The sequence below is a fragment of the Dielma fastidiosa genome (assembly GCF_000313565.1).
Classification (GTDB): Bacteria; Bacillota_I; Bacilli_A; order Erysipelotrichales; family Erysipelotrichaceae; genus Dielma; species Dielma fastidiosa.
In genome coordinates this window covers 1-57,131 of record NZ_HE578933.1, presented here as the reverse complement: position 1 = coordinate 57,131, position 57,131 = coordinate 1, and the positions used below count along the sequence as shown (strand labels likewise).

Annotated in this window: 65 protein-coding genes and 1 riboswitch (1 of these 66 running past the window's edge); of the genes, 44 read left to right on the top strand and 21 right to left on the bottom strand. The window is 41.2% G+C overall.

The genetic code is table 11. The annotated features are described in order from the left end of the window. The 6 genes from era to DAHG_RS17505 form a co-directional block, all read left to right on the top strand. Window positions 1–70 carry the end of a GTPase Era gene (gene era / locus DAHG_RS17530; RefSeq protein ID WP_022939655.1) on the top strand. It extends 827 nt beyond the left edge of the window, so only the last 70 of its 897 coding nucleotides appear in the window; its start codon lies off the left edge, out of view; its stop codon occupies window positions 68–70. Next, window positions 60–779, top strand: a complete 720-nt coding sequence (gene recO, locus DAHG_RS17525) for a DNA repair protein RecO (protein WP_161650572.1) — start codon at window positions 60–62, stop codon at window positions 777–779. The genes era and recO overlap by 11 nt, the downstream gene beginning before the upstream one ends. Before the next feature lie 122 nt (window positions 780–901). Further along, window positions 902–2,284: a glycine--tRNA ligase gene (locus DAHG_RS17520; protein WP_022939653.1), complete on the top strand. Its 1,383-nt coding sequence runs from the start codon at window positions 902–904 to the stop codon at window positions 2,282–2,284. Between the two features lie 13 nt (window positions 2,285–2,297). Then, window positions 2,298–4,049: a DNA primase gene (dnaG, locus tag DAHG_RS17515; RefSeq protein WP_022939652.1), complete on the top strand. Its 1,752-nt coding sequence runs from the start codon at window positions 2,298–2,300 to the stop codon at window positions 4,047–4,049. 21 nt (window positions 4,050–4,070) lie between these two features. After that, window positions 4,071–5,276, top strand: coding sequence for an RNA polymerase sigma factor RpoD (rpoD, locus tag DAHG_RS17510; RefSeq protein ID WP_022939651.1), 1,206 nt, complete (start codon window positions 4,071–4,073; stop codon window positions 5,274–5,276). Then, entirely contained in the window at window positions 5,276–5,941 is a 666-nt protein-coding gene (locus tag DAHG_RS17505; RefSeq protein WP_022939650.1) for a tRNA (adenine(22)-N(1))-methyltransferase, read from the top strand. Before rpoD ends, DAHG_RS17505 begins: the two co-directional genes overlap by 1 nt. 16 nt (window positions 5,942–5,957) lie before the next feature. On the opposite strand, the gene ispH is transcribed toward DAHG_RS17505, so the two are convergent. After that, the gene (ispH, locus tag DAHG_RS17500; protein WP_022939649.1) at window positions 5,958–6,842 is read right to left on the bottom strand and encodes a 4-hydroxy-3-methylbut-2-enyl diphosphate reductase; all 885 of its coding nucleotides are present in this window, start codon (window positions 6,840–6,842) and stop codon (window positions 5,958–5,960) included. A 192-nt stretch (window positions 6,843–7,034) separates the two neighbouring features. Between ispH and DAHG_RS17495 the strand changes: the two genes are divergently transcribed. The 5 genes from DAHG_RS17495 to DAHG_RS17475 all read left to right on the top strand — a co-directional run bounded on the left by DAHG_RS17495 (window position 7,035) and on the right by DAHG_RS17475 (window position 11,981). Continuing rightward, window positions 7,035–8,393, top strand: coding sequence for a DEAD/DEAH box helicase (locus DAHG_RS17495; RefSeq protein WP_022939648.1), 1,359 nt, complete (start codon window positions 7,035–7,037; stop codon window positions 8,391–8,393). Continuing rightward, the gene (locus DAHG_RS17490; protein WP_022939647.1) at window positions 8,390–9,265 is read left to right on the top strand and encodes a deoxyribonuclease IV; all 876 of its coding nucleotides are present in this window, start codon (window positions 8,390–8,392) and stop codon (window positions 9,263–9,265) included. Before DAHG_RS17495 ends, DAHG_RS17490 begins: the two co-directional genes overlap by 4 nt. Window positions 9,266–9,406: 141 nt before the next feature. After that, entirely contained in the window at window positions 9,407–10,264 is an 858-nt protein-coding gene (locus DAHG_RS17485) for an AraC family transcriptional regulator (RefSeq protein ID WP_022939646.1), read from the top strand. Window positions 10,265–10,284: 20 nt separating this feature from the next. After that, complete coding sequence (locus DAHG_RS17480; protein WP_022939645.1) at window positions 10,285–11,232, top strand: ABC transporter ATP-binding protein; 948 nt, start codon at window positions 10,285–10,287, stop codon at window positions 11,230–11,232. After that, window positions 11,229–11,981 carry an ABC transporter permease gene (locus tag DAHG_RS17475; RefSeq protein ID WP_022939644.1) on the top strand — a complete coding sequence of 251 codons (753 nt, stop codon included), beginning with the start codon at window positions 11,229–11,231 and terminating at the stop codon, window positions 11,979–11,981. The genes DAHG_RS17480 and DAHG_RS17475 overlap by 4 nt, the downstream gene beginning before the upstream one ends. A gap of 21 nt (window positions 11,982–12,002) precedes the next feature. Here the strand turns inward: DAHG_RS17475 and ispG are convergent, their stop codons facing one another. Beyond that, window positions 12,003–13,070, bottom strand: a complete 1,068-nt coding sequence (gene ispG, locus DAHG_RS17470; RefSeq protein ID WP_261797478.1) for a flavodoxin-dependent (E)-4-hydroxy-3-methylbut-2-enyl-diphosphate synthase — start codon at window positions 13,068–13,070, stop codon at window positions 12,003–12,005. A 72-nt stretch (window positions 13,071–13,142) separates the two neighbouring features. Here ispG and DAHG_RS17465 point away from each other — a divergent pair, with 72 nt between their 5' ends. The 16 genes from DAHG_RS17465 (at window position 13,143) to DAHG_RS17385 (ending at window position 25,576) form a co-directional block, all read left to right on the top strand. Further along, window positions 13,143–15,260, top strand: a complete 2,118-nt coding sequence (locus DAHG_RS17465) for a peptidoglycan D,D-transpeptidase FtsI family protein (RefSeq protein WP_022939642.1) — start codon at window positions 13,143–13,145, stop codon at window positions 15,258–15,260. 94 nt (window positions 15,261–15,354) lie between these two features. Then, window positions 15,355–15,504 carry a 50S ribosomal protein L33 gene (gene rpmG, locus DAHG_RS17460; RefSeq protein ID WP_022939641.1) on the top strand — a complete coding sequence of 50 codons (150 nt, stop codon included), beginning with the start codon at window positions 15,355–15,357 and terminating at the stop codon, window positions 15,502–15,504. 38 nt (window positions 15,505–15,542) lie between these two features. Beyond that, window positions 15,543–16,151: an MBL fold metallo-hydrolase gene (locus DAHG_RS17455; protein WP_026881060.1), complete on the top strand. Its 609-nt coding sequence runs from the start codon at window positions 15,543–15,545 to the stop codon at window positions 16,149–16,151. 123 nt (window positions 16,152–16,274) lie between these two features. Continuing rightward, entirely contained in the window at window positions 16,275–17,300 is a 1,026-nt protein-coding gene (locus DAHG_RS20190; protein WP_022939639.1) for an ATPase, T2SS/T4P/T4SS family, read from the top strand. A gap of 908 nt (window positions 17,301–18,208) precedes the next feature. Beyond that, on the top strand, window positions 18,209–18,505 hold the full coding sequence (gene comGC, locus DAHG_RS17440; RefSeq protein ID WP_022939637.1) for a competence type IV pilus major pilin ComGC: 297 nt from the start codon (window positions 18,209–18,211) through the stop codon (window positions 18,503–18,505). Then, a complete protein-coding gene (locus DAHG_RS17435) occupies window positions 18,495–18,872 on the top strand; it encodes a hypothetical protein (protein WP_022939636.1) in 378 nt (125 codons plus the stop codon). Before comGC ends, DAHG_RS17435 begins: the two co-directional genes overlap by 11 nt. Beyond that, window positions 18,865–19,035, top strand: coding sequence for a hypothetical protein (locus DAHG_RS21250; RefSeq protein ID WP_022939635.1), 171 nt, complete (start codon window positions 18,865–18,867; stop codon window positions 19,033–19,035). Before DAHG_RS17435 ends, DAHG_RS21250 begins: the two co-directional genes overlap by 8 nt. Then, window positions 19,028–19,528 (top strand): PilV family protein, encoded by a 501-nt coding sequence (locus DAHG_RS17425; RefSeq protein ID WP_110370648.1) that lies wholly within the window; start codon window positions 19,028–19,030, stop codon window positions 19,526–19,528. Before DAHG_RS21250 ends, DAHG_RS17425 begins: the two co-directional genes overlap by 8 nt. After that, complete coding sequence (locus DAHG_RS17420) at window positions 19,464–19,757, top strand: hypothetical protein (protein WP_147576408.1); 294 nt, start codon at window positions 19,464–19,466, stop codon at window positions 19,755–19,757. Before DAHG_RS17425 ends, DAHG_RS17420 begins: the two co-directional genes overlap by 65 nt. Window positions 19,758–19,786: 29 nt before the next feature. Beyond that, window positions 19,787–20,113 carry a hypothetical protein gene (locus DAHG_RS17415; protein ID WP_022939632.1) on the top strand — a complete coding sequence of 109 codons (327 nt, stop codon included), beginning with the start codon at window positions 19,787–19,789 and terminating at the stop codon, window positions 20,111–20,113. 137 nt (window positions 20,114–20,250) lie between these two features. After that, window positions 20,251–20,808, top strand: coding sequence for an elongation factor P (gene efp, locus DAHG_RS17410; RefSeq protein WP_022939631.1), 558 nt, complete (start codon window positions 20,251–20,253; stop codon window positions 20,806–20,808). Window positions 20,809–20,890: 82 nt separating this feature from the next. Beyond that, window positions 20,891–21,005: riboswitch (FMN riboswitch) on the top strand. Window positions 21,006–21,083: 78 nt separating this feature from the next. Continuing rightward, a complete protein-coding gene (locus tag DAHG_RS17405; protein WP_022939630.1) occupies window positions 21,084–21,701 on the top strand; it encodes an ECF transporter S component in 618 nt (205 codons plus the stop codon). 71 nt (window positions 21,702–21,772) lie between these two features. Continuing rightward, window positions 21,773–22,588, top strand: coding sequence for a hypothetical protein (locus DAHG_RS17400; RefSeq protein ID WP_022939629.1), 816 nt, complete (start codon window positions 21,773–21,775; stop codon window positions 22,586–22,588). Continuing rightward, the gene (gene cmk / locus DAHG_RS17395) at window positions 22,588–23,256 is read left to right on the top strand and encodes a (d)CMP kinase (protein WP_022939628.1); all 669 of its coding nucleotides are present in this window, start codon (window positions 22,588–22,590) and stop codon (window positions 23,254–23,256) included. Before DAHG_RS17400 ends, cmk begins: the two co-directional genes overlap by 1 nt. 2 nt (window positions 23,257–23,258) lie before the next feature. Continuing rightward, window positions 23,259–24,569: a ribosome biogenesis GTPase Der gene (gene der, locus DAHG_RS17390; protein ID WP_022939627.1), complete on the top strand. Its 1,311-nt coding sequence runs from the start codon at window positions 23,259–23,261 to the stop codon at window positions 24,567–24,569. Between the two features lie 11 nt (window positions 24,570–24,580). Continuing rightward, window positions 24,581–25,576, top strand: a complete 996-nt coding sequence (locus DAHG_RS17385) for an NAD(P)H-dependent glycerol-3-phosphate dehydrogenase (protein ID WP_022939626.1) — start codon at window positions 24,581–24,583, stop codon at window positions 25,574–25,576. A gap of 39 nt (window positions 25,577–25,615) precedes the next feature. Here DAHG_RS17385 and DAHG_RS17380 read toward each other — a convergent pair whose 3' ends face one another. Further along, complete coding sequence (locus DAHG_RS17380) at window positions 25,616–26,644, bottom strand: threonine aldolase family protein (RefSeq protein WP_022939625.1); 1,029 nt, start codon at window positions 26,642–26,644, stop codon at window positions 25,616–25,618. A gap of 112 nt (window positions 26,645–26,756) precedes the next feature. Here DAHG_RS17380 and DAHG_RS17375 point away from each other — a divergent pair, with 112 nt between their 5' ends. The 12 genes from DAHG_RS17375 (at window position 26,757) to DAHG_RS17320 (ending at window position 36,512) form a co-directional block, all read left to right on the top strand. Beyond that, window positions 26,757–27,299: a DUF1836 domain-containing protein gene (locus DAHG_RS17375; protein WP_022939624.1), complete on the top strand. Its 543-nt coding sequence runs from the start codon at window positions 26,757–26,759 to the stop codon at window positions 27,297–27,299. A gap of 72 nt (window positions 27,300–27,371) precedes the next feature. Next, window positions 27,372–28,850: a stage IV sporulation protein A gene (spoIVA, locus tag DAHG_RS17370; protein WP_022939623.1), complete on the top strand. Its 1,479-nt coding sequence runs from the start codon at window positions 27,372–27,374 to the stop codon at window positions 28,848–28,850. A gap of 93 nt (window positions 28,851–28,943) precedes the next feature. Next, window positions 28,944–29,228, top strand: coding sequence for an HU family DNA-binding protein (locus tag DAHG_RS17365; protein ID WP_022939622.1), 285 nt, complete (start codon window positions 28,944–28,946; stop codon window positions 29,226–29,228). A gap of 40 nt (window positions 29,229–29,268) precedes the next feature. After that, on the top strand, window positions 29,269–29,961 hold the full coding sequence (locus tag DAHG_RS17360) for a zinc metallopeptidase (protein WP_022939621.1): 693 nt from the start codon (window positions 29,269–29,271) through the stop codon (window positions 29,959–29,961). A gap of 75 nt (window positions 29,962–30,036) precedes the next feature. After that, window positions 30,037–31,521: a DUF5011/hyalin repeat domain-containing protein gene (locus DAHG_RS17355; protein WP_022939620.1), complete on the top strand. Its 1,485-nt coding sequence runs from the start codon at window positions 30,037–30,039 to the stop codon at window positions 31,519–31,521. 165 nt (window positions 31,522–31,686) lie between these two features. Next, window positions 31,687–32,097 (top strand): PTS sugar transporter subunit IIA, encoded by a 411-nt coding sequence (locus DAHG_RS20185; protein ID WP_022939619.1) that lies wholly within the window; start codon window positions 31,687–31,689, stop codon window positions 32,095–32,097. A gap of 7 nt (window positions 32,098–32,104) precedes the next feature. After that, on the top strand, window positions 32,105–32,578 hold the full coding sequence (locus tag DAHG_RS17345; RefSeq protein WP_022939618.1) for a PTS system mannose/fructose/N-acetylgalactosamine-transporter subunit IIB: 474 nt from the start codon (window positions 32,105–32,107) through the stop codon (window positions 32,576–32,578). A 15-nt stretch (window positions 32,579–32,593) separates the two neighbouring features. Further along, window positions 32,594–33,337: a PTS mannose/fructose/sorbose/N-acetylgalactosamine transporter subunit IIC gene (locus DAHG_RS17340; protein WP_022939617.1), complete on the top strand. Its 744-nt coding sequence runs from the start codon at window positions 32,594–32,596 to the stop codon at window positions 33,335–33,337. Window positions 33,338–33,339: 2 nt separating this feature from the next. Then, a complete protein-coding gene (locus tag DAHG_RS17335) occupies window positions 33,340–34,176 on the top strand; it encodes a PTS system mannose/fructose/sorbose family transporter subunit IID (protein ID WP_022939616.1) in 837 nt (278 codons plus the stop codon). Between the two features lie 20 nt (window positions 34,177–34,196). After that, a complete protein-coding gene (locus tag DAHG_RS17330) occupies window positions 34,197–35,018 on the top strand; it encodes a BtpA/SgcQ family protein (protein ID WP_022939615.1) in 822 nt (273 codons plus the stop codon). Further along, entirely contained in the window at window positions 35,011–35,643 is a 633-nt protein-coding gene (locus DAHG_RS17325) for an HAD family hydrolase (RefSeq protein ID WP_022939614.1), read from the top strand. Before DAHG_RS17330 ends, DAHG_RS17325 begins: the two co-directional genes overlap by 8 nt. 86 nt (window positions 35,644–35,729) lie before the next feature. Then, window positions 35,730–36,512, top strand: a complete 783-nt coding sequence (locus tag DAHG_RS17320) for a DeoR/GlpR family DNA-binding transcription regulator (RefSeq protein WP_022939613.1) — start codon at window positions 35,730–35,732, stop codon at window positions 36,510–36,512. Window positions 36,513–36,524: 12 nt separating this feature from the next. On the opposite strand, the gene DAHG_RS17315 is transcribed toward DAHG_RS17320, so the two are convergent. Beyond that, entirely contained in the window at window positions 36,525–37,418 is an 894-nt protein-coding gene (locus DAHG_RS17315) for a LysR family transcriptional regulator (RefSeq protein ID WP_022939612.1), read from the bottom strand. A 156-nt stretch (window positions 37,419–37,574) separates the two neighbouring features. On the opposite strand from DAHG_RS17315, the gene DAHG_RS17310 reads away from it, so the two are divergent. The 5 genes from DAHG_RS17310 (at window position 37,575) to DAHG_RS21770 (ending at window position 41,001) form a co-directional block, all read left to right on the top strand. Next, on the top strand, window positions 37,575–38,252 hold the full coding sequence (locus tag DAHG_RS17310) for an amino acid ABC transporter permease (protein ID WP_022939611.1): 678 nt from the start codon (window positions 37,575–37,577) through the stop codon (window positions 38,250–38,252). Between the two features lie 3 nt (window positions 38,253–38,255). Further along, complete coding sequence (locus DAHG_RS17305) at window positions 38,256–39,041, top strand: amino acid ABC transporter ATP-binding protein (RefSeq protein WP_022939610.1); 786 nt, start codon at window positions 38,256–38,258, stop codon at window positions 39,039–39,041. Window position 39,042: 1 nt separating this feature from the next. Then, on the top strand, window positions 39,043–39,864 hold the full coding sequence (locus DAHG_RS17300) for a transporter substrate-binding domain-containing protein (protein ID WP_022939609.1): 822 nt from the start codon (window positions 39,043–39,045) through the stop codon (window positions 39,862–39,864). A gap of 110 nt (window positions 39,865–39,974) precedes the next feature. Next, window positions 39,975–40,223: a hypothetical protein gene (locus DAHG_RS17295; RefSeq protein ID WP_022939608.1), complete on the top strand. Its 249-nt coding sequence runs from the start codon at window positions 39,975–39,977 to the stop codon at window positions 40,221–40,223. Between the two features lie 10 nt (window positions 40,224–40,233). Further along, on the top strand, window positions 40,234–41,001 hold the full coding sequence (locus DAHG_RS21770) for a cyclophilin-like fold protein (protein ID WP_022939607.1): 768 nt from the start codon (window positions 40,234–40,236) through the stop codon (window positions 40,999–41,001). 215 nt (window positions 41,002–41,216) lie between these two features. Here the strand turns inward: DAHG_RS21770 and DAHG_RS17285 are convergent, their stop codons facing one another. From DAHG_RS17285 to nusB, 17 genes are all read right to left on the bottom strand, one after another. After that, window positions 41,217–41,795: a xanthine phosphoribosyltransferase gene (locus DAHG_RS17285; RefSeq protein WP_022939606.1), complete on the bottom strand. Its 579-nt coding sequence runs from the start codon at window positions 41,793–41,795 to the stop codon at window positions 41,217–41,219. A gap of 64 nt (window positions 41,796–41,859) precedes the next feature. Then, the gene (locus DAHG_RS17280; protein ID WP_022939605.1) at window positions 41,860–42,441 is read right to left on the bottom strand and encodes a hypothetical protein; all 582 of its coding nucleotides are present in this window, start codon (window positions 42,439–42,441) and stop codon (window positions 41,860–41,862) included. Window positions 42,442–42,607: 166 nt separating this feature from the next. Continuing rightward, window positions 42,608–42,886, bottom strand: a complete 279-nt coding sequence (locus DAHG_RS17275) for a hypothetical protein (protein WP_022939604.1) — start codon at window positions 42,884–42,886, stop codon at window positions 42,608–42,610. A 55-nt stretch (window positions 42,887–42,941) separates the two neighbouring features. Further along, window positions 42,942–43,778 (bottom strand): Mrp/NBP35 family ATP-binding protein, encoded by an 837-nt coding sequence (locus DAHG_RS17270; RefSeq protein WP_022939603.1) that lies wholly within the window; start codon window positions 43,776–43,778, stop codon window positions 42,942–42,944. Between the two features lie 58 nt (window positions 43,779–43,836). Continuing rightward, on the bottom strand, window positions 43,837–45,021 hold the full coding sequence (gene deoB / locus DAHG_RS17265; RefSeq protein WP_022939602.1) for a phosphopentomutase: 1,185 nt from the start codon (window positions 45,019–45,021) through the stop codon (window positions 43,837–43,839). A 12-nt stretch (window positions 45,022–45,033) separates the two neighbouring features. After that, entirely contained in the window at window positions 45,034–45,921 is an 888-nt protein-coding gene (locus DAHG_RS17260) for a tyrosine-type recombinase/integrase (protein ID WP_022939601.1), read from the bottom strand. A 28-nt stretch (window positions 45,922–45,949) separates the two neighbouring features. Next, entirely contained in the window at window positions 45,950–46,528 is a 579-nt protein-coding gene (locus tag DAHG_RS17255) for a stage II sporulation protein M (RefSeq protein WP_022939600.1), read from the bottom strand. A 61-nt stretch (window positions 46,529–46,589) separates the two neighbouring features. Beyond that, window positions 46,590–47,756 carry a DNA polymerase IV gene (dinB, locus tag DAHG_RS17250; protein ID WP_022939599.1) on the bottom strand — a complete coding sequence of 389 codons (1,167 nt, stop codon included), beginning with the start codon at window positions 47,754–47,756 and terminating at the stop codon, window positions 46,590–46,592. Window positions 47,757–47,808: 52 nt separating this feature from the next. Next, a complete protein-coding gene (spo0A, locus tag DAHG_RS17245) occupies window positions 47,809–48,639 on the bottom strand; it encodes a sporulation transcription factor Spo0A (protein ID WP_022939598.1) in 831 nt (276 codons plus the stop codon). A 158-nt stretch (window positions 48,640–48,797) separates the two neighbouring features. Next, window positions 48,798–49,799: a SpoIVB peptidase S55 domain-containing protein gene (locus DAHG_RS17240; RefSeq protein ID WP_022939597.1), complete on the bottom strand. Its 1,002-nt coding sequence runs from the start codon at window positions 49,797–49,799 to the stop codon at window positions 48,798–48,800. A 66-nt stretch (window positions 49,800–49,865) separates the two neighbouring features. After that, window positions 49,866–51,518: a DNA repair protein RecN gene (gene recN / locus DAHG_RS17235; RefSeq protein ID WP_022939596.1), complete on the bottom strand. Its 1,653-nt coding sequence runs from the start codon at window positions 51,516–51,518 to the stop codon at window positions 49,866–49,868. Between the two features lie 150 nt (window positions 51,519–51,668). After that, window positions 51,669–52,436, bottom strand: coding sequence for a TlyA family RNA methyltransferase (locus DAHG_RS17230; RefSeq protein WP_022939595.1), 768 nt, complete (start codon window positions 52,434–52,436; stop codon window positions 51,669–51,671). Further along, entirely contained in the window at window positions 52,426–54,303 is a 1,878-nt protein-coding gene (gene dxs / locus DAHG_RS17225) for a 1-deoxy-D-xylulose-5-phosphate synthase (RefSeq protein WP_022939594.1), read from the bottom strand. Before dxs ends, DAHG_RS17230 begins: the two co-directional genes overlap by 11 nt. A gap of 12 nt (window positions 54,304–54,315) precedes the next feature. Beyond that, complete coding sequence (locus tag DAHG_RS20180; protein WP_022939593.1) at window positions 54,316–55,152, bottom strand: polyprenyl synthetase family protein; 837 nt, start codon at window positions 55,150–55,152, stop codon at window positions 54,316–54,318. Beyond that, window positions 55,145–55,357 (bottom strand): exodeoxyribonuclease VII small subunit, encoded by a 213-nt coding sequence (gene xseB / locus DAHG_RS17215; RefSeq protein WP_022939592.1) that lies wholly within the window; start codon window positions 55,355–55,357, stop codon window positions 55,145–55,147. The genes DAHG_RS20180 and xseB overlap by 8 nt, the downstream gene beginning before the upstream one ends. Beyond that, entirely contained in the window at window positions 55,350–56,687 is a 1,338-nt protein-coding gene (gene xseA, locus DAHG_RS17210; RefSeq protein WP_022939591.1) for an exodeoxyribonuclease VII large subunit, read from the bottom strand. The genes xseB and xseA overlap by 8 nt, the downstream gene beginning before the upstream one ends. Beyond that, a complete protein-coding gene (gene nusB / locus DAHG_RS17205) occupies window positions 56,684–57,061 on the bottom strand; it encodes a transcription antitermination factor NusB (RefSeq protein ID WP_022939590.1) in 378 nt (125 codons plus the stop codon). Before nusB ends, xseA begins: the two co-directional genes overlap by 4 nt. Window positions 57,062–57,131 lie beyond the last annotated feature (70 nt).

The following is a 57,131-nucleotide window of genomic DNA, read 5'->3' as shown; positions in this document are numbered from 1 at the left end:
GGATTGGCGCAACCGTGCAAGCAAGCTTCAGCAATTCGGTATCCGTGAAATGGATGAGGATGATGAATAACAGCTTTGAAGGAATTGTACTAAAAAAAGTTGATTATCGTGATTATGATGCGATGCTGAGTGTGCTGACTGCTTCGGGAAAACGGAGTGTTCTGGCCCGCGGCATTAATAAAATCAGCAGTAAAAACGCTCATTGCTGTCAGCTGTTTACCTTAAGCCGCTTTAATTTGCTTGAGAAAGGCAGCACGCTGAAGAATGCGGAGTTAATAAAAAGCTATCGCGGTCTGCGCGAAGATCTTCTGAAACAGGGGATTGCGCAGCTGATGATGGAAGTGATGGACCGCTTGGAAGAAATGATGTTTGGCTATGAGGAGCTGCTTACTTGTTTGGATTTATTGGAAACCGCCAAGCAGCCTTATTGCATCCTGACGCTTTTTTTAGCCTTGATCGCCCATGAAATCGGCATTGAGCCTAATGTTGACAGCTGCTGCCGCTGCGGTTCAAAACAGCAGATTGCCGCTTTTTCTATCAATGACGGCGGCTTTGTCTGTCAGCGCTGTCAGCATAGCAGTGATCTGCGTTTAAATGTAGAACAGCTGAGGCTGCTTCGCTTGGCGTGTAAAGCCGAGCTGAAACACGCGCAGGTGCTGCTGACGGCCGGTGAGTGGACCTATCCAATTGTAGATGTATATCTTCAGCTGTTTCAGAATTACAGCGGTATAAATTTACAGAGCGCGGCATTTCTGCGAATTGTTGAGGGCTTGAATTAAGTTGACAATCGGGCTTGAAATGTGGTATAAAATACTATGGTTAATTGTAATATTAACGAGGATTAATTCTTAATAAACCATGCTTTGTCATGGTTAGTTTTTCTTGAAAGGGGAAAAAGCAGATGAATGATAAGAAGTTTGAAACGATCGTTTCCCATATGAAAAACAGCGGCTTTGTATTTCAGGGTTCTGAAATATACGGCGGCTTATCAAACACATGGGATTTTGGTCCTTTAGGCGTTGAATACAAGGACAATATCAAACGTGCCTGGTGGAAAAAATTTATCCAGGAGAGTCCTTACAATGTAGGTATCCAATCAGCGATTTTAATGAATCCGCAGGTATGGGTTGCCTCTGGTCATGTGGGCGGTTTTTCAGATCCATTGATGGACTGCCGCAACTGCAAGACAAGACATCGTGCCGACAAGCTGATTGAAGATGAATCAAAGGGAACTGTAAATCCAGGCGGCTGGAGCAATGAAGAAATGATGACTTACATCAAGGAACATAAGATTGCCTGTCCAAATTGCGGCAGCCATGATTTTACGGATATCCGTCAGTTTAACTTGATGTTTAAAACATTCCAGGGAGTTGTTGAAGACGCGAAGAACGCGATTTATCTGCGCCCGGAAACCGCTCAGGGAATGTTCGTCAATTTTAAAAATGTACAGCGCACAATGCGCAAAAAGCTGCCGTTTGGTATCGGTCAGATCGGTAAATCATTCCGTAATGAAATTACGCCGGGCAACTTTATTTTCCGTACCCGTGAATTTGAACAGATGGAGCTTGAATTCTTCTGTCAGCCGGGTACTGATTTGGAATGGTATGAATTTTATAAAAATGCCTGCATGAGTTTCTTGACAAATTTAGGCATTAAAGCTGAAAACCTGCGTTTCCGTGATCATGACGCGAAAGAACTGGCTTTCTATTCCAAAGGTACATGTGATATCGAATATAATTTTGGCTCACAGATTGGCTGGGGTGAAATCTGGGGTATTGCTGACCGTACGGATTATGACCTCCGTCAGCATCAAGAGACTAGTAAGAAGAGTCTTGAATATCTTGATCCAGCTACGAATGAAAAATATCTCGCATATTGTATCGAACCGTCAGTTGGCTGTGAACGCCTGATGCTTGCATTCCTTTGTGACGCATATGATGAAGAGGTGCTGAGTGAAAAGGATACGCGTATCGTTTTACGTCTGCATCCGGCATTAGCGCCGTTTAAGGCTTGTGTTATGCCGCTGTCAAAGCAGTTAAGCAAGGAAGCCGAGGCAGTGTTCGCACAGCTTGCTGGTGATTATAATTGCGAATATGATGAAGCCGGCAGCATCGGTAAACGGTATCGCCGTCAGGATGCAATTGGTACACCGTTCTGCATTACAGTTGACTTTGATACCAAGGATGACGGCTGTGTTACGATTCGTGAACGTGATACGATGGAACAGAGCCGGGTTGCTATCAGTGACTTAAATCGTTGGATCGCCGAGAAAATAAAGTTCTAATTGAGGTGATAAATTGGCCAGACTCAGTGAGGAAAAAATTAATGAAATTCGCTCACGCGCCGATATTGCCGATGTAATATCGCGTTATGTGCCATTGACAAGGAAAGCCCGCGGCTTTGTCTGCACTTGTCCTTTTCATGATGATCACAATCCGTCAATGTCTATTTCTACGGATAAGCAGATTTATAAATGCTTTGTCTGCAATGCCGGCGGCAATGTCTTTACTTTTGTTCAAAACTTTGAACACATCTCTTTTGTCGAAGCGGTGCTGAAGGTTGCTGATTATGCTGGTGTAGAAGTTGAAGAAGCTGATCGGATGCTGGTCAATGAAACACTCGATCCGAATATCGCGTCGATCCATAAGGTCTGCCGATCCGTGATCGAATATACAAATTATACCTTGGCAACGCCCCAGGCTGCTGAAGTGAAGGCTTATTTGCTTCAGCGCGGCATCAATGAAGAATGTATCCGAAAATTTGAAATTGGTTATAATCCTAAGGGAGATGCGCTTTACGCGTATATGAATGCCAAAAAATTTACGGATGCACAGCTTGTTGAAAGCAATGTGGTGCGGATAAGTCCAAGTGGAATGCATGATGTATTTGCCAATCGTATTTTAATTCCGATTCATGACCGTAATGGGAATCCGGTTGGGTTTACCGCCCGCCGCGTCGATGAAAATGATGAAGCAAAATATATCAATACATCAGAAACGCCGGCTTTTAAAAAGGGATCGCTCATCTTTAACTATCACCGTGCCAAGGTTGAGGCAAAGTCAACGGGCCGCATATTGATCGTTGAGGGGGCAATGGATGTTATCGCTTTTGAGAAAGTAGGTATTCATGATTGTGTCGCTACGCTGGGAACAGCCTGTACCCGCGAACAGCTGATGCTGCTTAAAAATCTGCATGCTAAGTGCGTGATCTGCTATGACGGTGATCGGGCCGGTATTAATGCCACTTATAAATTTGGCAAGCTGGCACGGGAAATCGGACTTCATTTTGAAGTTGTTGATAATCAGCTGGGTCTTGATCCGGATGAGATTATTGATGGATATGGCAGGGATGAGCTGATCCATATGGCAGAGAAAACGATATCGTGGATCGATTTTTTGTTCCGTTATCTGCAGCAAAAGTACAATCTTGAAAATTATTCGCAGCGAAAAGAGTTCGCGGTTGAATTAGGCCGTGAAATCAATGCCTGCACCGAGCGTTTTGAACGTAAGAATTATCTTGCGAAATTGTTTGAGCTTACCCAGTTTGATATGAGTGAAGCTGAGGTGAAGGAGAAAAAGAATGTTTTAGTTACTCCTTCTATTGGTTTGCGGCAGCCGAAGAATGGCAGTCTGCGGGCCGAGTATGAGATTCTCTCACAGATGCTGGTAAGTCTGCAGGCAAATAATGCATTCAAAGATAAGCTGGGATTTTTAATTGATGAAAATTGCAACAAGCTTGCAATCTATATTATTGATTACTATCGGACACATGATGAAATTGAAATCGCTGATTTTTATAACAGTATTAAAGAAGAGGCTGTCAAGTCTTTACTGATTGAATTGAGCGAATGGGAACTGGCTTTGCCGGATTATAATGAAGATGTATTCTTACACTCATGTTTAAAGATCCAGGCGGCATGCTTAGAAGATAAGATGAAAAAGCTGAGTGAACAGTCACTTAAAATCAGTGATCCGCTTGAAAAGGCTAAAATAGGTGATGAAATCATACAGTTAAAAAGACAGCGCAGTGAATTGCTTAAACAACGATAGTAAAACAGGAGGCGCAATACCATGGCTAAAAAACAAACTGCCGCAGAAGTTAAATCGCTTGAAGAATTAAAAACTTTAGATGATATTAAGCAGGAACTTCTGGAATCTTATAAAATAAATAAAATCCTGTATCAGAAAGATGTTGCGGATGCCATCGAGCATTTGGATCTGAGTGATCAGGACAGTGATGAATTATTTGACTGGTTTAATCAGAATAAAATCGTCATTACAGATGATGAGGATTTGAATATTACTGACGCTGACCTTGCATTAGATGATGACAGCATGGATTTTGATGCTGATGATGAAGTTGATGATTTTACTGATGAAGAAAATCTGGCAAGTGATATTGAGTCTCTGGAACAGTCTTTCGCTAACTCTTCACATACGAAGATTAATGATCCGGTTAAGATGTATTTAAAGGAAATCGGCCGTGTTGAACTGCTGAATCCTGAGGATGAGCCGGAGATTGCCCGCCGGATTCAAAATGGTGATGAGGAAGCAAAACGTATTTTGATTGCTGCCAATCTGCGCTTGGTCGTATCCATCGCAAAGAAATATGTTGGCCGCGGTATGCTTTTCTTGGATCTGATTCAGGAAGGCAACATGGGTCTTGTTAAGGCTGTCGAAAAGTTTGACTATACCAAGGGATTTAAGTTTTCTACATATGCAACTTGGTGGATTCGTCAGGCCATCACCCGTGCAATCGCTGATCAGGCCAGAACGATTCGTATTCCGGTTCATATGGTTGAAACGATCAATAAGCTGACCCGTATTCAGCGTCAATTGGTTCAGGATTTAGGGCGTGATCCTACGGCTGAAGAAATTGCTGAAAAGATGGAAGGTATTTCACCGGAAAAGGTTCGTGAGATTCAAAAAATCGCGCTTGAACCCGTTTCTCTTGAAACACCGATCGGTGAAGAAGATGATTCGCATCTGGGTGATTTCATCGAAGATAAAGAAGCGATGTCACCGGATGAATATGCAAACAATCAGCTGCTTAAGGATGAAATCAATATGGTTCTGCAGGGCCTGACGGAGCGTGAGGAAAAAGTGCTGCGTCTGCGCTTTGGATTATATGATGGCCGTACCCGTACGCTTGAAGAAGTGGGTAAGGAGTTTAATGTTACCCGTGAGCGTATCCGTCAGATTGAAGCGAAGGCTTTGCGTAAGCTGAAGCATCCGACCCGCAGCAAACGGCTGAAGGACTTTGTTGATAAGCCATAATGAAGTTAAGCAAACGTCTGGCTGCCATTAAGCAGTTTGTATTAAAAGACAGTATATTAGCCGATATTGGCTGTGATCATGCTTATCTGCCTTGTGCATGTGTGCTTGACGGCACATGTGTCAGGGCATATGCATGTGATATTAATGAAGGGCCGCTTCAGCGAGCCATGGCTACGATTAAAGAAACCGATACATTGGATCGGGTTTTTCCTTTGCTTTGTGCGGGCTTGAGTGATTGTCCTGAAGAAGTTGATTGTGTGATTATCTCCGGCATGGGCTATGAAACAATTAAAATGATTTTGGAGAATGATTTTGAGCGATTGCCGCAGTTTAAACGTTTGATTTTACAGTCTAACAGTGATGTAGACCTGCTGCGCCAATGGCTCAGTGATCATAGCTTTGCCATTGTTGATGAAGATTTGGTTCATGAAGGTCATTATTATCAGATCGTTGTCGCAGAACCATTTGGCGGCAGGAAACTGAGTGATGATGAGATTTTGTTCGGTCCTTTAATGCCGCAGAAGGAATTGTTTCAGGAATATTGGGAATACCGGCGGCATAAGCTTTCACTGATTCTTGATCAGCTGGCTGAGGATCATGATAAATATGCTGAATTAACCGAATTGTTTCAGCGCATCGATAAGCAATTAAAAACGAGTTCCTGATGAACCCGTTTTTGTTTTATAGCAGCCGTGTTAAGTCAAGCGGCTTCATTGGCTCTCCATTAAGCTTATCGATTACCTGAGCGGTAAGCTGAGAAGGGGTGGAAGCACCGCTGGTAACTGCCACAACGTCATCGTCATGAAAGGCTGTCAAGTCAAGCTGAGCAGCATCATCAATCAGTAAGACATGCGGAATGCCGTGATTGCGGCCGATTTCCGCAAGCCTTGTGGAATTGTTGCTTTGTTTATCGCCAACAACGATTAAGACATCTACATCCTGCAGCTCATGCACCGCCTGCTGGCGGATGCGGGTGGCATTACAGATTTCTTCACCGATCTCTGCCTGCGGATAAGCCTGCTTGATTTCTTGAAAAACAGCAAGTACGTCACTGGTACTCATCGTTGTCTGACAAGTGACAAAAAGCGGCGTTGCTAATGGCGGCAGGGGCTGATGCAGTTCAATCAGCTGAATGGTAGGGCTGATGCTTAATACCGCTTCTGCTTCTGGATGCCCTTTTTTGCCGATATATGCTACATGCTTGCCGTCAGCCAGCGCGTTTTTAATTATGGCCTGTGTTGAAAGCACATCCGGACAGCTGGCATCTACACAGATCAACCCTTTCGCAGCAGCTTTTTCTTTTACTTGCGAAGCAATGCCGTGAGCTGTAAAGAGGACAATGCCCTCGTCAATCTGATCCAGCAATTCAAGACGGCTTTTTGTTTTATCTTCGATTGTATCGATATTCAGGCATTTCAGCGCATCGACCACATATTGATTATGAACAAGCATGCCGAGTACGGTTATTTTTTTGTCAGGATGCTCAAGCCGGGTTTGTTTAGCAATTTGTATAGCCCGAACAACACCTTTGCAATAACCGCGCGGCTGTACTTTAATGATTTTCATGATTTCACCTCAGTACAATTCTACCATATTCTGTATCGGCCGTGAAATTATTTGAATTGATGTGGAGAAAAATTAAAAAATTGCCGATAAACAGCGGTTATGTTATAATTTTAAGGAAGTTTGGCAATTATTTTTGAATCAGCGGCAAGCTGTGATTCAGAAATGGTTATAATAAATAGAGAGGATGATTTTATGAGTAAATTCAGCGATTATAATTTCAGCGCCGCAACTCAGCGCTTTTTAGAAATAAATCAGTTTACAGAACCAACGCCGATTCAGCAGCAGGTAATTCCATTAGTCATGAAGAATAAGGATGTTATTGGTATTTCAGATACAGGTACCGGTAAGACCCATGCATTTTTAATTCCTATATTAGAAAGAATCAATCCTGATTTGAATGAGGTACAGGCAGTGATTACCGCGCCAACCCGTGAGTTGGCAATGCAGCTGTATGTGCGTGCCCAGCAGATCAGCGAGGCATGTCCAAAGATTAACGTAAAGCTGATTTCCGGCGGTCTTGAGAAATCAAGAATGAGTGAACAGCTTAAGGTTCAGCCGCAGATCGTTATCGGTACACCAGGCAGAATCCGCGATTTGTTTTTGAATGAGCAGACGCTGCGGATTGAAAAGGCTTCAATTCTGGTTATTGATGAAGCGGATATGACACTTGAATTTGGCTTTTTAGAGGATATTGATGCGATTGCGGGCAGAATGCGCAAGGATTTACAGATGCTGAGCTTTTCAGCTACAATTCCACAGGGCTTAAGACCTTTTTTAAAAAAATATATGACGAATCCAGTCACCGTTCAAATTGAAGATGAGCATAAGAGCTCACCAAAAATCGAACAGATTTTGATTCCATGCAAGCATTTAAGCTATGAGCAGAAACTGCTTGAAATCTTGCCGGGCTTTACGCCTTATGTTTGTTTGATTTTTGCTAACACACGCTCACAGGCAGCCAGCTGCGCGGCTTTAATGCGTGAGAACGGTTATGATTTAATTGAACTGCATGGTGATTTGCAGCCGCGTGAACGCCGCTCAGCGATGAAAAATTTGATGAACCTTGATAAAACATATGTAGTGGCTACGGATATTGCGGCACGGGGTATCGATGTTGAAGGAGTATCCCATGTTATCTCCTTAGGCTTTCCAAAGGAATTAGATTTCTTCATTCATCGCTCAGGCAGGACTGGCCGTGCGGGCCGTGACGGCACTTGCTTCTCTTTATATAAAAAAGAGGATGAGCCTCTCATCAAGCAGCTTCAGGTTAAGGGAATCGGTTTCAAAACTAAGAATTATAAAAATGGTGAATGGGTTGAATTAAAAACCTTTAATGCACCAAAGGTAAAAAAAGACAATCCGCTGGATAAAGAAATTGCGAAAGTAGTAAGCCGTAAAAAGGCAGCGGTGAAGCCTGGTTATAAGAAGAAACGCAAGGCGGAGGTAGAAAAGCTGAAACGCCGTGCCCATCGTGAGATGATCCAACAGGACATCAAGCGTCAGCAAAAGGAGCGAGCTAAGAAGAAGCAGAAGGAGAGGAATGAAGAATGATCATCGGATCACATGTTTCGATGTCCGCGCCGGACTATATGCTTCAGGCCATTAAGGATACCATCAGCTATGATGCCAACGCCTGTATGATTTATACCGGTGCGCCCTCTAATTCACGGCGGGTAGAACTGTCCAAGTTTAAAATTGATGAAGCGAGGGAATTGATGGCAGAGCATGGCATTATGCCGGAGAACATCATCATACACGCGCCATATTTAATTAATCTGGCCAATACATTTAAACCGGAAACTTTTATGGGCGGTGTTGAATTCTTAGTTCGTGAAATTGAAAGAACACAAGCGATTGGCGCAAAAATTTTAGTGCTGCACCCCGGCAGTCATGTCAATGCCGGCACTGAGGCAGGAATAAAGAAAATTTGTGAGGGTCTTGATCAAGCAATGGAAAACATCGGTGATACGATGATTGCTTTGGAAACGATGGCCGGTAAGGGAAGTGAATGCGGCTGTGACTTTCATCAGTTAAAAGCAATTATTGATGGCTGCCGTTATAAGGATCATCTGGCTGTTTGCTTTGATACATGCCATGTTCATGATTCGGGCCGTGATCTCTCTAAATTTGACGAATTACTTGATGAATTTGATGAAATCATCGGGCTGGACCGGCTGCGGGTAATTCATTTGAATGACTCTAAAAACAGCTGCGGAGCCCGCAAGGATCGTCATGAAAATATCGGTTATGGGAAGATCGGCTTTGATATTCTGAATATGATTGCTCACCACCCACGGCTTGAGCAGATACCTAAAATTTTAGAGACTCCTTATGTAGATGATCAGCCGCCTTATAAAGAAGAAATTAAAATGCTGAAACAAGGCGTATTTGACAGCCGCCTTTTAAATAAGCAGCAAGGATAAACAGAATCACTGACTGATAAGCAGTGATTTTTTTTATCTATTTGATTTGAAATTTATATTGATTTAAACTTTACAAAAGAGAACATCAAAAGTGAGGAATATAATTATTCATTCGTTTAAGATAGGCATAGGAGGTAAGGTATGGAGTGGTTACAAAATCTAAACAAAGCCATTGATTATATAGAAAATAATTTGGATAAAGAAATATCTTATGATGAAGCCGCCCGCATCGCCTGCTGTTCAACCACTTATTTTCAGCGGATGTTTACATATGCAGCAGGAATTTCATTATCCGAATATATCCGTCGGCGCAAAATGACACAAGCCGCCTTTGACTTACAGACAACTAAATGTAAAGTGCTGGATATCGCTCTTAAGTATGGATATGCTTCACCCACTTCATTTAATAGGGCATTTCAGGCTGTGCATGGTGTTTCACCGGTTTCGCTCAGAAGAACAGGCAAGCCCTTAACCGCCTATTTACCGATTCGTTTTACGGTAACAGTCAGCGGCAAACAGCCTATGTCTTATCGTATTGAGGAAAAAAAGGCAATGCGGTTTGTCGGCATCCGCTTCCCATTGACGCAAAACATGGAAGAAAATCAGAACATGGTGCCATTCTTTTGGGACAAATTATTAAAAAATGGTCAGATTAATAGCTTATATGATTTAACAGACGAACCATTTGGCATAGCGGGTATCACCCATACTCTAAATGATCAGTTTTATTATAGTGTTGCAGCAGCCAGCAGCAAAGCTGTACCTATAGGAATGAATGTATTGGAAATTCCTGCCGCAGTATGGGTTGTCTTTGAATGTGACGGTCTTTTTAAAGAAGCAAGCCAAGCAATTTTCAGACGTTTTCTGACTGAATGGCTGCCATTTTCCGGCTATGCTTATGCGGAACTGCCGGATATTGAAATATATCCAATCAATCATGATATGTCTGAATCAGGTCATTTTGAAATATGGATAGCAATTAAAAAAGTAAAAAATTAAGACATGATGGAGGCAAACTGATGGCAATTATTGAAACATATGATTTAGTTCAACGTTATAAAAATGGCAAACAGGCATTAAACGGTTTTAATATGATGGTGGCAGAAGGAGAAATATTTTCTTTATTGGGGCCTAATGGAGCGGGTAAATCAACATTGATCAACATTCTAACCACTTATTTGAAACCGACTTCTGGGAAGATTTTAATACAAGGCATGGATCTTAACTGTCATGCAGATGAAGTTCGGTGCATAATTGCCTGTGTTGCTCAGCAGCTTTCAATTGATACGCATTTATCTTTAACTGATAATATGCTCTTCCAAAGCCAGCTTTATAAGATTCCTAAGCAAGCGGCCATAAAGCGAATGAATGAGCTTATCAACGCTTTTGATTTAGCACCGTTTAAAGAATATGCAGTGTCCTCTTATTCCGGCGGTGTGAAACGCAGATTAGATGTTGCACTGAATATGATGTCAAATCCTAAAATTTTATTTTTAGATGAACCTACGGTGGGAATGGATGTCTGTTCACGAAGACAAATGTGGCAGATGATGAGAAAAATTAGAGATGAATTTAAAACTACGATTTTCCTTACCACCCATTATTTAGAAGAAGCTGAAAATTTAAGTGATACAATCTGCATCATGAAAGAAGGGAAAGCATTAATTCAGGATAGCCCACAGGCACTGCGCGCAGTTATTCATCAGGAATATCTGCAGATTCAATTTGATACCAAACAGACGGCCAATAAATATTTAAAACCCTTTAAGCAATGTTTCACAAATCAACAAGCCATGTTAAATGATGCGGCAGTGATGCTTCATACCCAAAACAGCCATTTTGATATGGAAAAGGCACTCAGTTTGATACTGACACAAAAAATACCCTGTTTGGGTATTCAAATCGTACAGCCCAGTTTAGAAGATGTGTTTGTGCGTTTAACGGCTGAACAGGAGGCAGGGAAATGAGGGTATTCACTTTATTATACCGAAATGTTAAATGGCGGTTTCATAATGCTTTTACAATTATCATCACCCTGCTTCAGCCCTTGCTTTGGCTGATTCTTTACAGCAGTGCCGCAAAGCAGACGATGCAAAATACGGGCATTGATAATTATACGGCGTTTATTTTACCGGGTATCTTGATCTTGGTCAGCTTTGGCACTTGCAGCAGCAGCGGGATGATGAATTACTTGATGAAAAAGGACGGCAGTTTTTATCGGATATTAATTGCTCCGATGCATCGTGGAATCATAATATTAGGCCAGCTCTTGGAAGCGGTGTTATGTTCTTACCTTGAAGCGGCTGTCTTGTGTGTCACTGCCTTATGCTTATCCGTTAAGCTACCGCTAAACTTGACAGTAATTGCTTGGGTACTTATTTTAATTGCTCTGACAGTCTTTTTTATGGCTGGCTTATGCTATGGGATCAGTATGATATTGCCTAATGAGGTAGTGTATGAGACGGTTATGAACGCGATTGTACTGCCGATATTCTTTCTCAGTTCCGCTTTATTTCCAGCAGCAGGAATGAACAATGCATTAGCTATTGCACTTAGCTGCAATCCCTTTACCTATGTGATTGATGCACTGCGCGCTTTAATCTTAAATGGCTCGATTGATCCGCATCAATTAGCAGCGGTTATTATCATGCTCATCTTGTTAAGCGGCATCAGTTTTAGTTTTGCTTATATGCAATTAAAAAAGGAAACAAATTAAAAGACCTGGTTAGGTCTTTTATTATTCTTCAATCATTTTCATTATTTCTTCTTTCAATCGCTGTACCATCATTGCGGTTGGCACTCGGTCAATAATTTCACCTTTTTTAATCAGCAAGCCTTCATCTTTACCGCCTGCAATGGCAATATCTGCATGCTTTGCTTCACCGGGACCATTAACAGCACAGCCCATGATTGCGACTGTAATATCTTTGTTTAAGCCTAGGACAAAGGGTTCCATTTCATTCACTACAGATTGGATATCATAGCTTGTGCGGCCGCATGTCGGACACGCAATCAGGTTTGGAACAGCATCGATTAAATGAAGACTGCGAAGTAATTGCCGGCAAACAACGATTTCATCGACGGGATCACCGTTAATGCTGATTCGGATTGTATCACCGATGCCTTCATGGAGCAGAATACCTAAGGCAGCACTTGATTTAATGGAGCTGGTGAGTTTAGTACCCGCTTCTGTAACGCCTAGATGCAGCGGGTAGGGAAAGACCTCAGAGGCCTTTTCATAGACTTCTACACACAGGCTTACATCACTTGATTTAAAGGATAGACAGATATCATAGAAGCCAAGATCTTCAAGAATTTTGACATGGCGTCGCGCACTTTCAATCATCCCTTCGGCAGTTGGACGGCCGTATTTTTCATGAATATCTTTTTCTAATGAACCGCTGTTGATACCAATGCGGATTGGTACATTATATTCATGGCAGACATTAACAACCTCAACAACATTTTCCCGCTTGCCGATGTTGCCGGGGTTTAAGCGGATTTTATCTATGCCAGCCTTTACAGCGGCAATAGCGATCCGATAGTCAAAATGAATATCGGCGACTAAAGGGATATGCACCTGTTTTTTTATTTCCGTGATTGCCGCGGCGTCTTCCTCATCGATGACCGCCATGCGCACAAGCTCACAGCCAGCTCTTTCTAAAGCAAGAATCTGTTTGACTGTGGCATCTATATCTTTAGTCCTTGTTGAACACATGGACTGAATGATTACTTTTTGCTGACCGCCAATCTGCAGGTTGCCTACATGGATCGGGCGGGTTTCTGTTCTTTTCATGTTTTTCACCTCGCTGATATTATAGCATGAAAGATGTTCAGAATGGCAAAATTGTATTATAATAGATAACGGAGGACGTTTATGTTAAAAAATCCTTTTAGAGAAATTGATAACAAAAATCGTAAAAACAGCAGTGATTTATTAAAGAAAACGGCTGATTTCAATAAGATTGTCAATCAGCGGATGAAAGTCATGATCATTGTTGTATTATGTTTTTTTATTGCCATCGGCGTTAAGCTGTTTAATGTGCAGATACTGGAAAATGAAGATTATATTGTTAAGTTGGAGGCCTTTACCCGCAAACAGCAGGTAGTGACACCGCCGCGCGGTGAAATGGTAGACCGCAACGGCAATGTGCTTGTCAGCAATAAGGAATCATTGAATATTACATATTATCCGCCTTCTAATGTTTCTTCTTATTCAGAATCAAAATGGGCCTTAGCAAAACAATTCGCCCAAGTATTTCAGATTAAGGAAGATACGATTACGGAACGCGACTGGAAAGATTTTTATTTAGTTGCTGCCGATAATTATGGTAATGATTTGCTGACCGAGGAAGAATTGGATAAGGCACTGCGTGGTGAATTAACGACCAATGAGGTGTATCGCATCAAAATCAATCGGGTAACGCAGGCGGATATTGACCGCATCTGTTTAGAAGAATTAACCGAGGCTCAAAAGAATGCCGGTTATCTCAGTAATGCGGATAAGCGTATTGCATGGCCGGTGATGATTTTAATGGAAAAAGCGACCAGTCAGGACAGCTCGGTAATTGTTGAGAATGCTTCTAAAGAAGATGTCGCTTATCTGGTTGAACATAAGGAAGAATTTCCGGGCTTTGATGTGACTGCCGACTGGATTCGCAATTACGAATATGGTTCTACTTTGCGTGATGTTTTAGGCAGTGTATCGACCCGCGGCCTTGATGAAATCAGTAAGGATTACTATTTGGCCCAGGGTTATGCGTTGAATGAGCGGGTTGGCAGCAGTGGCCTTGAACTGCAGTATGAGGACTATCTGCGCGGTACAAGAACGGTACAGAATATCAGTTATGATGAAGAAAGCGGTATTGCTATTTTTTCACCGTCAACAGTTGGCCGCAAGGGCTATAATCTGAAGCTGACCGTTGATATCGAGCTTCAGCAAAAGGTTGATGAAATCCTTCAGCGTGTCTTAGAGCGTGAAAAGGATAATGAATATCGTAAGAACTTTAAAAAAGCGTTTGTGATATTAATGAATCCGCAAAATGGTGAAATCATTACAATGAATGGTCAGCAGCGTAATGAGGATGGCACCTTTACCCCTTATGCCAGCGGTAATTATCTCGAAGCTCAGCCATCTGGTTCGGTGGTCAAGTTAGCGACATTGTATATGGGTTTGAATGAAGGCGTTGTTCAGCCTAATGAAATAATCGTCGATGCGCCGATGGTATTTGGCAGCGGCGCGTCAAGACTGGTGAAGCAGTCAGCCGAGAATAAGGGAGCAATCAACGATATCACAGCGATTGCGAAATCTAGTAACGTTTATATGTTCCATATCGCGATTCGTTTGGCCGGTGGTGTTTATGTGCCGAATGCACCGCTTTATCTGCCGGATATGACGGCATATGATATTTTCAGAAAGTATTATCAGATGTTTGGTTTAGGTTTAGAGACGGGCATTGATGTTCCAAAAGAAGAAATTGGTTTTATATCGACTGCTCGTGAACAGGGAACGCTATTAGACTTTGCGATTGGCCAATATGATTCTTATACACCGCTGCAGCTGATTCAATATGTCGCAACAGTCGGCAACGGCGGCTATCGAGTTCAGCCGCATTTCTTAAAAGAGGTTTATGAGATTAATTCTGATGAATCTGTGATTTATCAGTATGATACCAATGTGCTGAATACGGTGAGCGGTAACCTTGATTATCTTGAACGTGTAAAACAGGGAATGCGTGAGTGCGTCAGTACGACCTTCTGCGGCAGCGGGTTTAAAAATTTGAATAAGGATATTGCGGCTAAAACCGGAACCGCTGAACTCAATACTGAAGTAATAAGAACAAATTCAGCTGTTGTTGGTTTCGCACCAAGTAATAACCCGACAATTTCATTTGTTTGTATGGCACCGGATTCAAATAATGACCGTTCACAGATCAATATCTGTTTGGAAATCATGAATGATGTGCTTACTGAATACTATAAAACGTATGAATAGGGGAAAAAGTTTAAATTTCTCTAGACAAAATAAGGTATAGCATTTACAATATTTTTATGTTATAATTTTATAGCCATTATCAAGGAGGGAAACCATGAGAGACAGAATTACATTCAAATGTTCAGAATGTGGTGAAGAGAACTACATCGGAACACGTAATAAACGTAAAAATCCTGAACGTATGACAATCAGCAAATATTGTCCGCGTTGCAACAAGAAAACTGCACATAAGGAGAAAAAATAAGAGAAGCCCGTTTGCGGCTTTTTTTATTCGTGAAGAAGATGAAAAAGATAGAACGTTTTGTAGTAAGTGCTTATCAAACAAATTGTTATGTCCTCTATCAAGATCAGGAAGCACTGATTGTTGATCCAGGCGCGCGGGCTGAACGAATGATTGCTTCGATTGACGAAAAGCAGGCTTCTGTCAGCGGGATTGTGCTGACTCATGGACATCTGGACCATATCGGCGCGGTTGATGATTTAGCGGCGCATTATGGCTGTCCTGTCTATATCAGTGAGGCAGACATGCCTTTGCTTACCAATCCCAGATTGAATGAATCTGCCGGCGGCCGGGAAATCATAATTAAAACCAAGCCAAGAGCGATTCCTTATGGAAAGGCAAGCATCGGCAGTTTTAATGTTGAGTTTATTGATGCGCCAGGCCATACTGCTGGCTGTGTGATGATGCTTTGGGATGAAAATCTTTTTGCCGGTGATGTGCTTTTTAAAGGCAGTATCGGCCGCACAGATTTGGCAACCGGTTCAAATTCACAGATGGTCAATACTTTGAATGAAATAAAGAAAATGAGCGTTGATTATCAAGTGTTTCCAGGTCATGGAGATGCGACGACACTTTTTGAAGAATTTGCTCATAATCCATATTTAAATTAAATCGATGAACCAGTAATGGAGTCAACTTAGCAGCATCTAAGTTGGCTCCATTTTGTTATAAGAAAATAAAAATAACTTAGTGTTTTTATATTTCAATGCATATATACAAGGTGAGGTGAGAGGATGAAGGAGAGGCTTGAAAATCTGATTCGTGAAGCACAAAAGCATAGTGCTACCGATATCCATTTCACGATCCGCGATCAGCAGGTTAAAATTGCCATGCGTTCAATCCGCGGTTTTATCGACATTGAAGGCGATGGTTATGATCTGGCTTTATTTAACTTTATTAAATATCAGGCAAATCTTGATTTGGGGAATCTCAGTGTGCCGCAGTCCGGTAATTTTGAAATGATGATCAATGGCAAACGGCTGTATTTTCGTTTCTCAATGCTGGCGACCTTGCAGGTGCAGACCGCTGTTCTGCGGCTTTTGAATAATCATGAGGTAATTACTATTGATGATTTAAGCATTCGCAAAGAGCAGACGCGGACGTTTTATAACTGGACACATTTGAGAAGCGGAATGATTCTAGTCACTGGACCCACTGGCAGCGGCAAGACGACAACGTTAAATGCGATTCTTGAAGAAATTGCGCTGAATAAGCAGTTAAAGGTAATAACGCTTGAAGATCCAATTGAGATTGTTTCTCCTAATTATCTGCAGCTGCAAATTAACGAGCGGCTGAATCTGACTTATGAGGAGGGCATCAAGCAGCTTTTGAGACATGATCCTGATGTTGTGATGATTGGTGAAATCCGCGACAGTGAGACGGCTAAAATGGCTTTTCGCTGCGCGTTAAGCGGTCATTTAGTTTTTTCTACGATGCACTGCAAATGTGCGAGTGAAGCCATAAAACGATTGTGTGAGTTTGGTTTAGAGAAGCATGAGCTGCTTGATACATTAAGCGCTATTACGAATCAGCGGCTGTTTGTAAGCAAGAAAAGAAAGGGTAGGATCTGTCTTTATGAAATATTGGAAAAACAGCCGCTGCGAAGATGGATCGAGGAGGATCAGCCAAGCCGCGAGCATATCGATATTTTTAAAGAAATCAAGAGAGCTGCTGAGGAAGGAATTATCTATAAAAAAGACGCTAAAGCCGACCTCTACGATTTCGATGAATCAGTTTGTCCAGTTAGCCAGCCTGCTTGAGAAGGGATATCCATTGGCCCATTCGTTATTGATTGTTGATGAAAATCTGCAGCCGATCGTCGATCAGCTGGAACAGGGCATCAGCTTTTACGATTGTGTACTGGCAAAGGGAAAGGGTGCTTTTTATCAGCACTGCAGATTTTTTCTTGAGCTGTCAACACTGCCTAAGGCAATTATGAATGCCGCATCACTGGTTGAGAAACAGCAGGCGATAAAAAGGCTTTGGCTTAAGGAAACCAGTTATCCGCTGTTTATTCTTTGTTTTGCGCTGATCACCTTGTTTGTTTTCACAACCGCAGTATTTCCACAGCTGACCCTGACTTTTTCGGAAGCTGAAAATCTCAATCAATTAAGGCTTATGATTACTTTTATGAAGGGGCTGACCTATGGGCTGCTGATGCTGCTGATTATTGTACCGCTATTATGTATCGTTTGTTATCTAAAGCCTGATTACCGTTCACTCCTCTGCCGCTTGCCGCTCTTTCTTGAACTTATATCCTATGTCATTGCTTCTGATATGCTTTCTTTGATTCACTGCGGCTGTTCCACCAAGGAGATGTTTACTTATCTGCATCATTTGCGCAAACAAGGTCTCAGCGCTGATGCGAGCAATGCGTTATTTAACGCTTTGCAGGCGGGTGAGTCCTTTGAAGATACCGTTACTTCCTCTATGTATTTGTCAGCGCGGTTTAAATATTTTTTTAAATGTGGCTTGCACACTCAGCAGCTGTCATCATGTTTGGATGATTATCTGCTTTTTCAGCAGCAGCGGTGGATCAGACAAATCAAGCTAGTATGTATCGGGATTCAGTGCTTTTCATATGGTTTTATTGCTTTAATTGTTGTGTTGATTTACCAAATCATGCTGCTGCCGCTGGAAATGATTGGCAGCTTTTAAAGGAGGCGTTATGAAAAAGGACGGTTTTACGGTATTAGAAATGATTTTAGTATTATCTGTTATCTCATTGATCTTTCTCATTACCTTACCTAATATTCAGCAAAAGGAGCAGATCATTCGCAAAAAGGGCTGTGAAGCATTGGTTGAGGTTGTTAATTCACAGATTTTGCTTTATGAGATTGATACATTGGAGACACCTGTCAGCATCCAGCAGTTAATTGACGGCAAATATTTAAAAGAGAGTCAGCGCCGCTGTCCCGATGGCAAAATGATTGAAATCAGTGAAGGAGAGGCATATGTTCAATAAAGGCTATACTTTACTTGAAGTATTATTTGTGGTTTCAACATTTGCTATGCTGCTTCTGCTTTTCCCTTTTGTCAGACCGCCGGCCTCGCTGACTTCTGATACCCGCAGATTTATGGCTAAGCTGGAAGCTGCCCAGCTGGATGCGATTTTGAATCAGCATTCTAACAGTATTACCCTAAGTACGCATCAGCTCTGTTTTAATGAGGTGTGTGAAGCTTTGCCGGCATCGCGAAGTGCTGATGAGGGTAAAATTGAATTTAATGCTGCAGGTAATGTAAATCACGCCGGAACTTACTGCTTTCATGAAGGGAATCAATGCCGATGTATCGTTATTCAGCTAGGCAGCGGGCGGATGGCGCTTGAATAAGAAAGGCTTTATGCTGGCGGAAAGTCTGCTGCTGTTTGCCGGGGCAGTGCTGCTTTGTGTGATGATTCTTTCATCCCTTGCCGCTGAGCATCATTTCCAGCAATTAAAGAATCAATTTGATTTCAAAAGTGAGGATGAACGTCTTGAAGCCTTATATGAATAAAGGATTTACCAGTATTGAGGTACTGCTGAGCCTATGGATCATATCCTTTTCAATGATGCTCTTGGCTGCGGTTATGCCGATGCTGCAAAGCTTGATTCAGAAAGATGATTTTATTCAGGATCAAATCGGACTGCGTCAGCTTCGGCATATCCTTTTGCTAAGTGAGGCTGTCAGTGCGGTTGACGATACTCTAAGCGGCATGATGTACAATGAGGAATACACATTGATCTTTGACCGTCAGCGCTTAGTTAAGACACCGGGCTATGAAATCATGCTTATGGATCTTTCAGCAATGAATTTTATCACTAAAGGAGAGTGCATCTATCTACAATATCAAAAGAATAATGAATCTAAAATCAATGAACGCTGGCTCACCTGTGAACAGCCGGGGATGGATTTCACTTTATTCCCTGATGATGCTGCAGCTGATGATCTCATTAATCCTGCTGATGAGTACCAGAATCAAGACAGCGATGCTGTTGTTTCAGAGTGATTCGTTAAGCGAGCGGCTGGAAACCGTTGTGATTATGAAGGTTAAAAGTGATTATCTGAACTATGCTCAATCTGATATTGATTTTGAATATGAGGGAATTCCCATATCCATTGTCTATGATAAAATGCAGGCGAGAGTCAGTGTTTACTATCCCAACCAAACGCTTAGGTATTTGATAACCTTTAACGATCTTGATGAATGTATCATGAATTTTGAATATCTTAATTAAAAACAGCAAAACTAACTATGGGGTGAATTATGCGAAATGCCATTGTCAGTTTTGCTTTTTATATGATTATGATTCTGCTTTGTATCGTTTTTCAGTTTGTCGATCAAAATGCTTGGATCTTTGCCTTTTTCTTTGCCGCTTACACATTCCTGCTTTCACCAAGCTATCAGGCCAGCTGTAAGCCGATCGAATGGAAAGACTTTCTTTTTGCCTTGCTTTTTACTGCTTTCTGCGCCGCGTTTTGGTGGTTTAATAAAGTTGAATTCAATTTGGATAATCTATGGGTAATTTATACCGTTAATTTTATTGCATCAGTGAATCTGGGCTGTTCACACCGATATAAAATATTGATTTAACACCTATCCTTAAGCCATCTGAAAAATAAGATATTTAAGGCTAAACACTAAAAAAAAGCCCTATTTATCGAATATAATTGACAAATCTATAAATTTATATAAAATATAAGGGTGAACTATTGAAAGGCGGTCGTAGAATGATTATTGTTAATGATTTAAAACCAGGTATTACTATCGAATACGAAAATAATATTTATGTTGTGTTGGACATCTCTCACAACAAAACTGCAATGCGTCAAATGATTGTAAAGGCTAAAGCTAAAAACTTAAGAACAGGAACAATTATTGATTTATCTTTTACTGGCGGTGACAAGGTAGAGCAGGCTCGTATTGACAAGCGTGAAATGCAGTATCTGTATGATGATGGAACTAACTGCATCTTTATGGATAATGAAACTTATGAACAATTAGAAATTCCAATGGAAAAACTGACTTGGGAATTAAATTTCATTAAGCCGAATTCAAATGTAAATATTTCAATGTATGAAGGTGAAGTATTAGGTGTTATTCTTCCGGATAAGGTTGAATTACAGATTGTAGAAGCTGAACCAGCCGTTAAGGGTGATACAGCAACTTCAGCAACTAAGAATGCGAAACTGGAAACTGGTTTGGAAATTCGTGTACCGCTTTTCATCAACAATGAAGAAATGATCGTTGTTAATACTGCGGACGGCAAATATTCAGGCAGAGCGTAAGTAAAGGGCAGATAGAACTGATGTTTTATCTGCTTTTCTTATGATTTGACAAGATTTATAAGTAGTGTTATGCTATATACAGCAAAAACTTCAGGGTAGGGTGCAAGTCCCAACCGGCGGTATACCCCGCGAGCCTTTGGGCATGAATCGGTGCAATTCCGATGGCGACAGTAAAGTCTGGATGAAAGAAGTTGATTAAGCTTTTAATCGGTTCCCTAAAGGTTTTGTTGGAACCTTTTTTTATTGTAAAAAAGGTATGACGAGGAGGAAAAGATATGTCATCAACAGAATCAGGTTTAAAAAAGAATTATCTTAATATTAATATGATCGCTAAGATTGCCGTCATGGGGGCGCTGGCCGGAGCGTTAATGTTTTTTGAATTTCCGCTGCCTTTTCTGCCGCCTTTCTACAAGATTGATTTCTCAGAGGTAGCGGTGCTGATCAGCGGTTTTGCACTAGGACCGCTGGCAGCGGTGCTGGTAGAATTTATCAAAATTGTGGTACATCTGCTGATTAAAGGAACGACTACGCTTTTTGTCGGTGAGTTTGCCAATTTTTTGATCGGCTGTTCCTTTGTTGTGCCGGCTGCCTTGATTTATAAATATCATAAAAATAAGCGTTCAGCGCTTTATGGCATGGTAATCGGTACACTATCAATGATGCTGTTTGGTGCTTTAGTCAATGCCTTCATACTGCTGCCTGTCTATGCTTGGGCTTATCAGATGCCGATGGACGCACTGATTGCGATGGGATCAGAATTAAACGCCAACATCACGGGTATCTTTACCTTTGTGATCTTTGCGACAACACCGCTGAACCTGATTAAAGGGGCTGCCTGTACCGTAATTGTTTCATTGATCTATAAACGTGTCTCTCCGTTATTAAAAAAATAAGCGGTTTTGCTAAATTAGATGAAAAGTGCTCCTGTTTTTGGTATAATATTAAAAGTCAGGAGGCTTTTTTTATGGAAAAATTATCTCGGGTAAAAAAATATGAACAATTACGAAAAGAAATCGAGACTGAACCTGCAGAAGAAATTAAAAGTGACCAACTTTCACAATATGCAAATCGTCTGAATGAATTTGATCCTGTCTTATTCAAAAAGATGGAAGTTAAAGAGGAAGTTCATGTGCCGGTAAGAGAAAAGAAGGAAACGCTGGCGGATACATCGACGGATCTTTTTAATACAGATTCATTTAAGAATGAATATATGGATGATATTATCAGAGATGTTAAAGAATACAATCTTAAGCGCGGTTTAATGGAAAGTGATAATACGCAGATTGATATCCTTCACCAGCTGAATCGGCCGGCGGTAAGACGCAGAGAAGATTACATAAAAGAACTGAATGATGATCCAATCAGCCAGCCGCAGCCAGTTGTTGAATCAGAAACGGCATCTCAGTCAAAGCAGGAGATTGCTAAACAGATTCAGGAATTGCTGCATGAAAGCGAGACGCTGCCAGTTCAAGGGATGAGTGTGAAACGAGTTGAAATTGAGAAGCAGGAAACCACACCGGCGATGATTCAGCAGGACGCTACCCATGAATATACGATGATGAACCGCATGAATGAAGATTTTCAGCGCAAAATAACTGAAGAGACGCAGCAGATTCGGGTGCAGCTGGACGAATATGAAGAAGAAATTACAGGACTGAATAAGGGTATCAATAAAACACATAAGCTGTTGAATATGATTATGCTGCTGCTGGTGCTGGCATTTGTAATCATCGTCGGCATCAGTGTGTTCTGGGTACTGCAGTCAATGGGGAAAATCTAATGAAAAGAAATATTGCTATTGATGGGCCGAGTGCGGCTGGTAAAAGCACAATTGCGCGCTTATGCGCCAAAGAGCTTGGTTATAAACATTTAGATACCGGGGCAATGTATCGCTGTGTCGGCTATTTATCTAAATTAAAAGGTATTGCCGTTGATGATGAATTGGCTTTAGCCGATATGATGGATCAAATGAAATTGGATGTTGATTCAGCGGGTCATATTTATCTCAACAATCAAGAGGTCTCATCAGAAATCAGAACCAATGAAATGTCGATGCGGGCTTCTGATGTATCTAAATTGAAAATGGTGCGGGAACGGTTAGTTACCCTGCAGCAGCAAATTGCATCCGCAGGCGGTTATGTGCTTGATGGGCGCGATATCGGAACGGTGGTATTGCCGGATGCGATGCTTAAGATTTTTTTAGTAGCATCGGTCAAAGCGCGTGCGCAGCGCCGCATTAAAGAATATATAGAAAAAAACATTCCATTTGATGAACAGGAAGTAATCCGTGATATTGAGGTGCGTGATTATCAGGATACACATCGTGAAAATTCACCTTTAAAGAAAGCGGCAGATGCCATTGAAATTGATACTTCAGACATGAGTATTGAAGAGGTGATTGATGAAATCAGAGGCTTACTGAAAACCAAATCGAATGAGGAGGGTTAAACATGATCTATGGAATAACAGCAATTGTCGGACGTCCTAATGTTGGTAAGTCGACAGTATTTAACCGAATTATCGGCGAGCGGAAATCAATTGTCGAGGATACACCGGGGGTAACCCGTGACCGTATCTATGGCAAGGCAGAATGGCTCACAAAAGAATTCAGAGTTATTGATACCGGCGGTATTCAGATTGAAAATCAGCCGTTCAAAGAAGAAATTGAAATGCAGGTTGAAATCGCGATTGAGGAAGCGGATTCAATTGTTTTTGTTGTAAATGGCCGAGATGGTCTGACGAAAGATGATGAATATATTGCCAAGATGCTTCGTAAATCACAGAAGCCGGTGATTCTTGTTGTCAATAAGATTGATGATCTGCAATTTATGGATGCAATCTATGAATTCTATGCTTTGGGACTTGGTGATCCAATCGCATTGTCAGGTACGCATGGCATCGGTATTGGTGATATGCTTGATAAAATTGTCGAGTCTTTCCCTAAGAATATCCGCAATGAATATGAAGGCATGACGCGCTTCTGTCTGATTGGCCGTCCTAATGTCGGTAAATCATCATTGGTTAATGCGATTTTGAATCAGGATCGAGTTATCGTTTCAAATGTTGAAGGTACAACTCGAGATGCCATCGATACACCTTTTAAGCGGGAAGGCAAGGAATATGTCGTTGTTGATACAGCGGGTATCCGCAAACGCGGCAAGGTTTATGAAAATGTAGAAAAATACTCTGTGATGCGGGCCATGAGTGCCATTGAGCGCTGTGATGTTGTATTGGTAGTCATTGACGGCGAGAGCGGTATCCGCGATCAGGATAAGCATGTGGCTGGCTATGCGCATGAAGCCGGTAAGGGTGTAATACTTATCTATAATAAGTGGGATACGGTTGATAAGGATGAAAACTCAACTGTCAGTATCGAAAAGAAACTGCGCAATGAGTTTGTCTATCTGAGTTATGCGCCGATTCTGTTTGTATCAGCACTCACTAAACAGCGGATTCATCAAATTCTGCCGCTGATTGATATGGTACATGATTATTCATTGCTGAGAATTCAGACGAATGTGTTAAATGAAGTCATCTTAGATGCTCAGTTAATGACGCCGCCGCCAACACACAACGGTAAGCGTCTGCGTATCTATTATTGTTCACAGGTTGCGGTAGCACCGCCGACCTTTGTACTCTTTGTTAATGATCCTGAGCTTCTGCATTTCAGCTATAAACGCTTTTTAGAAAATAAGCTGCGTGAGGCATTTGATTTCACTGGTACGACATTAAGAATCATCGCCAGAGAAAAAACGCAATAGGAGAAGATAAAATGAAAACTGTTGTAATTGGCAGCGGCAGCTGGGGAACCGCTCTGGCTCAGGTGCTCGTTGATAATGGACAAGATTGTATCATTTGGGGTAAAAATCATGAGGAAGTCAATGAGATTCAAAATGAACATACAATAAAGAAATTCTTTCCTGATGTGCAGTTGAATCCACAGCTTCAGGCGACGGCTGATCTCAGCGTAGTTAAAGATGCGGATGTTGTGCTTTTATCAGTACCTTCGATTGCGATTGAGGAAGTATGCCAAAGTATTCTGCCTTATTTAACTAAGAAAATCATTGTTGTCAATACCGCCAAAGGTTTTCATCCGGGCAACAACGATCGTATGTCAAATGTTATTCGTGACTGTATTCCATCAGATAAGCTGAGTAGTGTAGTTTCACTGATTGGCCCAAGTCATGCGGAGGAGGTTGTACTGCGAATGCTGACAACGATCTGCGCGGTTTCATTAAATGAAGCTGACGCTATGACGATTCAGCACCTGTTCTCAAACAATTACTTCCGGGTTTACCGCGGTAATGATGAGCTTGGCTCGGAGCTTGGTGTAGCGGTTAAAAATGCGATTGCTTTAGCGAGCGGTGTATTGGCAGGTCTTGGTTATGGCGATAATACGAAGGCAGCGCTGATCACCCGCGGCTTAGCTGAAATGATTCGCTTTGGTACTGCAATGGGCGGCCGTCAGGAAACGTTTATGGGATTGACCGGCATCGGTGATTTAGTTGTTACTTGTACAAGCGTACATTCCCGTAATTTTCAAGCGGGTTATCAGATAGGCAAGGCGGATGATGCGCAAGTCTTCTGGCAGAACAATACGAAAACGGTTGAAGGGGTGCGCACCGCTAAGGTTTTGTATGAACTGAAGGAGCAGCATCAGATTGATATGCCAATCGTTGATGAGATTTATAAAGTGTTGTATGAAGGTAAAAAGCCATCGGTTTCAGCCCGTGATTTAATGCTGCGTGAATTAAAAGCAGAACTTTAAAAATTAAAAAATACGCGTCATGCGTATTTTTTATTTTACCTATTTGGTATATGATTTAAAATCATTGATAAATTCATCAATGACATGATTTGGACAAGCCCAGGATGTTACAAAGCGCAGCGCTGTGGTTTCATCATTTATTTTTTCCTGAACCTGAAATGCGTATTTCTCACTGATCTTATCGGCGAGTGAATTCGGCAGAATCGGGAATAGCTGATTCGTCGGGGAATCGGCATAAAATTCAAAACCGGCATCCTTGATGACTTTGACCATTCGCTGTGCGCATTCGTTTGCTTGCTTGGCTAATGAATAAAACAAATCATTTTCAAAAAGCGTTTTAAATTGAAGACCTAAAAGGAAGCCTTTAGCCAACATACCGCCGCGCTGTTTGATATTATAGCGAAATTCCTTTTTAATTTGTTCATGATTGATCACCACAGCTTCACCGAACAGCGCGCCGTTCTTTGTGCCGCCAATATAGAATACATCACAAAGCCTTGCGATATCAGCAAGCGTCAGATCGTTGCCTTCGGCTGTTAAAGCACTGCCCAGCCGCGCCCCATCCATAAACAGATATAAATCCAGTTCCTTGCAGATTTGATGAAGGGCAGTTAATTCTTCCTTATAATATATGGTTCCCAGCTCGGTCGCATTAGAAATATAAACCATTTTAGGTTTGACCATATGCTCATCCGCATGAAAATCAACAATCTTCTGTATCATGGCCGGTGTTAATTTGCCGTCCTTTGCATAAGCTGTACATACCTTATGTCCGCATGCCTCAATAGATCCTGTTTCATGAACGTTGATATGTCCGCTCTCACAGGCAATCACCGCTTCATAGGGCCGCAGGGCAGCGGCTATCACGGTAAGATTGGCTTGCGTACCGCCGACTAGGAAATGCACATCAGCCTGCTGGGCATCGCATTCCTTGCGGATTAAAGCACGTGCCTGCTCACATATTTCATCCATTCCATAACCGATTTTCTGATTTAAATTCTCATCGTTCATCGCTTTTAATATCGAGGGATGCGCCCCTTCACTGTAATCATTTCTAAAACTGTACATCATATCTACCTCCGTCATTTTAACTATTATAATCCTCTTTTCTTATTTCATCAATATTGAAGATTTGCACTTAACAGAAAAAAAAGGTAAACTATAACTTGGAGGAATAGCTATGAAAAATAACACTGAAGAATTATATCAATGGGGAGAGGACATGCTGACTTTTCATTTACCGCGCTGGCATGAGCTGCCCTCTATTGATTTATATATGGATCAACTGATTTCTCTGATTGAACGTTATCTGGCACCCTTAAGCATTCCCGATGAGAAGATCATCACCCCAGCCATGGTAAATAATTATGTAAAGATGAAACTGATTCCTTCACCGCAGAAAAAACGATACAACCGTGTCCATCTCGCTTATCTGATCGTTATTTCTACGTTTAAACAAGTATTTTCACTTTCTGATATCAAAACAGCAATTACGATGCAAACCGTTGTGATGAGTGAAAAGGATTCCTATAATTTGTTCTGTGAAGAGCAGGAACAAGCCTTGCAGATGATGCTTTCCCTGATTCTGAAGGGCGGCGCGCTGAATAGTATTGATCCAGTAGTTATGAGTGCGATACCGATGAAGTTTGCGGCTTTAGCTTTTGCGAATAAAGTGCTGGTACAAAAAGTAATTCACATTCAGCCGGAAAATGAAATAAAATAAAGATTAACCCCTTATTCTATGCATATCTGTGCATTCTGACACATACAGTTTAATGAATAAGGGAGGAACCTAATGAATACCACAGAGATTTTAAAAAATATCGCACAACGTACGGGCGGAGACATATATCTGGGAATAGTCGGACCAGTCCGTGTCGGCAAATCAACATTTATTAAAAAGTTTATGGAAAAGGCTGTTATTCCTTACATCAGTGATGAGTATGAAAAAGCGCGGATGACAGATGAGCTTCCGCAATCCGGTGAAGGTAAGACAATCATGACCACCGAACCGAAATTTGTACCGAATAATGCAGCGACCATTGAATTTGAGGACGGCTTTAACGTTAAAGTAAGACTTGTTGACTGTGTCGGTTATGTTATTCCTGAAGCTAAGGGCTACAAGGATGAGAATGGCATGCGGATGGTGCGTACACCATGGTATGATCAAGCCATACCGTTTAATGAGGCAGCTAAAACAGGCACTCAGAAGGTAATTCAGGATCATTCGACAATTGGTATTGTTGTAACGAGTGACGGCAGCATCACCGATCTGCCGCGGGAAGCTTATGTAGAGGCTGAGCAGGAGGTCATTGATGAGCTGATCGCAATCGGCAAGCCATTCATCGTGATTGTTAATACGACTGATCCTACCAGTGCAGCAGCCAGCGGTGTTGTTGAGAAATTGAAAGAAAAATATGATGTACCGATTCTGGCTATCTCTGTAGAATCAATGAATGAAGTTGATATTCATACAATTTTAAGAGAAGCGCTTTATGAATTCCCGGTATCGGAGATCAACATTCAGCTGCCTCAGTGGGTGGCGGTACTCAGCGATGATCATTGGCTGAAGAAAAATATCAATGCTTCTATTGAGGCGAGCATGTCATCCGTCGACAAGCTGCGTGAGGTTGAAAAAATTACCGATGTGCTCAATGAGAATGAATACATTGACAGCAGCAACCTTTCAACAATTGATCCCGGCAATGGCAACGTGTTTGTCGATATTGTGATTAAGCCAGGATTATACAATGATATTCTTCGAGAAATCATGGGTGTTGAAATCAAGGATAAGGCTGAGTTAATGTCATTGATGCAGGATTTCTCTAAAGCCAAAAAAGAATATGATGCAATCAGTTCCGCATTAAAGATGGTGAAACAAACCGGATATGGCTTTGCCTCGGCGAGTCTGAGTGATATCGAATTATCGACACCGGAAATCATTAAGCAGGGCAATCGCTACGGTGTCAGACTGAAAGCAATCGCGCCGAGCATTCACATGATTAAGGTTGATGTAGAGAGCTCCTTTGAACCAATTATCGGCTCAAAAGAGCAGAGTGAGGAATTAATTAACTATCTGTTAAGAGATCAGGGCAAGGATGATCAGAGTATTTGGGATTCTGATATCTTTGGCCGTAAACTCTCTGATCTGATTCGTGACGGGCTTAATGCCAAGCTTTCCATGATCCCTGAGGCTGCACGGGTGCGCTTACAGGATATTTTAACTAAACTGGTTAATAAAGGAAAGGGAAATGTCATTGCGATAGTCCTATAATTAAGCCTTTATTGAAAATTTATTTATTCGATAAAAGTGTTGAAATAGTAACTGTTTGATGATATTATATATTCATGTTTGGAGGTAATTAACATGAGTGAAGTTTTAAACAAAAAAGGTTTAGTCGAAGTTTTGGCTAATAAACTAGAAATTACAAAAAAGGATGCAACAGTTGCAGTTGATACAGTATTTGAATCTATTACTGCTGCATTAGTTGACGGATCAAAAGTTGACATCAGCGGTTTCGGTAAATTTGAAGTTAAGGAACGTGCGGCACGTACAGGTATTAACCCTGCTACAAAAGAACCACTTCCTATTCCTGCTACAAAAGCTCCTGCATTTAAGGCAGCTAAAGCATTAAAGGATGCTGTTAAATAGAAGCTTCGGCTTCTATTTTTCTTTCTAAGGAGGGACTAGCGTGAACGATATCTATTATCTGCAGTATTTGCTGTATATTGCTGCTTTCGCAGTGATTATGATCGCCAATGCTAGAATGCAGAGCGCCTATCACCGTTATCGTAAAATTGATACTGAAAAAGGATATACCGGCGCGCAGACAGCCCGGATGATCTTGGATGCGAATGGTCTTCAGGATGTAGCTGTTCAGTTAAGTAACGGCGGTTCACTTTCTGATCATTACAATCCAATGGATCATACAGTCAATCTGTCACCGGATATTTATTATAAAACATCGATTGCATCAGTTTCGGTTGCGGCTCATGAAGTGGGTCATGCCATCCAGCATAAGGAAGGCTATGGCGCTATTGAATTGAGAAACCGTATTCTGCCATTGGCAAACATAGCCAGTCAGTTGGGCTGGGGTGTGCTGTTTCTGGGCTTGATATTCAGTATTCGGCCCTTGCTGATGCTGGGAATCGCAGCATTATGTATTGTTGCTGTTTTCCAAATCATTACTTTGCCAATTGAATTTAATGCGTCAAAACGCGCCTTAATGCAGCTTGAGAGTTTAGCTATCGTTGATGAAGCGGAACAGGCAGACGCTCAGAGTATGCTTAAAGCAGCGGCATTGACCTATGTGGCGGCATTAATCAATACTGTCTTCCAGATTCTGCGTATGCTGTTGATTTCAGGAAGAAGAAATAACGATTAAAACGGACTTCGGTTCGTTTTTTTTTAAACAATTAAGTTTTTAATGCTTATATATAACTATAACGGAGGTGGTAGGGTGAGAATTTTGAAATGGCTTCTGACAATTTGTTTACTGCTGGCTGTTCATTCACTGAAAATAGAAAGTTATAGTGCGACGGATAAAGAAAGGCTGCCTTATGAAATCCAATCGATTGAAATCAGTGAGGAAGGCTTTGTAATTCATGGCTGGGGGATGCTCAGCAGTGTTCAGCATTTCCGTGATGGCAGCGATCATCAATTTGAATTGAAGCTGACAAGTGATCAGGGAGAAGTTTTAGTGCTGCCGGGGACGATTCTGGCTAATGATCAGACTGAGGTTATGCGGACGATGAATGTCAGAAAATGCGGGGATGGTGAATTTAATCGGGATGGGGAAGTCTGCTACTATGATTACCGCAATGTCGGCTTTCAATTTGTCATTCCTTTTGAATTGCTGCAGACAGATACCGCATATTATGCCTCGCTGATCGTTCATGGCCTAAGCAGCGGCATCAGCCGGGAAACATTGATTTATTATCCGACCCTTGTACCGCTTCAGACACAGCGAGACACGGTGATTTATCAGGCATTTTCTGATCTGATCGATACTCAGCTGCGAGTTGCCTATCAGTCGGTATTTGAACGCAGTGAACCGGTAAAAGAAAACGCAAACCGAACAGCGGATACTTTCTGTTCACCAACCTATGGGTATTTTGTCTTTTATGAACCCGGCACGGTTTTTACACATGTTTATGATCGGATTCAAAAAGGCGGCGTGACTTATTACAAGGTTCATACAAGCAAGACGATTGAATGTGTGAACGGCCGTAATGTCTCCCATGAAGGCGAGGATCATGAAAGCTGGATTGCCGGTAATTTTGTTGACTATATCGGTGAACCATTACTCATCAGCGCCTATGAAATCAATAATCCGCCCGAGATTACAATTTTAGCTCATCCGATCATTTATACCGGTGAGGTCATTCATCCGCTTGATTATGCAATTGCTTATGATATTGAGGATGGCGATCTTACGGATCAGCTGCAGATTATTGATGGCGAGGTCATGGATGCGCCCGGCAATTATCTGATAACCTTTTATGTTGAGGACAGTAAGGGGCTGTATGATATTAAACAGATGCTTGTTACAGTGATTGAACCGGACAATTATCCGCCGCTGATTGATGCCAGTGATCATACGATTTATCAATACGATGACTTTGATTACATGAAGGATGTCTCTGCTTATGATTATGAAGATGGCTGGCTGAATGATGTGATCAGTTATACGGGTTATGTAGATACATGGGTTTTGGGTGAATACCCTGTGACTTACTATGTCATGGACAGTGAAGGATTGATTGATACAAAGACGATTATCGTTAAAGTGATCCGCAACCCTCGGGAGAAAATCCGTTATATTGATCAGGATAAACCCTTTTATGAAGAGCCAATTCCCAAAAATTGGACACGCAAATACACATATCTGTTCGATATGCTGAAAAATCCTAAGCTGCTCGCTGAGACAAAATTTATCAAATAGACAGGAGAGACAATATGCTCCTGTTTTGTTATTTTTGGCAGAATAATCGTTTGAATATGAGATAAAATGAGATATTACTTGATTTTATGTGAAATAATATGAGATATTAAGTTGACATAATGAAATAAAATGATATACTTTGAGTATAAAGAAAGGGGTACCAAGATGAAAAGAAAAGTGATACTCGCAACACACGGCAGCTTAGCGCAGGCGTTGCTGGAGACCACGCAGATGATTATCGGTCCGCATGAGGACATGCTTGCGGTTGGCTTGCAGGCAGGAATGGCACCGGAAGCGTATAAAGAAACGCTTGAAGAGGTTTTCCTGCAATATCCTGATCATGAATTTCTTGTGCTGATTGATATTTTAGGAGGAACACCCTTCAACAGCATTATCGGCAGACTTCAAAAGCCGAATGTGCAGGTTGTAGTAGGTGTCAATCTTGGCATGATGCTGGAGGTTATGCTGAATCAGGAACATTATGCACTGGATGAATTAGCAGAATTTGCTAAGAACATGGGAATGAAGAGTTTAATGACTAAAAATGAATTATTAAACAGCTTTGCAAAGGAGTGAGTGAAAAATGAGTATTAAGTTTATACGCATCGATGACCGCTTGATTCATGGCCAGGTCGTAACCGCTTGGATCAAGAATTATCAGGCTAAAAAGATTTTAATTATCGATGATCAGGTAGCTGCTGACAGCTTTTTGATCAATGTGCTGAAGATGGTTGCACCTTCCGGTATTGAATTAAGAATTGAGGGAACCGACAATTTGACACAGTTGATTGCGGAATATGAAGCGGATGATAAAAATACAGTGCTGCTGATGAAAACACCGCAGACGGCTCAAAAAGTATTTGACAGCGGTGCTATGCTGAGAGCTTTGAATGTCGGCGGTATGGGCGCTAGTAAAACACGTAAAAATCTTTATAAAAATGTATCTGCCAGTGATGATGAAGTTGCTGTATTAAAAGCAATGGAAGATGCGGGAATCCGTGTTTATTTTCAAGCGACACCAAATGATAAGCAAATTGATTTGAAAAATTTAAAATAAAAAGGGAGGAATATTATGTTCACACAAGCAATCCTGGTTGCACTTTGTACTTGGCTATGTGCATCGGGAATCGAATTTACATGCTGGTCCATTCAGCTTTGTTCACCTATTATCTTCGGCCCGATTATCGGTGCAATCATGGGCGATATGCAGGCGGGACTGATTATCGGATCAATGACTCAGCTAGTATATATGGGAAATATCATGGTTGGCGGCATCAGCTCTGTCGATTATCCAATGGCCGGCTGCGTTGCGACCGCCTTAGCAATTGCAACCCATTCAGGCTATGAAATGGGGGTTACGATTGCGGTATCGTTTGGTTTATTTGGCATGGTCGTAGAAACATCAAAGATGACGCTCAGTTCATTCTTTGTTCACCGCGCGGATACGTGTGCTGAAAATGCAAATACGCAGGGGATCTTTTTCTATAATGTAATCTGTCCGCAGATTTTGAATTTCTTTCTCTATTTTATACCAGCCTTCTTATGTGTATACTATGGTGCTGAATATCTGAATGAATTCTTAAACATGCTGCCGGAGGTATTATTAAGCGGTCTTGAAGCGGTTGGTATGCTGCTGCCGGCACTGGGAATCGCGATGCTGCTGAAAGCTTTATTCAGCTTCCGCTTTATTCCATATTTTATTATCGGTTATGTAGTATCTGTCTATTTAGGATTGGGAATCATCCCTGTTTCACTGCTTGGCGGTGCGTTTGCAATTCTTTATTGGTTCAGTTACCGAGATGAACAGGAGGCTTAATCATGGAACAAACAATGGAAAATAACACCGAAAAGAAAATTGAACTGCGCCGTTCAGATTTGATGAAAAGTTTTATGATTTGGGAATTGACATCAGAAATGTGTTTGAGCTATGAGCGTCTGATGTCTTTGGGCTTCTGTCATGCCATGGTCCCGATTCTAAAAAGATTATATCCTGATAAAGAAGATTTAGCTGCCGGTCTAACAAGACATATGGCATTCTTTAATACTGAAAATCAATGGGGTGCCTTAATTCCAGGCATGATTGCTTCAATCGAGGAAGAACGGGCTAACGGCATGGATTATTCAGATGAAGTAATCAACGGCTTAAAGATTGGTTTAATGGGACCTTTAGCCGGAGTTGGTGATACGATTACACAGGGGCTTGTCAAAACGATCTTGTTGGCCATTGCTGTTGAAATGGGACTTGCCGGCAATGTATTTGGACCGATTATGTTCTTCTTTGTTTATACTGCCTATATCCTAGGCGTCGGCTATATGATGTATTTTACCGGCTATAAGATGGGCCGCAATGCTTTCAGTAAAATCAACGATGCGGCAATCATCCGCAAACTGACAGACTGCATGGGCATCCTCGGTTTGACGGTAGCCGGCTGCATGGTCGCAAATTATGTGGCAATCTCGACAACGGCAGTCTTTACTTTCGGCGAAACAGTTGTTGAAATTCAGCCGCTGCTTGATGAAATTATGCCGGGATTATTAAGTGTAGGAACTGTTCTGGGCTTGTACGCATTGATCAGAAAGAATGTATCAGTTATTAAAATTATGCTGATTCTTGTGGTGATCGGTATTGCCGGTGCATTCCTTGGTGTGTTCTAAGCTAAAAGGAGAGCGTTAAAATGGATAAAAACTGGATTGAAGAAACATTTAAAACAAAAAAAGCGATTATTGGACTGGTGCATATGCAGCCGCTGCCCGGTGATCCTTATTATGATCAAGAAGGCGGTATGCAGAAGGTGATCGATATGGCACGGGCTGATGTTTTAGCCTTGCAGGAAGGCGGGGTAGACGGCTTATTATTTACCAATGAATTCAGTACACCTTATATGGCCAAGGTAGAATTTGAAACAGTGGCGGCGATGGCCTACGTCATGGGAGCTTTAAGAGCGGAAATTAAGCTGCCTTACGGCAATGACTGCATCAGTGATGATATGGCGAGCATTTCGCTTGCGGCAGCCAGCGGTGCTTTATTTACCCGCGGTGTTTATCATGGCACTTGGGCAACCAGCAGTGGTTTTTGTGACAGCAATGGCGGCGGTGCCGTTCGTTTGAAGCATAATTTAGGGATTGACGATTTTAAATTAATTCATTATTTAATTCCTGAATCAGCTGCTGATGTAGGCGGCCGTGATCCCATCGCCATCATGAAGCCGACATATTTTCTAAATCAGCCTGACGGTATTGCTGTTGCTGGTATGGTAGCAGGCCAGAAAGTAGATGTCTCAACATTAAAAACATGCCGGGAAGCGTATCCTGATGCGGTGCTGTTTGCGGCCACTGGTGTTAAAATTGATAACGTACAGGATTACTTGGCTGTTGTTGACGGCGCATTTGTCGGAACAAGCTTCAAAAAAGAAGGTAAATTCAGAAATCAGATCGATGGTGAGCGCGTAAAAGCCTTTATGGATAAGGTAAAGGAATTGCGGAAGATTTATGATTAAGGCTGTCCTATTTGACATGGATGGTGTGCTTTTGGATAGTGAATGGATCTATCTGCATAGCCTGAAAAGCTTATTGGCGAGATTGAATGTTTATGCGGAAATCGATGAATTAGCTGTGGTTGTCGGCATGAAGATGGATGCTATTTCTAATTATTTGATTGCTCATTATCCGCTTCCCTATAAGGCAGAAGAGTTGTCGGCGCTGCAGGATGAAGCCTTTGACTGTGAAGTCGCAAAAAGCGTTCTTGAACCGATGCCTGGCCTGCTGTCTTTTCTTGAATTTTTAAAGCGTAAAAACATCAGAATCGCACTAGCTTCATCATCTGAACAAGGATGGATCAATCAGGTGCTGACTGCATTGCATATTGAAGCAGCCTTTGATTTAGTGGTAAGCGGTGAAATGGTAAGCCATTCCAAGCCGCATCCGGAAATCTTTCAAAAAGCGGCAGAACAGCTGGGTGTAGAGACAGATGAATGCCTGGTTATTGAAGATTCTGTCAATGGCATCAATGCCGGCAAAGCAGCAGGCATGCGGGTAATTGGTTATAAGGGTTCTAAAATTATTCAGGATACCTCCAAGGCTGATCTTGAGGTTCACAGCTTTCAGGAACTGATGAATCTGTGATGTTTCCAACAGATAGTGCATTGTCGTTTAATGTGTGAAATGATATAATTCTATTTAAGGGAATCTCTACAGAGAGGGGAATATAAGTGAAATATCAAAGACAAATCGACCTGCTGCAATATATCAATAATAAAGGGACTGTATCCATTGCGGAATTACTGGAGCATTTTCATATTTCAAAAGCTACCTTAAACCGTGATTTAACTGATTTAGAAAAAGAAGAAAGTATCCGCAAGGTACATGGCGGGGTAGTCAGCAACTTACCGATGCAGACCTTTGAATTGCCAATCAATAAAAAAGAGCTCTATAACAAGGCTTATAAAGAAGCCATCGCCACTCAGGCGGTTTCGCTGATTCAAAGCAATCAGTCAATCATACTGGATTCCGGCAGTACGATTTGGTATCTGGCAAAAGAATTAGTTAAACGCCGTGATATTGAAAATTTAACCGTTATAACCTGTGATTTAAAGGTTGCTTATACACTTGCTGAAGCTGAAAACGATAATCTTTCATTGTTTGTATTAGGCGGCATGAAGCATAAGGAATCCTTTGACCTTTATGGCCCTACGATCGTAGAAATCTTGAAATCATTGAATGTGGATCTCTATTTTATGGGTGTAGCCGCTTTTGATAATAAAACAGGCATCACGCATACCTACCTTGATGATGTGAGTACAAAAAAAGCCATGCTTCAATGTGCGAAAAAGGTAGTTCTATGTGCCGATAGTTCAAAATATGGCTTGGTAAAGCGCTGGAGTATCTGCAATGTTGAAGATGTCGATATGATTATTACTGATAATCATTTAAGTGATGAATCACTTGCCGAAATTAAAGAAAAATGTTCAGAAATAAAATTGGTCAATGAATAGAAGAAAGCCGCATTAATCAGCGGCTTTTTCTGTGTCTGTCATTTCTCTTAGCTTCAGCATAAACCTTTCGGCAGCCTTAGTAAAAATGCTGTATCGTTTCCAGATAATATTTATTTCCGCATGCAAGGAAGGCTGCAGCGGCTTAAAGCAAAGATTGGTATTAGCTGTATTGATGATTTTATCAAAAGCCAATGCATATCCCAAGCCTTCATCAACCATCAGCGAACCATTATACAGCAGGTTATAAGTTGCGACAATATTTAATTTCGTTTTATCCTGTTTAAACCACGCGGGCAGGCTGACATTCTCAATGGAATTTCTGGATACAATCAATGGCTGATCCCATAAATCTTCAGGGGTTACGGCTGACAGATTTGCCAAAAGTGAATCTCGGCGCATTAAGACACCCCATGTATCACAGCTTGGCATTCGCAGTGATTCATATTTGGCAGTATCGACATTGTCAAAAACTAAACCAAAGTCAATCAAGCCTTTATCTAATTTTTCCATTACATCACAGCCGTCACCGCTGTGAATATGCAGATGAATGTCTGGATATTGAACACGCAGACTTTGAGCTGCCTCAATTAAAAAACGCACACCTTCAGTTTCACCGGCACCAATAAAAATATCACCGGCAATTGTTTCATCGGGCAGGGTAATTTCATTCTCGGTTTTCTGCACCAATTCTAATATTTCTTCAGCCCGCTTGCGCAAAATCATTCCTTCTTCAGTTAAAGTAATGCGGCGATTACCACGGATCAGCAGCTGCTTGCCTAATTCCTCTTCCATATCCTTCAGCTGTCTTGAAAGGGTAGGCTGCGAAAGATGCAGCGACTCGGCAGCCGCGGATATACTTTGTTCTCTTGTAACAGCGAGAAAATACTGCAATACACGTAATTCCATAAATCTTCCTCCTTGATAGAATCATTATAACACCATATCCATAACTTACAAGCATAGCAATATATTCAATATAAGTATTTGCTATTCATAAAATTAATCATTAAAATTAGGGTATAGATGATCCACAGCTTTTATGGATCAAAAAGGAGGGATTGAATGGCAGATGAACATTTATTAGCGATTATTGTTGATTCATTTTGGAAGATTTTGCTGCCTGGTTTAACAATGACGATACCTTTAACGATTATTTCATTCACCTTGGCATTACTGCTGGCTGTTATTGCAGCTCTTGTCCAATTTGCTGATCTTAAGGGATTGAAGCAGTTAGCGCGGTTTTATATTTGGGTTTTCCGCGGCACACCACTGTTGGTTCAGTTATTTGTTGTTTTTTATGGCTTGCCTAATATCGGCATTTTGATTGATCCTTTTCCTGCCGCGGTACTAGTGTTTTCATTCAATGAAGGAGCTTATTGTGCGGAAACGATTCGCTCAGCTTTAGAATCAGTCCCCAAGGGTCAATTTGAAGCAGGTCTTTGTGTCGGCATGTCCTATATGCAGATTATGCGGCGCATCATTCTTCCACAGGCACTTAGAACCGCGTTTCCGCCATTATCCAATTCATTAATCGCGATGGTTAAGGATACGTCGCTGGCGGCCAATATTACGGTATCAGAAATGTTTATGGCCACACAGCGGATCGTTGCAAGAACATATGAACCTTTACTGCTGTATATTGAGGTTGGTTTGATTTATTTATTATTTTCATCTGTACTGACCTTTTTACAGCGGCTGGGTGAGAAAAAGCTAAGTACATATGGAAATCAGGAGGGCTGACAAATGTTAGAGATAAAAGATCTGCATAAATCATTCGGCAGTCATGAAGTCTTGAAAGGATTAGATTTATCTGTCCAACAGGGGGATGTCGTTGCTGTTCTTGGTCCCAGCGGTTCCGGCAAAACAACGCTTCTGCGCTGTCTCAATTTTCTTGAAACCGCACAAAGCGGGACGATGAATTTTGATGGTGACTTATTTAATCTGAAATATATCACTAAAAAAGAAATTGCCAGTGTAAGAAAAAAAACAGCTTTTGTTTTTCAAAATTATAATTTGTTTCGTAATAAGACAGCACTACAAAATGTAACTGAGGGATTGATTATCGCTCGGAAGCTTTCTAAAAAAGAAGCACTTGAAAAAGGGATGTATGCTTTAGATAAGGTAGGCTTGTCTGCGAAATATGATGCATATCCGCATCAGCTTTCAGGCGGCCAGCAGCAGCGGGTAGCCATTGCCCGCGCACTGGCCAGTGACCCCGAAATCATATATTTTGATGAACCTACTTCGGCGTTAGATCCCACGCTGATTGGAGAAGTATTGTCAGTGATGCGTAAACTGGCGGAAGAAGGAATGACAATGTTAGTCGTCACTCATGAAATGAATTTTGCCAGAAATGTTTCAAATAAGGTTATATTTATGATGGATGGAGAAATCATTGAAACTAAAACAGCTAAGGATTTTTTTAATAATCCTGAGCAGGCATGTATAAAAACATTTTTGCGAACTTATTTAAACAGTGATGAAGGTTCGCAATCCTATGAATTAAGACGAGTAAACGAGGAGGTATAAAATGAAAAATAAAATATTTAAAATGCTTGTTTTAGCTTTATTTATAATGGGCAGCTTGAATTTGACCAGCTGTTCAAAGGGGAATGATTTATCCTCAAATCCAGAAAGCAGTGACTTATTAGCTCAAATACAAGAGAGAGGTTCAATCATAATCGCAATGGAAGGCACTTGGGCGCCATGGACATATCATGATGAAAACGATCAGTTAGTCGGATATGATGTTGAGGTTGCACAATTAATCGCCGATAAGTTGAGCGTAGAAGCAGAATTTGTGGAAGGTGAGTGGGATGGTTTACTTGCTGGTCTTGATGCGGGACGCTATGACATTATGGTAAACGGTGTTGAAATTACGGATGACCGTGCTGAAAAATATGATTTCAGTAAACCTTATGCGTACAACCGCACAGCTGTAATTACTTTAATTAATAATAATGAAATACAGGCAATGAGTGATCTTGAAGGCAAACAGACGGCCAATACTATCTCTAGTACATATGCTGATTTAGCCGAGGCTTATGGTGCTGAAGTAACTGGTGTCGACGATTTGAACCAAACCTTTGAATTACTGCTCAGCGGCCGAATTGATGCAACTTTAAATGCTGAAGTAACTTATTATGATTATATGAAAGCTCATCCTGATGCGCAAATCAAAATTGCTGTCTTAACAAAGGAAGCAAGTAAGACAGCGATTCCTATGCGAAAGGGAGATGCATCAGCATCACTGCTGCAGGCAGTTAATACCGCACTGACGGACTTAGAAGAAAATGGTGAACTGACAAGACTTTCTGAGAAATATTTTGGTACGGATATATCGAAAGAATGATAAGCGGGATGATGGCGGGAAAGCATTCAGTAAAGAGGGAAGTCAGCGGATCCTCTTAATAAACTGTATAAATATAAATTAATAAACATTATAGAAAACAAGGGTGTGCCATGATTAAACAAATAAATTCATATTATCAGACGAATGAAGAAATTATACAGAATTTAAAAGATGCAGGATGTAACAAACAAACCATTGAATGTTTCATGAATCAATTAAATAATGACCGGCTGTCAGAAGGCATATGTTTACTAAATAAGCATCGATGTTGTTTGCTTACTAATCTTCATCAGGAGCAAAAACGAATCGATTGCCTTGATTATCTGATCTATATGCTGCAGCGTAAGCCGCTGAAGTGAGGAAAAGAAAATGAAAAAATATATACTGATCATAGCGGTAATGAGTATGATTTTAAACGCTTGTGCCGCTAACGAAGAGAACGAGACTGTGATACCTAATTCAGGAAATGTGATCAATCATCTACCATCAGGTGAGGAAAAGCAGTCTGAGCTGCCATTAATGGATTATACTGATAATGAAAATGTGAATGAAACAGAGAAAACTGAGAATGTATCTGATTATAGCCAACCAATTAGTGAATCGAATAACGATGTTGATAATAATGTTGAATCAAATGAATTGGACGGCTCTTGGCGGGAAGAAAAGCAAATAGATGAATCAATGACTGAAGAACAGCCAGCTGTAACGATAGAACCAGAGGTTAATAAAAATGATGTAATAATACCTACTGATGAAGGAGAAAATTTAATCGAGGGAGATAATGAAATGAAACACCTAGTTATTACCATTGGAAGTAAAAAGTTTACGGTCACTCTCTATGAAAACGAGACAGCAAAAGCACTGCTGAATCAGCTCCCGTTAACTATAACGATGGGGGAGTTAAATGGTAATGAAAAATATTATTATCTGGATGAAAATTTGCCTGTTAATGCTATAAGGCCTAATCAAATACAAACTGGAGACTTAATGCTTTTTGGCTCAGATTGCTTGGTTCTCTTTTATAAAGATTTTATATCCTCATACAGTTATACAAAGCTTGGTTATGCAGCCAATGCTGATGAATTAGCAGAAGCATTAGGTACAGGCAGCATACAAGTTGTATTTGATTTTGAATAGAACGAAAAGAAGGCTCAGTCTTTAGCGCCTTCTTTTAACTAATTGCTTTGATAGGCATGTATGATCATGTTTATATATATATATGAAAGAGAATATATATTTAATTATCCATTACTTCGCATAATATATATTATGTTATATTAATATACTTATAATATAAAAGAATAAAGAAAGAATAAGCCCGATATCTTAATCATTGGCTTATTCTTAGACAGTTATTCGTTTTTTATAAATTCAATATGATTGGCAGCCATCTGTTTAATGCGTGCTAAACTATAAACATCGTAGCCTTCAGCGGTCAGCCGCTCACGTCCTGGCTGAAATGATTTCTCAATAATAATAGCAATACCGCTAATTTCTGCGTTAGCCTGCTTCACAATATTAATTGCACCAAGGGCTGCTTCACCATTAGCGAGAAAATCATCGACAAATAATAATTTTTCACCTTCATGAATATAGTTCTTACTGGCGGTCAGTGTATAATCCTTATTTTTAGTAAAAGAATGCACCTGACACTGATATAGCTCCTCGTTTAAGATGCTTGAAGTTGCTTTTTTAAAGAATACGAGTGGAACATTCAGCTGGTAAGCGACCATGAGTGCAGGGGCAATACCGCTTGCTTCTATTGTGATAATTTTATCAATCTTTTTATCTTTAAAATGCTCAAGTATATCTGCTGCCATTAAGTACATTAAATTTGGATCTATTTGATGATTCAAAAATGTATCAACCTTTAATACCTGCTCATTGATAGCACTGCCATATTTTAAAATAGCTTCTTCTAATTGCTTCATAATTATTACCTCCAAGCTTGATTTGACTCTTAAACTCCCCTGCCCGATTTCATGATCATCACATTTAACCTTTGATTGAACAGATTTGCTGGTTATCAATGATAACACAGCCATTATTATCCATAATCCGATGTCTGTAAAGAAAGCGATAAGCTCGTCTTATATCATTTAAGTATTCATCCAACACAGGTGCTAATTCATCTGCCTCATTCTTTAATTCTAATGCTATGATCATTGGTATGAAAGCAGCAGGCGCCAATGGTCCGGATGCAAGCCATAAGCCAATGATGCCGGCCGTCTGTGATTTTATGACTGCATTCTGCATATCTTCATATACAGCTTCAGCACTATTTACTGCCTGAATAAAATCATTGGCGTAAACGGATGTCATATTGGCTGTAAGATCCACAAGAATAGATTTATATTCATAATCAGTTTCAGCTGTTGTGAAGGCAACGATATCACCTGAATTATAGACACGATAGCTGTAACCAAGAATACCGCTGCTTATCATCGCCGGGTCATCTTCTGACTGTTCAGCGGCATAAACAGACTGCCAAGCAAAGTTTACTATCCTGCCTGGAAGCAAGAGTGTGATAATGGTTAAACACATGATTAAACCCCATGATACTATTTTTTTCAGCATAATCAGCTCCTTAGCTCAATCAGTAAGCTTTTATATAAAACATTCAGCTTTCAATAAGATTATATTTCACCTTGAATTGATTTGTCAATTTAATACAAAAAAAACGCTCAAATCATGATCTATACCTTATGAACAACTATGGCATATCACAAAAAGAGCGTTTTAATTAGATTCTAAAAATTAAGTCACCGTATTCAAAACATAGCAAGGCTGCTCCAATCAAATACATTGCTAAGAACTGACTCTTTAATATATTTTTAGAAGCGATGAGCTGAATAGCTTTAGCTATGCAGAAGATTAAAAATACAATCAGACGATAATAAAATGAAGGCATAGCAAACCAAATAATGATTGGTAAAAGAAACACAAACATAGATTCTTTTGTTTTATAATATTCATAAATAGATACTAGAATTATGAATAAGATACTATAACTATGGTTCATAGCTGCTACCTCTTTATTTATAAGTAAAAATAATCTGTCTTGCTGAACACTAATATTAATTTAAAACATGTACCAATTTTGTAACAATTGGCATAATCAAATCCTGAATCAGCTTTTGATCGTCTGCTGACAGTTCCTCATCCAGACGGATATTGGAAATAGCAGGAACCATCGGCAATTCGCCCAATAATTCAATATCATTATCCGCAATAAATTTCTCAGTATCATTTTCACTGTAAATGTTAATTTTCTTACCGCAGTCAGGACAATTGATATAGGCCATATTTTCAATTACACCCAATACAGGAATGTCCATCTGCTTCAGCATTTTAATCGCTTTAGTAACAATCATCGATACCATTGGCTGCGGTGTAGAAACCATAATAACACCGTTTACCGGCAGACTTTGCATGATTGTCAGTGCTACATCACCAGTTCCCGGCGGCATATCAATGAACAGCACATCAAGCTCACCCCAGACAACATCTGTCCAAAATTGCTTCACTGCGTTGCCGACGATCGGCCCGCGCCAGATTACCGGTGTATCCTCGCTGTCAATCAGATAATTGATCGACATTGTCTTGATGCCGTCTTTATCAATTACCGGCAGAATTTCCTGCTCAGCATTGCCAAATGCCTTTTCCTTCTCCAATGCCATCAGCCGAGGGATACTAGGACCAGTAATATCCGCGTCCATAATGCCAACTGTGAAGCCCATTGAGGCATAAGCCTTAGCCATCAGCACAGTCATCGATGACTTGCCGACACCACCCTTGCCGCTCATGACAGCGACTACCTTTTTTATATGATTATGCGGATTATTTACAATGCCGCATGAACTCTCATCCTTACCGCAACTGCCCTTACTTGGACATGTATTGCAATTTGCCATATTAATCAACTCACTTTCTCATGTATTGTAAATGGAAGCACCTATTTTGTCAACTTATCTACACCAGATCATTAAGATAAGAATGTCCCAGCGAAGGCAGTGCTACCTCAAAATTATCAGCAATTGTCGCTCCCAAGGAAGCAAAAGTTTCTGAATAAGGTAATAAGCCAAAGCCCTTCATTGAAGGTGAATAAGCGACAAACGGTACCATCTCTCTTGTATGGTCGGTTCCCTTATAAGTAGGATCATTGCCATGATCAGCTGTGATGAGTAATAAATCATCTTCCTTCATTTTATCAAGCACAGTACCTAAAGCCTGGTCAAATTTCTCAATTTCCTGAGCATAACCTGCCGGATTGCGGCGATGTCCCCAAAGCGCGTCAAAATCAACAAGATTCACAAAGCATAAGCCAGTAAAATCCTTATCCATTAGCTCAATCGTCTGTTCCATGCCATGTACGCTGCTCTTAGATTTATATGCTTCAGTAATACCTTCAGTATCAAAGATGTCATTAATCTTACCTACGCTGATTACATCATATTGATGATCCTTTAACTCATTCAGTACGGTTCTGCCAAATGGCTTCAGCGCATAGTCATGACGGTTGCTGGTACGGGTAAAGTGCCCCTTAGAATCACCGATATATGGACGGGCAATTACTCGGCCAACCTTGTATTCATCACGCAGTGTTAATTCACGGGCAATCGCGCAGCAGCGATATAATTCATCAAGCCCGAAAGTTTCTTCATGCCCGCAGATCTGCAGCACTGAATCGGCAGACGTATAGACGATCATATCGCCGGTTTTCATCTGGTGTTCACCCAGCTCATCAAGAATTTCGGTGCCGCTGGCTGATTTGTTGCCGACAATCTTATGACCGCAGCGCTCACTTAATTCATCAAGCAGGCTTTGCGGAAAGCCCGTTTCAGTGAATGTTTTAAATGGTGTTGTAATTTTTAATCCCATTAATTCCCAATGCCCCGTCATCGTATCCTTACCGCAGCTGGCCTCCGCCATTTTGGTATAATAGCCTACTGGGTGGTCAATAGGATCTACATGAGCGATTGAGTGCAGATTCGCAAAACCAAGCTTTTGCATATTAGGAATATGAAAAGCGTCTACCGCTTTAGAAAGATGCCCTAAAGTGTCGGTATTGGCATCATCATATTCAGCAGCGTCTGGGGCTGCGCCAACGCCCATAGAATCGATAACAATCGTAAAAATGCGTTTATATTTTTTCATAAAGTTCTCCTTTTACTTCTTATTCCTCGGATGGAACTGCCGATAGGCCTGTTTCAGCCTTTCATCCTGGATATGCGTATAAATCTGAGTAGTAGCAATGTCGGAATGGCCCAGCAGTTCCTGTACAACACGCAGATCAGCACCGCCGTCAAGCAGATGGGATGCAAATGAATGCCGCAGTGAATGCGGTGAGATCCGCTCATCAAGCCCCAATGACGCACAGCGCTTTTTCAGCATTGTGAAAATATATTGACGGCTGATTTGATTCCCTCTTGAATTAATCAAAAGATACATCGAGCGATGGCTGTCCCACTTTCTGCGGACACTGCCATAATACTCCTTAATGAGTTTAATCTCATTTTCATTCATCGGCACATAACGCTCCTTATCACGCTTACCGCGGCAGCGCAGCAATGCCTGTTCCAGATTTACCTGATTGATTTTTAAGTCACAGCATTCACTCACCCGCAAACCGCAGCCATAAATCAATTCCAGAATCGTTACATCCAACAGCTCACGCTCACTCTCATTCCGCCTTGTCAGCAGCAGCGTCACATCTTCCTTATTTAAATAATTAGGCAGATGCTGACCATGGCGTTTACTTTTGAGATATACTGCCGGATTGCTGCAGTTAAGCATGGTGGATGCGTATTCATGAAACAGCCTGAGACATGTGATGCGATGATTCAATGAATTATCCGACAAAGTCTTTGCGGAGGCATCAATAAACTGCTGAATGGCTTGATAAGTGATGGCTTCCATATCTTCAATACCCTGCTCATTCAAGGCTTTATGATAATGGGCACATTCATTCTTGTAGCTCTCCACCGTCTTCATACTTTTCTGATCGACAGCGGTTATGTAATGAAAGTAATCGGCCATTGCTTCTGAGATTTTCATGCATATCACCTGCTAATATTATAGCACACTATATCAAATTAAAGAGTTCAATTAGCTTAAGAATCAACGTAGATTTTAAATAAGAGCCAATCAGTACAAAGACAAAAGCCAGCAATAAATGCGTGAGTCCGCGGTTGACATAATCCTTAGCATTCATTTTCATCGGATTCAGCGTACAATAAAGCAGATGCGTTGAACATTCAATCGAAAATACAGCCACGATAACGATCGCTGCGATATCTAAAAGCACTTGCGGAAGCAAGGCAAGTAAAATCCCCAAAATCCCTTTTAGCTGATAAGTGGCAACAAACAATACGCATGAAAAACCAATCTGCACGCCGCGGGTAAATAATACAAAAGCAATGGCTGGAATACCGATGACTGAAGTACCTAAAAAGAAAATAAATAAGATAAAAATAATACCAATCACAAATTGCGAAACAAAGTATGCATAAGTATCACTGTTTTGATTAACCGTCGTTAATAAAGAGTCTAGTGCTGTAACACTGCTTAAATCAACGATTCTGGAAATAATCAAGCCACAGAGAAAACCCGCGATCATTAATAAATAGATAAATGTCAGCGAAAATGATTCTTTCTTTTTCATAAACCACCTCAGTTTAATTTATGAAAGAAAAAAGCAGTTTAGCTCATTTATATTTCGACAATTACTTCTTTTGAAGCAATGTTGAAGCATAAACCAGTGAACCGCTTTTTAGATTTTTGTTTAATTCGTTCAGTATATCCTGCTGACTGAGTGTTTCCGGCTGAGCGAATAGATCAATTTGTTCTACTGAACTTGTACTTGAATAGAGAGAGCCAAGGGCAATACCCAAATGCCGGATCGGCAGACTGGATTCATTGTTTTTATCAAACAGCAAATATGCATTTTCTAAAATTACATCTGCATCATTGGTATAGTTGTTTAAAGAACATGAGCGTACAATCGTAGAAAAATCATTGTATCGGATTGATACCGATAAATGCTTCCCTTTTATGTTTTCATGGCGGGCGCGCTGTGAAAGTGAAGCCGCCAGTCTGCGAAATACATTCTTTACCTCATCATAATCATTGATATCCTTATCCAATGTCGTAGACTGTGAGATTGATTGATAAGAGGTATCAAAACATAGCTTATTGGAATCCTGACCACGGGCGTTTAAAATCTTGGTATAGGCATTTTTACCTAACAGCTGCATGATTTTGCGCTCATTTGCCGGATCAGCAAAATCACCAATCGTATGAATACCGTTTTCAATCAGCAGCGGCGCTGTTTTCTTACCGATTCCCTGCATCTCACGAATATCTAACGGCCATAGCTTTTTAGGTACTTCCTGGATGCGCAGGACAGAAATACCCATCGGTTTACGCATATCACTTGCCATCTTAGCTAAAAATCGATTTGGCGCAACACCGATGCTGCAGGGCAGTCCGATTTCATTTAATAAGCGCTGCTGAATCAGCCATGCAAGATCAAGCGGCCGTTCAAACTTTTTGATGGTCTCACTCATATCGGCATAGCATTCATCAATACTTGCCGGTTCTACAAAGGGCGTAAATTGCCGGATAAATTGAAAAAAACGCTGCGAACATGCTTCATACCAGTTAAAATCACAGGGCAATACGATTAAATCCGGACAAAGCTGATATGCCTGCTGCAAAGGCATGGCAGAGCGCACTCCGTATTCCCTCGCTTTATATGAAGCCGTACATACCACGCCGCGCCGACTAATACCCGATACCGCTATCGGCTGATCAGCCAACGCTGAATTACGCAATATTTCAGCATTCGCATAGAATGCATTTAAATCAATATGAAATAATACTTTTCCCATTTATTTTTCTCCTTAACTGCCATTATAGCAAATTCAAGAAGAAGAATAAACCTTAACGGTAACAACTCATTGAATCATTGCGATTTTTCTTCTTATGATCAAGATGCAGCTTATCAGCAATCATCGCGATAAATTCAGAATTCGTCGGTTTCGCTTTAGAAGCATTGATTGTATAACCAAAAATTTCATTGATAATATCAATATTGCCGCGGCTCCAAGCTACTTCGATAGCATGGCGAATCGCTCTTTCTACCCTTGATGCAGTAGTAGAATATTTTCTGGCTATTTCAGGATACAGCACTTTCGTGATTTGACCTAAAAAGTCCATGTTAAGATATGTTTCAAGAATAGCTGTCCGCAGATACATATATCCCTTAATATGTGCTGGGATGCCAATCTCATGAAGGATATTTGTGATATCGCTTTCAAGCTCCAGTTTTTGAAGCTTATCACGTTCACTGTTATCAACAACGGGTACGGGTCGGCTCGGTATGGTCTGTTTGGTTTGATATTTGGATATCATATCAAGCTTCTGTACAAAATCAGAAAAATTAATGGGCTTTTGTAATAAATAATCAATCTGATAATTGTTTAATTCCTGCATCATCATATCATTGATAAAACATGTCATGCACAGGATATGCTTGGCACTCATATGATGATCCTTCATTTCTCTTAATACCTGCAAACCGTCTTTCACAGGCATAATTAAATCAAGAACCAGTAAATCAACGCTGCGATTACTCATTTCTTTCAAGCATTGTTCCCCATTGACAGCACTGCCGACAACCACATAGGACGATGATTTTCTGATCTCATCTTTAATCCGATTGCTGAACTCTGAGTTGTTGTCAACAATGTAAACACTTAGCTTTTCACTCATAACTATTCCCTCCGCTTTTTTAGCTCATAGATATTATTATAGAACTTAAACGTAAATTTTTGATAATATTTTGTCGAAAGGGGCTCAGAATTCATACATATTCTCATATTTTTGCTGTTTTTGTACAAAAAAAGGAATGAAATTGACATAATTCGTCATTAATTGTCGACGTTTGTCGTCTCATTCTCACTCTCCATCAACAGCCACTCAATAAAGATGCCGTAACCCTTCTGCGGCTTGCTTGTCGCCACATGAGTTACAGCCCCAACAAGCAGATCATCTTGGACAATGGGTGAACCGCTCATGCCTTGAACGATACCGTTGCTGACATTGATACAGTGGTCATCGATAACGTCAAATTCAATGCCCTTTATATCTTGGTTGTCCTGTTGATTGATTTTGGTAATGTTGATTTTTATCTCTTCAATAACATCATCATGTAAAACGGTAAAGATGCTTGCTTCGCCTAGATGAATATCCTGCTGGGTTCCGGTCTGAATCAAGGGCTGTGAGCTGCTGCCAACGATTTCACCAAACACGCCGTAACGATTTACTTTGGTGATGATACCCAGCGGCTGTTCAAAATCGATTTTTGCGTTTTTCTCGCCGGCCTGCGCGTTTTTAGCCTTGCGTATGGACTGAACCTGTGATTCATAGATGGTTCCCGAATCAGCCTGAATGCTCTCTTTGGTATCTGCATCAATGATTTCATGACCCAATGAGGCAAAGGTCTGTGTCTGTTCATCGATATAAGTCAGGGTACCGATGCCGAGCGTTTCATCTTTAATTAATAAACCGGTTCGGATCTGTGAATTAATCATTTGAATGAGCAGTTTGCGCTTAATTGTTTCTCCGTCTCTGAGAATGGTTAATTCAGCTTCCTTATGTTCTGCGGCTAAGCCAAGCTGACGGCTTAATTCTTTGATTGTGGTGACCGTTTCACCATTTACGGCCTGAATCAAGTCTTTAGGCCTGATATCCTGATCGGCAGGATTATAGTTCATGCCATCAATTTCAAGCGTATAAGTACCGGTAATCATGACGCCGTCATAGGTGATTTGGATACCGATCGTATCGCCGCCGAGCTGGACTTCTTTTGCAGAAAGCTGAAGCGTGGTGCATAGATATAAAGATAAGCTTAATGCCAGTAATTTTTTCATTAAAATCAGCCTCCCTTGTTAGTGTGGAGGCTGATTGCTGGGTTATATTTTCTTTAACAAACCATTTTATGACTGTGCCTTATGAAGCAGTTCGCGCGCGGCTGAAAGGGCGGGTTCACTATCGCTGTTGCTGGCGATCATCGCTAAAACACGAATCCGTTCTTCATCATCCAGCGCATGGATTGATGTCTTCGTAAAGGCTTTTTGCTGATTTTTCTCAACGAGATACTGCGTTGCTGCACAGGCGGCTACCGAAGCAAGATGAGTAACACAGAACACTTGGGTATGCTTCGCCAGTTCAGCCATTTTACGGCCGATCGCAAAGGCTACCTTGCCGGATACACCCGTATCAATTTCATCAAAAATTACGGTTTCAATGCCCTGCAGTCTGGTGAAAATGATCTTCATGCCAAGCATCAGACGTGATAACTCACCGCCGCTGGCAACACTGGCGAGCGGTTTCATATCTTCACCAGGGTTCATTGAAATCATAAATTCAATCTTATCAATGCCATTGATTGAAGGCGCCTGTTCTTTAAAGCTAACCGAGAAACGCGCATGCTCAAGATATAGATCGACACATTCCTTGCAAATCTCTTTCTCAAGCGTTTTAGCCGCTTTCTGACGCTTTTTAGAATAAGCAAGGGCAACAGCACTATAACGATCAAGCGCTTGCTTTAAAAGCGCTTCCTGCTGTTCAATAAACTCCTGACGATGAGTAATCATTTCAATCTTGCGATTCAATTCATCACGTTTTTCAAGAATCAGGGCGATAGTGGAACCATATTTACGTTTTAGATTATTTATGACAAATAATCGCTCCTGAATCTCATTGTTGCGTTCTTCATCATATTCAAGCTGATTATAAATCTGCTTCAGACTATCCAGCGCGTCATTTAACGAATAATAAAGATCATTCAAGACTTCATGCTGCCCTTTAATGTCGTTAAACTCCTCTAAATAAGATAATTCATGAACCGCCTCATACAAGGATTCACTGGCGCGGTTTGAACCGTCAAGCGCATCAATTGCGTTTGCTAATCGCTGACTCAGCTTTTCAAAAGCCATCATCTTCTTCTGCTCATCGATCAGCTGTTCCTCCTCATCAGCACTGATTGCGGCTTCATCAATTTCACGCACCTGATAAAGCAAGAATTCAAGATCATCTTCATTATAAGTCTGATTCATTGCCATTTCATAATCATGCTTCAGATCCGCATATTCGCGGTAAGCTGTCTGTACCTGCTGCAAAGCTTCAAAATCATTGAGATATTGATCTAACAATGTCGTATGATACTTGCTGTTTAATAAATACTGCGTATCATGCTGAGAATGTATATCAATGATATTCTCCATAATTTCCTTCAGCATTGATACCGGTACCGTGCGATGGTTAATACGCGCTGTACTCTTGCCTTCACTGTTAATTTCACGGGTAACAATAAATGTATTATCATCACTTTCAAAGCCATACTCATTCAATAAGCTTAATGAATGATGATCGGCAGCCAATTCAAAAACAGCTTCAACCAAAGCTTTCTCAGCCCCCTTTTTAACCATCGATGCATTACACCGGCCGCCTTTAAGCAGTGCGATCGCATCAATCAGCAAGCTTTTGCCGGCACCGGTTTCACCCGTAAACGCACTCATTGAATTGGTAAACTGCAAAGCGGCAGTATCAATCAGGATAAAGTCTTTTACATAAATTTCTTTAAGCATAGCTTCTCCTTTCAATTCTCTTAATATGTGTTATTGTACCATTATTTATCAATAAATGGCACAGTTTTACACATATTTTTATATTGAATTTCTCATTGATAAAGTTTCAGAAAAAAAGAGTGATTGCTCACTCTGCGTTATCATTAACAATCAGCTCTTAACGATTTTTTGATAATCAAAAACCTTATGTGAAGGTGTTGAGGAACAGTAAACAACATACTCCTGATTGCCGTCACGGCCGCATACTTTAGATTTCGCCAGCTTCTGAGGATAGATTTTCAGCTGAAGGAGGCCGTCAATCGTCTGCATGAGCACCCGCTGATGCACCTTTAAATCTTTAACGATACCATTTTTACCGATATCCTTTTTCCCCGCTTCAAACTGCGGCTTAATCAGCAAGACCATTTCATATTTCGGCTTCAGGCATGATAAGACTGCCGGCATGATTGATAAGATTGAGATAAAAGAAACGTCCATGCACACAAAATCAGGCAACGGATCAAACATTTTCACTTCAAGATAGCGGCAGTTGATGTTCTCCATGTTGCTGACCCGCGGATCTTGACGCAGCTTATCGATCAATTGGCCGCTGCCGACATCACAGGCATAAACATGAGCTGCCCCCTGAGACAGACAGACATCAGTAAAGCCGCCGGTCGAAGCCCCTACATCAAGGACGATGCGATCCTTAACACTCAGTTCAAAATCCATTAATGCGTGATAAAGCTTAAGACCGGCTCTGGAAGCAAACGCTAATTCAGCCGCACTCACTTCAATATCGGCGTTTTCATCAAAATCCTGTGAACATTTAATAATCGTTTTACCGTTAACCTTTACCCGTTCAGCCTTGACAGCATCTTGGGCTTGAGCACGGCTGGCACATAATTTACGAGCGACTAACAGCTGATCAATCCGCATGATGTATCAACTCCGTAATTTTATTAAATAAAGTCGTTAAATCAATTTTCTCAACTTTGCGCAGCTGCGGCAGTGAGCCGTGTTCCACAAAGTGATCCTTTATCCCAATGCGGACAAGCGGCATATTGATACCCAGATCATTGCATATTTCAAGAATGGCTGAGGATAAACCGCCGCTTAAGATATCAGTCTCATAGACGATAACAGGCAGCTTAGTCTGCGCGCATTCCTTCAGCATCTCAATATCCAAAGGTTTAAAGAAACGCGCATTGATAACCGTAATTGGAATTTCATTAATACTTGCCTTAGAAATCACCCGATCCACATCACAGCCATAGGTAATTACAATTGCCTTGCTTTCTTGATTAAAGCGCCAGCGCGTCCATGATCCGATAGGAATACTTTGATATTCACTGACCTTTTGATAGACATTGCTGCCGCGCGGATATCGAATCGCAAAGGGATGCTGCTGATTAAACCCTGTATATAGCAGCTGCTGAGCCTCTTCGCCGTCTTTTGGTTCGCAGAGGATAAAATTAGGCAGGGCTCGAAGCAGCTGAATGTCAAAGATACCATGATGGGTTGCGCCATCCTCGCCGACTAAACCGCAGCGGTCAATCCCGATGACCACCGGCAGATCCATGCGCGCCATCTCATGATTCAGCTGATCATAGGCCCGCTGCATAAAGGAGGAGTAAATGGCTAAAAAAGGCCGCTGTCCGGCATTGGCCAGAGAAGCCGCAAATACCGCCGCGTGTTCTTCGGCAATTCCGCAGTCAAAGGCACGTTCGGGATAAAGTGAAAAGAACTTCTCAAGCTTGCTTCCGGATATCATCGCCGGTGTTAAGGTCACAATATGATCGTTGGTTTTAGCCAGATCACAAACTGTATTGGCAATGATTTCACTCCAGCTGCAATGATTTTCCGGCAGCCGATTCAGCACTTCACCGGTTTCAATATTAAACTGGGAAACACCGTGCCATTTACCGCTTGTATCATTTTCGGCGAAGGAATATCCCTTCCCTTTTTTGGTGATCACATGAACTACGATCGGTCCGCGGTGCTTTTTTGCTATTTTTAAAGTCTTAATCAGACTTTTAATATCATGACCGTCAACGGGGCCGATATAATCAAGATTCAATTCCGTAAAAAATGAATTCGTCGAAATGTTTTTCTTTACCGTATTCTTAACATTGCGCATGACATTCAGCACCGACTCGCCAGCCTTAGAAGTCGATAATGCACCGCTGATATCCTGTTTCAAATCATTATATGGCTTGGAAGTCCGCAGCCGCGTAAAGGTTTCGTTTAAAGCGCCGACATTCTGCGATATCGACATATTATTATCGTTAAATATAATGACCATATTCCGCTGTTCCGAGCCAATTTCATTTAAGGCCTCAATGGACAAACCGCCAACCATCGCCGCATCACCAACGACGGGTACGACGCAGTAATCCTCATGATTCAGATCACGGCTTACCGCCATTCCCAGCGCTGCCGACAAAGCGGTGCTGGAATGCCCGGCTTCCCATGGATCATGAATGCTTTCCGCACGTTTCTGAAAGCCTGAAAGACCTTTAAACTGCCGCAGCGTCTTAAAAGCAGGCGCCCGGCCGGTTAGGATTTTATGCACATAGCTTTGATGACCAACATCAAAGATTATTTTATCACGCGGAGAATCAAATACATAATGCAGGGCAACCGTCAGCTCAACGACCCCCAAGTTGCTGGAAAGATGACCGCCCGTCTTCGCAATACTGGCAATCAAAAACTTTCTTATATCTGAAGAAAGTGCTTCAAGTTCTTTGACAGACATCGTTTTTATGTCTTCCGGACCTTTGATTTCTTCAATATTCATCAGCATTCACACTCCTTTTTATCGTCTTCGATGATGCAGTGTTAAAAGAATGGCACGAATCGGTTCAGGCTGTGATAGCTTATCACATAGCTGATTTAATTCTTCATAACATGCTTCGGCCAATTTTTTAGCTTCATCAATCCCTAAACAAGTTGCCATGGTCTGCTTATGATTATGAAGATCACTGGTACTTTTACCAAGCTCTTCACTGCTGACACTTAAATCGAGGATATCATCTTGAATCTGAAAATAATAACCAAGCTTAGCGCCAAATGTCTGCCATGCTTCAATATCTTCATCACGATCAGCAATAATTGCGGCACAAATCAAAGGCAGAGTCAGCAATTCGCCGGTTTTCGCCTGGTGAATAACAGCAAGCTCAGACAGAGCGCAGGCAGTCTTTTTTTCCGCCTCAAGATCCAGCGCCTGACCCAAAATCATGCCGTTGGCACCGGCTGCTTTAGCCATCGCACAGACAATTCTGACATTCTTCGCCGGATCAGCAGTAGCTGTTGCGCCATAATAAAAAGCTTCGGTAAGTAAGCCGTCACCTGCCAGAATAGCGGTTGCTTCATCAAACTGCTTATGACAGGTAGGCTTGCCGCGCCTTAAATCATCATTATCCATTGCCGGCAGATCATCATGAATCAATGAATACGTATGAATCATCTCAATGGCCGCCGCCAAGCGCAGGCCGCTCTCAGCACAAATGCCATAGCTTTCCAGCGCCGCAAACAGCAGCTTAGGCCGCAGCCGTTTACCACCGGCAGAGAAGGAATAGAGCATCGCATCTTTAACGGCAGAAGGCTTGATTTGTTCTAAAAAGGCTGTACACAGCTCATCAAAATTATTCATTGTTATTATCCTTTTGGTATGTGTCCATCAATACCGTTACTTTTTCTTCAAAATTCTTTAATTGCTGATCACACTGATTCACAAGCTTCAAACCTTCTTCAAAATATTGAATCGCTGTTTCTAATTCAATTTCATTCTTTTCAAGCAGCGATACAATTTCTTCAAGCCGCTGCATGGACTGTTTAAAAGGCATTTCATTACTCATTGATAATCTCCTTTCCTTCAACCCGAGCCAGAATGCTGCCATCACTGACACGGATCTTTAATAAATCATCGTTTTTTACATCATTGATTGAACTAATCAGATGTTGATTTTCATCATAAGTGAGTGAATAACCGCGGGCTACAACCTTTAATGGACTAAAAGCATCCAGCAAAGCAGCACTGCGTTTTAATTCCAATTTCCGCGCTTCACTAACCGCATCGACGCTGTGCCGCAATTGAATGCTGATCTGAGAAAGCAGATGCCGGTTTCCAAGGCAAAGCTGACGCCCGCTGCTGCTCATCGCCTCAAAAAGCTGATTGAGCTTATAGCGTTCACGCTCTCCCATACTTACGACCTTCTCCAGTCTTTGTACATCCATCGCCAGCCGCATCGCATCATTTTGAATATAGTTTAAGGGCTCACTTAATAGTTTATTAGCCTTGATACGATTGTATGCCTGTGTGCATTGCTGAAGCTGCGAAGCAACTGAGCGCTGAAGCCTTTGCCGATAAACGTTAACCCGTTCGCTTACATCACGGCGGTCGGGAGTGATCAATTCAGCGGCCGCGGTAGGTGTTGGAGCCCGGCGGTCAGCTACATAATCAATCAGCGTCGTATCCGTTTCATGTCCGACACCGCTTACGATCACTGTTTGACACTGATAAACACAGCGCGCTAACGCTTCTGAGTTAAAGCACCATAAATCTTCGATAGAACCGCCGCCGCGGACAACCAAAATACAATCATGATGATTGCTGTCAGCTGATTTCAGTGTTTTAATCAAATCAGCTTCCGCCTCTTTGCCCTGCACCAGACAAGGATAAAAAAAGACAGAGGCAAGCGGCCACCGTCTTTTGATCGTTGTAAAGACATCTTGGGTAGCGGCTCCGGTACGTGCTGAAATAACGCCAATATTCATCGGATATTCAGGAAGCATCTTTTTATGTGTCTCACTGAAAAGTCCTTCCGCATTCAGCCGCCGTTTGATTTCCTCAAGCTGCATATACAAATCACCGATACCATCCAGCTGTACCTGCAGCACATAAAGCTGACAATTACCCTGCGGTTCATACATTGAAACATTCGCACTTACCAATACCTTCATGCCATCCTTAATTTGCAGCGGACAGCGGCGGGCATTAGATGCAAACATCACACAGCTGATGCGGGAACTGTTATCTTTTAATGTAAAATAATAATGACCGCTGCGGTGATGGGTAAAATTGGAAACTTCCCCTTTAATCAAAATTGACTGAAGATTCATATCGCGATCTAATGAAGCTTTAATATAACGTACTAATGAGGAAATACTCCAGATTGCCTGACTCATAGCTGATCCAATACACCGTTAATCAATTTATAAGCATCTTCGTCACAATATTTTTTAGTAAGGGTAACGGCCTCATCAATCACAATCGGTTTTTGAGCTGTTTCAAAATCAAGCTCGCTGGCAGCCATCAATAAGATTGCTTTTTCAACGCAGCCCAAACGGTCAAATTCCCAATCATCACTCAAAGTTTCATTAATTCTTTTAATATAAAAGTCTTTATTCGCTACTGCATCAATAGTAACCGTGTATAAAAACGGATCAATAGCATTTGATTCACTATTTTCAAAAACGATCTGCTTGATATCCTTATTCAACAGGAAGTATTGATAAAGACATGTCATCGCACTTTCGCGTAGCTGATGTCTGTTATTCATAAGATTCCTCCATTCATCTTATCTATTTTATCATAAATAGACTTTTTTGTATCATTAATTAGTAAAGAAA

Excerpts from the sequence above, each read along its gene's own strand:
- recO (WP_161650572.1), top strand. The coding sequence starts at position 60 with ATGATGAATAACAGCTTTGAAGGAATTGTACTAAAAAAAGTTGATTAT.
- DAHG_RS17520 (WP_022939653.1), top strand. The coding sequence starts at position 902 with ATGAATGATAAGAAGTTTGAAACGATCGTTTCCCATATGAAAAACAGC.
- rpoD (WP_022939651.1), top strand. The coding sequence starts at position 4,071 with ATGGCTAAAAAACAAACTGCCGCAGAAGTTAAATCGCTTGAAGAATTA.
- DAHG_RS17505 (WP_022939650.1), top strand. The coding sequence starts at position 5,276 with ATGAAGTTAAGCAAACGTCTGGCTGCCATTAAGCAGTTTGTATTAAAA.
- ispH (WP_022939649.1), bottom strand. The coding sequence starts at position 6,842 with ATGAAAATCATTAAAGTACAGCCGCGCGGTTATTGCAAAGGTGTTGTT.
- DAHG_RS17495 (WP_022939648.1), top strand. The coding sequence starts at position 7,035 with ATGAGTAAATTCAGCGATTATAATTTCAGCGCCGCAACTCAGCGCTTT.
- DAHG_RS17490 (WP_022939647.1), top strand. The coding sequence starts at position 8,390 with ATGATCATCGGATCACATGTTTCGATGTCCGCGCCGGACTATATGCTT.
- DAHG_RS17485 (WP_022939646.1), top strand. The coding sequence starts at position 9,407 with ATGGAGTGGTTACAAAATCTAAACAAAGCCATTGATTATATAGAAAAT.
- DAHG_RS17480 (WP_022939645.1), top strand. The coding sequence starts at position 10,285 with ATGGCAATTATTGAAACATATGATTTAGTTCAACGTTATAAAAATGGC.
- DAHG_RS17475 (WP_022939644.1), top strand. The coding sequence starts at position 11,229 with ATGAGGGTATTCACTTTATTATACCGAAATGTTAAATGGCGGTTTCAT.
- DAHG_RS17465 (WP_022939642.1), top strand. The coding sequence starts at position 13,143 with ATGTTAAAAAATCCTTTTAGAGAAATTGATAACAAAAATCGTAAAAAC.
- rpmG (WP_022939641.1), top strand. The coding sequence starts at position 15,355 with ATGAGAGACAGAATTACATTCAAATGTTCAGAATGTGGTGAAGAGAAC.
- DAHG_RS17455 (WP_026881060.1), top strand. The coding sequence starts at position 15,543 with ATGAAAAAGATAGAACGTTTTGTAGTAAGTGCTTATCAAACAAATTGT.
- DAHG_RS20190 (WP_022939639.1), top strand. The coding sequence starts at position 16,275 with ATGAAGGAGAGGCTTGAAAATCTGATTCGTGAAGCACAAAAGCATAGT.
- comGC (WP_022939637.1), top strand. The coding sequence starts at position 18,209 with ATGAAAAAGGACGGTTTTACGGTATTAGAAATGATTTTAGTATTATCT.
- DAHG_RS17435 (WP_022939636.1), top strand. The coding sequence starts at position 18,495 with ATGTTCAATAAAGGCTATACTTTACTTGAAGTATTATTTGTGGTTTCA.
- DAHG_RS17425 (WP_110370648.1), top strand. The coding sequence starts at position 19,028 with ATGAATAAAGGATTTACCAGTATTGAGGTACTGCTGAGCCTATGGATC.
- DAHG_RS17420 (WP_147576408.1), top strand. The coding sequence starts at position 19,464 with ATGATCTCATTAATCCTGCTGATGAGTACCAGAATCAAGACAGCGATG.
- DAHG_RS17415 (WP_022939632.1), top strand. The coding sequence starts at position 19,787 with ATGCGAAATGCCATTGTCAGTTTTGCTTTTTATATGATTATGATTCTG.
- efp (WP_022939631.1), top strand. The coding sequence starts at position 20,251 with ATGATTATTGTTAATGATTTAAAACCAGGTATTACTATCGAATACGAA.
- DAHG_RS17405 (WP_022939630.1), top strand. The coding sequence starts at position 21,084 with ATGTCATCAACAGAATCAGGTTTAAAAAAGAATTATCTTAATATTAAT.
- DAHG_RS17400 (WP_022939629.1), top strand. The coding sequence starts at position 21,773 with ATGGAAAAATTATCTCGGGTAAAAAAATATGAACAATTACGAAAAGAA.
- cmk (WP_022939628.1), top strand. The coding sequence starts at position 22,588 with ATGAAAAGAAATATTGCTATTGATGGGCCGAGTGCGGCTGGTAAAAGC.
- der (WP_022939627.1), top strand. The coding sequence starts at position 23,259 with ATGATCTATGGAATAACAGCAATTGTCGGACGTCCTAATGTTGGTAAG.
- DAHG_RS17385 (WP_022939626.1), top strand. The coding sequence starts at position 24,581 with ATGAAAACTGTTGTAATTGGCAGCGGCAGCTGGGGAACCGCTCTGGCT.
- DAHG_RS17380 (WP_022939625.1), bottom strand. The coding sequence starts at position 26,644 with ATGTACAGTTTTAGAAATGATTACAGTGAAGGGGCGCATCCCTCGATA.
- DAHG_RS17375 (WP_022939624.1), top strand. The coding sequence starts at position 26,757 with ATGAAAAATAACACTGAAGAATTATATCAATGGGGAGAGGACATGCTG.
- spoIVA (WP_022939623.1), top strand. The coding sequence starts at position 27,372 with ATGAATACCACAGAGATTTTAAAAAATATCGCACAACGTACGGGCGGA.
- DAHG_RS17365 (WP_022939622.1), top strand. The coding sequence starts at position 28,944 with ATGAGTGAAGTTTTAAACAAAAAAGGTTTAGTCGAAGTTTTGGCTAAT.
- DAHG_RS20185 (WP_022939619.1), top strand. The coding sequence starts at position 31,687 with ATGAAAAGAAAAGTGATACTCGCAACACACGGCAGCTTAGCGCAGGCG.
- DAHG_RS17345 (WP_022939618.1), top strand. The coding sequence starts at position 32,105 with ATGAGTATTAAGTTTATACGCATCGATGACCGCTTGATTCATGGCCAG.
- DAHG_RS17340 (WP_022939617.1), top strand. The coding sequence starts at position 32,594 with ATGTTCACACAAGCAATCCTGGTTGCACTTTGTACTTGGCTATGTGCA.
- DAHG_RS17335 (WP_022939616.1), top strand. The coding sequence starts at position 33,340 with ATGGAACAAACAATGGAAAATAACACCGAAAAGAAAATTGAACTGCGC.
- DAHG_RS17330 (WP_022939615.1), top strand. The coding sequence starts at position 34,197 with ATGGATAAAAACTGGATTGAAGAAACATTTAAAACAAAAAAAGCGATT.
- DAHG_RS17325 (WP_022939614.1), top strand. The coding sequence starts at position 35,011 with ATGATTAAGGCTGTCCTATTTGACATGGATGGTGTGCTTTTGGATAGT.
- DAHG_RS17315 (WP_022939612.1), bottom strand. The coding sequence starts at position 37,418 with ATGGAATTACGTGTATTGCAGTATTTTCTCGCTGTTACAAGAGAACAA.
- DAHG_RS17310 (WP_022939611.1), top strand. The coding sequence starts at position 37,575 with ATGGCAGATGAACATTTATTAGCGATTATTGTTGATTCATTTTGGAAG.
- DAHG_RS17305 (WP_022939610.1), top strand. The coding sequence starts at position 38,256 with ATGTTAGAGATAAAAGATCTGCATAAATCATTCGGCAGTCATGAAGTC.
- DAHG_RS17300 (WP_022939609.1), top strand. The coding sequence starts at position 39,043 with ATGAAAAATAAAATATTTAAAATGCTTGTTTTAGCTTTATTTATAATG.
- DAHG_RS17295 (WP_022939608.1), top strand. The coding sequence starts at position 39,975 with ATGATTAAACAAATAAATTCATATTATCAGACGAATGAAGAAATTATA.
- DAHG_RS21770 (WP_022939607.1), top strand. The coding sequence starts at position 40,234 with ATGAAAAAATATATACTGATCATAGCGGTAATGAGTATGATTTTAAAC.
- DAHG_RS17285 (WP_022939606.1), bottom strand. The coding sequence starts at position 41,795 with ATGAAGCAATTAGAAGAAGCTATTTTAAAATATGGCAGTGCTATCAAT.
- DAHG_RS17280 (WP_022939605.1), bottom strand. The coding sequence starts at position 42,441 with ATGCTGAAAAAAATAGTATCATGGGGTTTAATCATGTGTTTAACCATT.
- DAHG_RS17275 (WP_022939604.1), bottom strand. The coding sequence starts at position 42,886 with ATGAACCATAGTTATAGTATCTTATTCATAATTCTAGTATCTATTTAT.
- DAHG_RS17270 (WP_022939603.1), bottom strand. The coding sequence starts at position 43,778 with ATGGCAAATTGCAATACATGTCCAAGTAAGGGCAGTTGCGGTAAGGAT.
- deoB (WP_022939602.1), bottom strand. The coding sequence starts at position 45,021 with ATGAAAAAATATAAACGCATTTTTACGATTGTTATCGATTCTATGGGC.
- DAHG_RS17260 (WP_022939601.1), bottom strand. The coding sequence starts at position 45,921 with ATGAAAATCTCAGAAGCAATGGCCGATTACTTTCATTACATAACCGCT.
- DAHG_RS17255 (WP_022939600.1), bottom strand. The coding sequence starts at position 46,528 with ATGAAAAAGAAAGAATCATTTTCGCTGACATTTATCTATTTATTAATG.
- dinB (WP_022939599.1), bottom strand. The coding sequence starts at position 47,756 with ATGGGAAAAGTATTATTTCATATTGATTTAAATGCATTCTATGCGAAT.
- spo0A (WP_022939598.1), bottom strand. The coding sequence starts at position 48,639 with ATGAGTGAAAAGCTAAGTGTTTACATTGTTGACAACAACTCAGAGTTC.
- DAHG_RS17240 (WP_022939597.1), bottom strand. The coding sequence starts at position 49,799 with ATGAAAAAATTACTGGCATTAAGCTTATCTTTATATCTATGCACCACG.
- recN (WP_022939596.1), bottom strand. The coding sequence starts at position 51,518 with ATGCTTAAAGAAATTTATGTAAAAGACTTTATCCTGATTGATACTGCC.
- DAHG_RS17230 (WP_022939595.1), bottom strand. The coding sequence starts at position 52,436 with ATGCGGATTGATCAGCTGTTAGTCGCTCGTAAATTATGTGCCAGCCGT.
- dxs (WP_022939594.1), bottom strand. The coding sequence starts at position 54,303 with ATGCTGATGAATATTGAAGAAATCAAAGGTCCGGAAGACATAAAAACG.
- DAHG_RS20180 (WP_022939593.1), bottom strand. The coding sequence starts at position 55,152 with ATGAATAATTTTGATGAGCTGTGTACAGCCTTTTTAGAACAAATCAAG.
- xseB (WP_022939592.1), bottom strand. The coding sequence starts at position 55,357 with ATGAGTAATGAAATGCCTTTTAAACAGTCCATGCAGCGGCTTGAAGAA.
- xseA (WP_022939591.1), bottom strand. The coding sequence starts at position 56,687 with ATGAGTCAGGCAATCTGGAGTATTTCCTCATTAGTACGTTATATTAAA.
- nusB (WP_022939590.1), bottom strand. The coding sequence starts at position 57,061 with ATGAATAACAGACATCAGCTACGCGAAAGTGCGATGACATGTCTTTAT.